This window comes from Raineya orbicola (genome assembly GCF_002843425.1).
GTDB lineage: Bacteria > Bacteroidota > Bacteroidia > Cytophagales > Thermonemataceae > Raineya > Raineya orbicola.
This window is the reverse complement of the sequence record NZ_NKXO01000027.1, coordinates 1-52,151: the sequence shown is the minus strand read 5'-3', so window position 1 is coordinate 52,151 and position 52,151 is coordinate 1. Positions and strand designations below refer to the sequence as shown.

Annotated in this window: 40 protein-coding genes and 1 tRNA gene; 16 read left to right on the top strand and 25 right to left on the bottom strand. The window is 36.8% G+C overall.

The window, feature by feature from the left end; genetic code table 11:
* Positions 1-70 precede the first annotated feature (70 nt).
* The 3 genes from Rain11_RS09245 to Rain11_RS09235 form a co-directional block, all read right to left on the bottom strand.
* Positions 71-2,098, bottom strand: coding sequence for an autotransporter outer membrane beta-barrel domain-containing protein (locus tag Rain11_RS09245; protein ID WP_133121555.1), 2,028 nt, complete (start codon positions 2,096-2,098; stop codon positions 71-73).
* A gap of 127 nt (positions 2,099-2,225) precedes the next feature.
* Positions 2,226-3,677, bottom strand: coding sequence for a DUF4062 domain-containing protein (locus tag Rain11_RS09240; protein ID WP_101359076.1), 1,452 nt, complete (start codon positions 3,675-3,677; stop codon positions 2,226-2,228).
* A 169-nt stretch (positions 3,678-3,846) separates the two neighbouring features.
* Positions 3,847-7,002: a HEAT repeat domain-containing protein gene (locus Rain11_RS09235; protein ID WP_101359075.1), complete on the bottom strand. Its 3,156-nt coding sequence runs from the start codon at positions 7,000-7,002 to the stop codon at positions 3,847-3,849.
* A 72-nt stretch (positions 7,003-7,074) separates the two neighbouring features.
* On the opposite strand from Rain11_RS09235, the gene Rain11_RS09230 reads away from it, so the two are divergent.
* Positions 7,075-8,568 (top strand): glycosyltransferase family protein, encoded by a 1,494-nt coding sequence (locus Rain11_RS09230; protein WP_133121554.1) that lies wholly within the window; start codon positions 7,075-7,077, stop codon positions 8,566-8,568.
* On the opposite strand, the gene Rain11_RS09225 is transcribed toward Rain11_RS09230, so the two are convergent.
* Genes Rain11_RS09225 through Rain11_RS09215 form a run of 3 tightly spaced genes read right to left on the bottom strand, consistent with a single transcriptional unit; the run spans position 8,560 to position 10,503 of the window.
* Complete coding sequence (locus Rain11_RS09225; protein ID WP_101359073.1) at positions 8,560-9,477, bottom strand: ribose-phosphate diphosphokinase; 918 nt, start codon at positions 9,475-9,477, stop codon at positions 8,560-8,562. The genes Rain11_RS09230 and Rain11_RS09225 overlap by 9 nt on opposite strands.
* 1 nt (position 9,478) lies before the next feature.
* The gene (locus Rain11_RS09220) at positions 9,479-10,048 is read right to left on the bottom strand and encodes a CvpA family protein (protein WP_101359072.1); all 570 of its coding nucleotides are present in this window, start codon (positions 10,046-10,048) and stop codon (positions 9,479-9,481) included.
* A 5-nt stretch (positions 10,049-10,053) separates the two neighbouring features.
* Positions 10,054-10,503, bottom strand: coding sequence for a GatB/YqeY domain-containing protein (locus tag Rain11_RS09215; RefSeq protein WP_101359071.1), 450 nt, complete (start codon positions 10,501-10,503; stop codon positions 10,054-10,056).
* Positions 10,504-10,722: 219 nt separating this feature from the next.
* Here Rain11_RS09215 and Rain11_RS09210 point away from each other — a divergent pair, with 219 nt between their 5' ends.
* Positions 10,723-15,768 carry a DUF3883 domain-containing protein gene (locus tag Rain11_RS09210; protein WP_101359070.1) on the top strand — a complete coding sequence of 1,682 codons (5,046 nt, stop codon included), beginning with the start codon at positions 10,723-10,725 and terminating at the stop codon, positions 15,766-15,768.
* Between the two features lie 85 nt (positions 15,769-15,853).
* On the opposite strand, the gene tpiA is transcribed toward Rain11_RS09210, so the two are convergent.
* A complete protein-coding gene (gene tpiA, locus Rain11_RS09205) occupies positions 15,854-16,615 on the bottom strand; it encodes a triose-phosphate isomerase (RefSeq protein WP_101359069.1) in 762 nt (253 codons plus the stop codon).
* A 64-nt stretch (positions 16,616-16,679) separates the two neighbouring features.
* Here tpiA and Rain11_RS09200 point away from each other — a divergent pair, with 64 nt between their 5' ends.
* Both Rain11_RS09200 and gyrA read left to right on the top strand, forming a co-directional pair.
* Complete coding sequence (locus tag Rain11_RS09200) at positions 16,680-17,699, top strand: o-succinylbenzoate synthase (protein WP_101359068.1); 1,020 nt, start codon at positions 16,680-16,682, stop codon at positions 17,697-17,699.
* Positions 17,700-17,832: 133 nt separating this feature from the next.
* Positions 17,833-21,627: a DNA gyrase subunit A gene (gyrA, locus tag Rain11_RS09195; RefSeq protein ID WP_207764444.1), complete on the top strand. Its 3,795-nt coding sequence runs from the start codon at positions 17,833-17,835 to the stop codon at positions 21,625-21,627.
* A gap of 37 nt (positions 21,628-21,664) precedes the next feature.
* On the opposite strand, the gene Rain11_RS09190 is transcribed toward gyrA, so the two are convergent.
* Both Rain11_RS09190 and Rain11_RS09185 read right to left on the bottom strand, forming a co-directional pair.
* Positions 21,665-22,408: a Uma2 family endonuclease gene (locus Rain11_RS09190; protein ID WP_101359067.1), complete on the bottom strand. Its 744-nt coding sequence runs from the start codon at positions 22,406-22,408 to the stop codon at positions 21,665-21,667.
* Between the two features lie 79 nt (positions 22,409-22,487).
* A complete protein-coding gene (locus Rain11_RS09185; protein ID WP_101359066.1) occupies positions 22,488-23,993 on the bottom strand; it encodes a M61 family metallopeptidase in 1,506 nt (501 codons plus the stop codon).
* A 183-nt stretch (positions 23,994-24,176) separates the two neighbouring features.
* On the opposite strand from Rain11_RS09185, the gene Rain11_RS09180 reads away from it, so the two are divergent.
* Entirely contained in the window at positions 24,177-24,686 is a 510-nt protein-coding gene (locus tag Rain11_RS09180) for a YfiR family protein (protein ID WP_165778107.1), read from the top strand.
* A gap of 61 nt (positions 24,687-24,747) precedes the next feature.
* Here the strand turns inward: Rain11_RS09180 and trxB are convergent, their stop codons facing one another.
* Positions 24,748-25,707, bottom strand: a complete 960-nt coding sequence (gene trxB, locus Rain11_RS09175) for a thioredoxin-disulfide reductase (protein ID WP_101359064.1) — start codon at positions 25,705-25,707, stop codon at positions 24,748-24,750.
* Positions 25,708-25,873: 166 nt separating this feature from the next.
* Between trxB and Rain11_RS09170 the strand changes: the two genes are divergently transcribed.
* Entirely contained in the window at positions 25,874-29,056 is a 3,183-nt protein-coding gene (locus Rain11_RS09170; RefSeq protein WP_101359063.1) for a S8 family serine peptidase, read from the top strand.
* 43 nt (positions 29,057-29,099) lie between these two features.
* Here the strand turns inward: Rain11_RS09170 and era are convergent, their stop codons facing one another.
* Positions 29,100-29,975, bottom strand: coding sequence for a GTPase Era (gene era, locus Rain11_RS09165; RefSeq protein WP_101359062.1), 876 nt, complete (start codon positions 29,973-29,975; stop codon positions 29,100-29,102).
* Positions 29,976-30,096: 121 nt separating this feature from the next.
* Here era and Rain11_RS09160 point away from each other — a divergent pair, with 121 nt between their 5' ends.
* The 3 genes from Rain11_RS09160 to Rain11_RS09150 all read left to right on the top strand — a co-directional run bounded on the left by Rain11_RS09160 (position 30,097) and on the right by Rain11_RS09150 (position 34,316).
* A complete protein-coding gene (locus Rain11_RS09160) occupies positions 30,097-31,416 on the top strand; it encodes an ABC1 kinase family protein (protein ID WP_101359061.1) in 1,320 nt (439 codons plus the stop codon).
* Positions 31,417-31,469: 53 nt separating this feature from the next.
* Positions 31,470-32,240: a TIGR02757 family protein gene (locus Rain11_RS09155; RefSeq protein ID WP_101359060.1), complete on the top strand. Its 771-nt coding sequence runs from the start codon at positions 31,470-31,472 to the stop codon at positions 32,238-32,240.
* Between the two features lie 87 nt (positions 32,241-32,327).
* A complete protein-coding gene (locus Rain11_RS09150) occupies positions 32,328-34,316 on the top strand; it encodes an OmpA family protein (RefSeq protein ID WP_101359059.1) in 1,989 nt (662 codons plus the stop codon).
* A gap of 95 nt (positions 34,317-34,411) precedes the next feature.
* On the opposite strand, the gene Rain11_RS09145 is transcribed toward Rain11_RS09150, so the two are convergent.
* From Rain11_RS09145 to yidC, 5 genes are read right to left on the bottom strand one after another with little or no spacing between them, the layout of a single operon-like run.
* Positions 34,412-35,389 (bottom strand): polyprenyl synthetase family protein, encoded by a 978-nt coding sequence (locus Rain11_RS09145; RefSeq protein ID WP_101359058.1) that lies wholly within the window; start codon positions 35,387-35,389, stop codon positions 34,412-34,414.
* 42 nt (positions 35,390-35,431) lie between these two features.
* Positions 35,432-36,067 carry an MjaI family restriction endonuclease gene (locus tag Rain11_RS09140; RefSeq protein WP_101359057.1) on the bottom strand — a complete coding sequence of 212 codons (636 nt, stop codon included), beginning with the start codon at positions 36,065-36,067 and terminating at the stop codon, positions 35,432-35,434.
* A complete protein-coding gene (locus Rain11_RS09135) occupies positions 36,060-37,355 on the bottom strand; it encodes a DNA methyltransferase (RefSeq protein WP_207764443.1) in 1,296 nt (431 codons plus the stop codon). Before Rain11_RS09135 ends, Rain11_RS09140 begins: the two co-directional genes overlap by 8 nt.
* 33 nt (positions 37,356-37,388) lie before the next feature.
* A complete protein-coding gene (locus Rain11_RS09130) occupies positions 37,389-38,486 on the bottom strand; it encodes a M42 family metallopeptidase (RefSeq protein ID WP_101359055.1) in 1,098 nt (365 codons plus the stop codon).
* A gap of 48 nt (positions 38,487-38,534) precedes the next feature.
* Complete coding sequence (yidC, locus tag Rain11_RS09125) at positions 38,535-40,325, bottom strand: membrane protein insertase YidC (protein ID WP_101359054.1); 1,791 nt, start codon at positions 40,323-40,325, stop codon at positions 38,535-38,537.
* Positions 40,326-40,494: 169 nt separating this feature from the next.
* Here yidC and Rain11_RS09120 point away from each other — a divergent pair, with 169 nt between their 5' ends.
* Positions 40,495-40,824: a DNA primase gene (locus Rain11_RS09120; RefSeq protein WP_101359053.1), complete on the top strand. Its 330-nt coding sequence runs from the start codon at positions 40,495-40,497 to the stop codon at positions 40,822-40,824.
* A 44-nt stretch (positions 40,825-40,868) separates the two neighbouring features.
* On the opposite strand, the gene Rain11_RS09115 is transcribed toward Rain11_RS09120, so the two are convergent.
* Positions 40,869-41,825, bottom strand: a complete 957-nt coding sequence (locus Rain11_RS09115) for a type IX secretion system membrane protein PorP/SprF (protein ID WP_101359052.1) — start codon at positions 41,823-41,825, stop codon at positions 40,869-40,871.
* A gap of 8 nt (positions 41,826-41,833) precedes the next feature.
* The gene (locus Rain11_RS09110; protein ID WP_101359051.1) at positions 41,834-43,006 is read right to left on the bottom strand and encodes a LysM peptidoglycan-binding domain-containing protein; all 1,173 of its coding nucleotides are present in this window, start codon (positions 43,004-43,006) and stop codon (positions 41,834-41,836) included.
* Between the two features lie 120 nt (positions 43,007-43,126).
* Here Rain11_RS09110 and Rain11_RS09105 point away from each other — a divergent pair, with 120 nt between their 5' ends.
* Entirely contained in the window at positions 43,127-44,632 is a 1,506-nt protein-coding gene (locus Rain11_RS09105; RefSeq protein WP_101359050.1) for a sodium:solute symporter, read from the top strand.
* Here the strand turns inward: Rain11_RS09105 and Rain11_RS09100 are convergent.
* The 4 genes from Rain11_RS09100 to acpP all read right to left on the bottom strand — a co-directional run bounded on the left by Rain11_RS09100 (position 44,586) and on the right by acpP (position 47,570).
* Positions 44,586-45,113, bottom strand: a complete 528-nt coding sequence (locus Rain11_RS09100; RefSeq protein ID WP_101359049.1) for a gamma carbonic anhydrase family protein — start codon at positions 45,111-45,113, stop codon at positions 44,586-44,588. The two genes, Rain11_RS09105 and Rain11_RS09100, sit on opposite strands and share 47 nt — an antisense overlap.
* A gap of 1 nt (position 45,114) precedes the next feature.
* Complete coding sequence (locus tag Rain11_RS09095; protein WP_101359048.1) at positions 45,115-46,782, bottom strand: TonB-dependent receptor plug domain-containing protein; 1,668 nt, start codon at positions 46,780-46,782, stop codon at positions 45,115-45,117.
* The gene (locus tag Rain11_RS09090; protein WP_101359047.1) at positions 46,727-47,191 is read right to left on the bottom strand and encodes a TonB-dependent receptor plug domain-containing protein; all 465 of its coding nucleotides are present in this window, start codon (positions 47,189-47,191) and stop codon (positions 46,727-46,729) included. The genes Rain11_RS09095 and Rain11_RS09090 overlap by 56 nt, the downstream gene beginning before the upstream one ends.
* A 112-nt stretch (positions 47,192-47,303) precedes the next feature.
* Entirely contained in the window at positions 47,304-47,570 is a 267-nt protein-coding gene (gene acpP / locus Rain11_RS09085) for an acyl carrier protein (protein ID WP_101359046.1), read from the bottom strand.
* A 202-nt stretch (positions 47,571-47,772) separates the two neighbouring features.
* Here acpP and Rain11_RS09080 point away from each other — a divergent pair, with 202 nt between their 5' ends.
* On the top strand, positions 47,773-48,225 hold the full coding sequence (locus tag Rain11_RS09080; protein ID WP_101359045.1) for an SRPBCC family protein: 453 nt from the start codon (positions 47,773-47,775) through the stop codon (positions 48,223-48,225).
* Here Rain11_RS09080 and Rain11_RS09075 read toward each other — a convergent pair.
* Both Rain11_RS09075 and Rain11_RS09070 read right to left on the bottom strand, forming a co-directional pair.
* Complete coding sequence (locus Rain11_RS09075; protein WP_101359044.1) at positions 48,222-48,854, bottom strand: TetR/AcrR family transcriptional regulator; 633 nt, start codon at positions 48,852-48,854, stop codon at positions 48,222-48,224. The genes Rain11_RS09080 and Rain11_RS09075 overlap by 4 nt on opposite strands.
* A 154-nt stretch (positions 48,855-49,008) precedes the next feature.
* Positions 49,009-49,335, bottom strand: a complete 327-nt coding sequence (locus Rain11_RS09070; RefSeq protein WP_101359043.1) for a phasin family protein — start codon at positions 49,333-49,335, stop codon at positions 49,009-49,011.
* Positions 49,336-49,497: 162 nt separating this feature from the next.
* On the opposite strand from Rain11_RS09070, the gene Rain11_RS09065 reads away from it, so the two are divergent.
* The 4 genes from Rain11_RS09065 (at position 49,498) to Rain11_RS13840 (ending at position 51,691) form a co-directional block, all read left to right on the top strand.
* A complete protein-coding gene (locus tag Rain11_RS09065) occupies positions 49,498-50,616 on the top strand; it encodes a glycosyltransferase family 4 protein (RefSeq protein WP_101359042.1) in 1,119 nt (372 codons plus the stop codon).
* A gap of 32 nt (positions 50,617-50,648) precedes the next feature.
* Complete coding sequence (locus Rain11_RS09060) at positions 50,649-51,074, top strand: IS1/IS1595 family N-terminal zinc-binding domain-containing protein (protein WP_101359041.1); 426 nt, start codon at positions 50,649-50,651, stop codon at positions 51,072-51,074.
* Between the two features lie 64 nt (positions 51,075-51,138).
* Positions 51,139-51,225, top strand: a tRNA-Ser gene (locus Rain11_RS09055).
* A 253-nt stretch (positions 51,226-51,478) separates the two neighbouring features.
* Positions 51,479-51,691 (top strand): hypothetical protein, encoded by a 213-nt coding sequence (locus Rain11_RS13840; RefSeq protein ID WP_133121553.1) that lies wholly within the window; start codon positions 51,479-51,481, stop codon positions 51,689-51,691.
* A gap of 38 nt (positions 51,692-51,729) precedes the next feature.
* Here the strand turns inward: Rain11_RS13840 and Rain11_RS13905 are convergent, their stop codons facing one another.
* Positions 51,730-51,900: a hypothetical protein gene (locus Rain11_RS13905; protein WP_165778106.1), complete on the bottom strand. Its 171-nt coding sequence runs from the start codon at positions 51,898-51,900 to the stop codon at positions 51,730-51,732.
* Between the last annotated feature and the right edge of the window lie 251 nt (positions 51,901-52,151).

Here is a 52,151-nt window from a genome sequence, read left to right as displayed (position 1 = left end):
AGAGGTAATTGACTCATATGATTAAATATTTAAAAAGTACAACTCAAAGTTAATCATTTTTTCAATTACCCTAAGTTTTTTTATTTAAATCCCTTGAAAACAATAAGTTAGACTTATAATTCACGTTAAATTTAATATAAAAAGTTTGAGAGCTATTGATAGGATTAGGCACAGGAGTGCCTGAGATGGTTGCCCCTTGCAATGCGGCCGGATTAAATATTTTTGTAGTAGGGTTAATCACAGCACTTGGGGCTACTCCAAAATCAAGAGGATTGAGTGTGCGGCTGATTAAATAAGTGCCTTCATTAGCAGGGATATTTTCCACAGTACTATTAGGCAATGTATTGGTTGCGGCAAGAGAAATAGAAGCAGGTGTAGCACAAAAACGCTGGTTGGGAGCTATTCCTGTAAAAGCTAAATTAGGGTTAGATTTACGTCTTGTAGAAGTAGAACGAGTAATATTATACACCCCACCCAAAGTAGTCCCAAATGCCCCACAATCACCACCTGTACAAATATATTCTACTCTTGCCCCAATACCAACACTTATATTTAGCGGAAGCAGAGAAGTATTGATAGAGTATCCACCCATTGGCTCTACCATTGGCGTAGGAGGCGGCGTAGGAGAAATAGCAGTTGAGGCTGTTCCCACAAAAGTATATTTCAAAGGAGTTGATCGTGTAAAAGTAGCAGTTACAGGAATGTAAAAATAGCCTATCTGAAAATAAGTAACCAAAGTCATTGTAGAAGTAAAAACAGACAAGTTAGGAGAAAGTGTAAGCGGGGCAGGTGGCTGAACTCCATCTGTCTCACAATAAAGATTGGTTAAATTCGTAATTGGATTGGAGGCATTATAAACTTGAATAGTAATACTAGCACTGGAAGTACAACCATTGGAAGCAGTATAGGAATAAGTTATCAAATGGCTACCAACACCCGCCACATTTGGGTAAAAACTTGTACCTAACACGCCTGCTCCTGAATAAGTGCCTACTCCACTTGGCGTGAGATTGCCATCTAAAGTACCGCCAAAATTTACGCCATCTCGCAAAGGTTGCGGATTAGTTTCATTGTTGGGATACTCCAATGTCATTCCTGTTGTCTGGTAACCTACATTAGGCAAGGCATTTACCGTAAGATTGATAACATTTGAGGTAGTAGAACAGCCATTTTTAAGAGCTACTACACTATACAAACCTGCATCAGCAAGAGCTGGTGAGGTTATGGTGTAGGTATTGCTTGGTCCTGATTGAAGCAAAGTAAAACCTCTATAAAATGCGAAGCTTGTTCCATCACTTACAGCCGTAAAAGTAATACTTTGCCCTTCACATATTATATTATCGCTATCATTGCTTATCAAACTTACATAAGGGTTGGTTCTTACGGTATAGGCTGAACCTACAAGCGTAGTGCTACAAGCCCCTGATGTGCCTGTTACGCTCACCACATCGTTATTGGCTAAGGTAGTAGTTGTGTAAGTTCCCGTGGTGTTAGTTTCAACGTGAGTACCATTTATGTAAAAAGTATAGGAAGCAGCTCCTGTGGCGGTGAAAGTTACACTCTGTCCTTCACAGATGATTTTATCGAGGTCGTTGCCATTATCAAAAGTAAGAGCAGGTGGCATAATGCTTGAAAAAGTGGCTAAATTAGTAGCCCCCATTGTAATACCTGCAATAGGTGTCCCTGCATTCATTTGAAGTGAGCCGCTACCCGCCGAAGTAATAGCCCTTACTCTAATACCCGAAATGGTCAGAATATCGGGGGCTGTTCCTGCATTATTGGCATCATAAAACACAATAATTTGGGTAGGAGATACAGTAATGCTTACATTGGTTAGGTCTCCTGTTCCATTTACGCTTACCGTACCAACGCCCGGCTCTAATTGGAAATTGCCTGCTACTTGCAAACGTAAAAAATGCCCCGTACCTGCTTGGGTAAAATCATCTAAATTAGATTCTGTAATAACAATATTACCCAAAGTCTGATAAGTACCTCCTACACACAAATTAGGCAAAGAGGGAGTAGAAAGCGTAACATCAAAAATCCATCTTTGAGCCGCCCAAAACACAAAGACAGCCAAGATGATTACTAACCGCAAAAAAAAGTTATGTTTTTTCATACTTATTAGGTATTTTAAGCGAAAACTTATTTTTTCTTAATACACTTACTTGCCCAAAGGTAAATGATGACTATGCAGTATTATGAAAAAAATCTTTTCCCCTTGCTCATTGAATACTTCGCAAGGTTTCAAGCAGTCCTGTCCATAGATTATCTTTTAGGATAATAGATTTAATCTGGTTTCTCTGCATAAATTCATCAGGCTGGAATTCGTATTTACTTATCACAAACTTATGTTGCAGGGGCTTTTCACGTCCAAATCCAGGGGCTTTCAGAAGGTCTAAAATTTTAGTTGCTACCCATTGCCTACTAATTTTACCATAATAAATGTAAGCGGCTTTACAAACAATAAGGTTTTGAATATGCGTTTTTCTGCTATCTACGAGAGTATCGCTAAAAGATGGTTCTAACACTTCAATACCCTGATTTTTCAAAAAATCAGCTATTTTTTGAGCATCTTCCTTATCAATTAAATCGTAAATCAAATAAATGGCTTCACTTTTTACCAAATCGGTAGTGTGCTTCAATACATTCAGTGGATCTTCTTGCTCGCTTTCAATCAAAATTTTTTTGAGCATTTTTTTCAAATCTTCTAAAGGTACTTGCAAAATTTCGGTAGCTTCCGCCGCTTCTGTTCCTTGTGTAAGATTATCTACAAAAACTCTTTGTTTTTCGCTATCAAATTTCAAATGAAGGGGCATCCAAAGAACTCGCATAAAATTTTTCCGAGAGTCGTAGATAGAGTTTTTTGTAGCCAAAAGCATTGCATTATACTCAGCGGAAAGATTATTTTGCAATTCAGCCAAAGATACTCCTTCTTCCCGCAAAGGTTCTCCGTATTTAGAGCCAATCAAATGAATAGCTAACTCACTTCTCTCCAAATCTGCTTTCAAGAGATTTTCAAGCTCTAATAGATTTTGAGGTAAGTTTTCTTGGGGCAAAACCAAACAACCCCATTTCTGCAACTCTCTTTTAAGCAAATTTCTTTCTATTTGTAAATCTTCGGTAGTATGAGCCAAAAACACAACTTTGGAAGTCTGGAGAGTTGTTTTTTGGATAAAATCTTTTCGCTGCTGCAATTTTTGTAAGCCTATGTATATCTCTTGTGCTAAATCTAAAATTTGCACCCAAAAGATTTTTTCTGTTTCCTTTCCAAAGAAATCTTGAATAGGTACAAACTCTCCTTCTTGTTCTTTGTAGAAATGGTGAGCAGATAAATTTTGCAAAGCCGAATGTTGAAGGTGTATTGGGGTAGGTAGTTTGAATATTTTTAATAAACGCCTTTCTTTTTTTAGTGAAGCACTTTGCAAGAAATTATCAAGGTCTTCTATACAATTTTTATCATTATTAAAGTTGGGCGAAACTACACATAGCATTATAGCTACTTGCGAAAGCGTATGAGCCGTAGGACTTTCTCCATTGGCATAACGTAAAATGCGTATAGTTCCCGAAAGTTGTAGCAAACTTTGCTCCAAAACCTTCAAAAATCTTTCTACCCAACCATCGGTATTATCTTTGGGCGAATAGTTTAGGTAAATATCGTAGGCATAGTTACTCATAAATAGTTTATTAACGTAGAAAAAATGGCTATTACGTTCTAAAATACAACGATTCAAAAGTTTTACTTATCCTAAATATCCAATATTCTAAATCTTGTTTCCTTGTAGCTAAAGCCCTTAATATTAAAAAACTGTAAATCAAAATTTTAATCTTGTAACTCACATTATCTTATTTTTTCCTGATAGCAGTAGGCATTAGCTCTTGTGCCACAGCATCAATGAACGCTCTTGCAAACTCGTGGTTTTTTTGTATCATTGTATAAAACAGGTCTTTATCTATCTCGTATAAAACACTTCCTGCCATCACTCTACACTCCCCTTCAAAATACTCGTTTTCACCTAAAAATAAATACCCAAAGAATTCACGAGTATTGTAAGAGTTGATAAGTACCCCATTTTGATAGTGTTCTATTCTACCTTCTGCTACCACTGCAATTGGAATTGTATTCAATAGCATTCCATTTTCAATCCAAATAGTATCTACTTTGAAATGTTTTTCTTGGATAAGCTCTACAATTTCAGAAACAATATCCGAAGGAACATTTTGCATAAAATCAATATCCTTCAAAAACATTGTTTTTTGCAATCTTAAAGGCATCAGATAGTTTTTTTCTTTGCTGAAAACTTTTTCCAAAACTTTGTCAATATTGGCTATATTTTCAGGAGGTAATCTATGTTTTACTTTTTCATAAATTTTGGGATTGTGCTTGCAGATAGCCCAAGCGGCAGTTTCGTGTAGTAGCGGGTCGGGGTGGAAAAGATTGGCAATCAGTTCCTCAAAGTCGTTCAAATCTTCTTCAAAACCCAAAGCGTACATAGCACAAGAGCGTGTCCAGCGGTTGGTATAGGAGTAATCTCTGCTGATAAGATGCCGTAACACCTCCACAGAACCAAAACGCTCTCTTGGAAAAAATTCTTGTAGGCGTTCTATTTTTTCCTCGTCAGATAAATCTTCAAAAAGTGGGAAAAGTTTGGGCTTCAGCTCGTCTGCTAAAAAAACATTCATTAGCTCAATAGCAAACACGTGAGCATCAGCCGAATCACTTTCAAGGTTTTGCTTGACAAGCTGTACCGACTGAGGCTCATAAATAAGCGAGAGAAGAGTAAAAATTCCTTCAAAATTATACTGAATTTCATCTTGCAAAGATTTACGCAGGTAGTATGTATGTTTATTTTTCTTTATTTCCAGCAGAGCGGCAATATCCCAAGCCGCATCACTAATTTCAATTTCAATGATATGATTGATAAAGGCTGTTTTTTCGATTGGCACACGGATTTGGTTATAGCTGAAAGCAAAAAGTATTTGCTCTACAATTTCGGCATCGGGGAAGTTGATTTTAGCCCAAAGCATTTCCATAGCCTTATCCGAGCCTATTCTGCCGTATATTTCTACAATTCTACGCATAATTTCCAAATCTTGCCCCGACTTATGAAAAGCGGCTTCCATAGTAGGAATAGCTTTATCTCCTGCGGTAATAAGTGCGGCGGCGGCGGCATTGGCATATATAGGCGAAGCAAGCAGGTCTATTAAAATACTCCAAGTTTCGGGCTTTTGTATTTTACGGCAAGCCAGCACCGCATACATACGCACTCGCATATCCGAATCGCGTAAGAGTTCTAAAAGCAAATACTCTGTTTCAGAGCTAACTAACTCGGGCAATTTCTTGGCAACCCACAAACGCTCTTGCACCTGCTTGGATTTTGCTTTTTGATGCAGTTCTTTAATATTAAAAGATGTTTTCTCTTTGGATACAAGCCCATCGGGGGTGATTGTCAAATCCTCTATTTTGCTCAAAGCAAACTTTTTTACAATAGTATCTCTTTCCGATTTAGCAAATTGTACCAAAGCCTCTTCAAACAACGTGGGTTCTAATCTTTCCAAAAGTTTTAGAGCAAAAAGTTGCCTTTCGGGTTGGGGAGCTTCCAATTCTTTTTGCAACATTTTATCCAAAGATTGCTCGCTAAGAGCCGTTTCCGAAATTTTGCTTTTAGAGCTTACCAGTGTCTGGCGAAGTGTATCTTTGTAGCCTACGTACATTTTGTTGGTGTCGTAAGCCCACAAGGCGGCAATAGGCAAGAGCAAAATAGAAAATAGCAATAGATTAGAAAAGTGGAAATACTGAATAACAAACAATAGTACCCCCGCAATAAGTCCTGCTCCTACTTTCACAATCCCGTCCATTCGGCTAATCACATCTAAACGCACCCGAGAATCAATCGGGAAATAATACATCTTGAAAGCCGCATCGTCCATTGATTCTTTCAAAGAAGCAGAAAACAGCTTGCTCAAAGAAATCGCCAAGAAAAATAGTACAAAACTACCTGTACCATCGGCAGTGGTTTCAAATCCTGAAAAAATGCCAATAAAAATTGCGATAGCAGTCAGCCCTAAAAGCAATAAAGGATTGATAAGAAGTGCTACTCGTGTGCCGTAAAGCTCTATGATTTTATCTACTGCAAAAATTTGTATCGCAAGGGCAAAGAAAATAACAACTCCTTCAAAAACAGCAATAAAATTTTGCAAATCGCGTTCGGCAGGGTACTGCTTACCCACCACATTCAGAAAGGAATAATCTACAAACTGATGAGCAATCGTGGCTATCACTACAAAGCCCGCCATAAGCACAATATAACGATGGCGGAACATTTTTCTGATACCAAAACGCCCTGTTTGCCCTTCAATGCGTTTGAGTTTTCCAAAACTAATTGTAGGAGAGGCTAATATGAGAGAAAAATAAGCAATGATGATTAAAATACCTGCTATAAACGTTATATCAATCAAATCTTCGGTAGCAGGAACAAGAGCCGAAAACAGAGGAATAGCAAAGAATGTAACCAAAGCCGCAAGCCCTTTCCCAATATCTACCCCTCCTACTATTCTTTTTTGCTGTTTGAGCGTAAAAATACGTGCCAAAGTTCCCCAAAACACAAGTGCAAGCAGGGCATCAATAGGACCCATAAGCACCAATGAAGCAAAAATAATTTTTCGTTTCAAATCAGTTTCTTCCACTACACCAAAGCTCAAACGTATAAGGGCTATAATAGCAAGCAAAATAAACAAAGTAGCAATAGAAAGCGAAGGATAAGCTATCCGATTTTGCAAAAAGGAAAATGTATAAGTGATTATTATACCGATAATACCCGTAGCAATAATTACAATAGGCAAATAAGTATCTTCGTCCCAATTCTGCAAGAAAAGTGTCATTGAGGCTACATCGTAAGTAGCAATAAAAACTCCTATCAAAAAGCCTAAAAGTAAAAGCAAAATTACTTGCGTAAATTCGCTTTTTTCAATATTAAGCAATTTGAGTAAAAGTTTTTTCATTAGTTTTGTGGTGTAATTTTGGCTAAATTTAACAAAAAAATCACACAAAATCCAAGAAATTTTTGCAAAATTATGTGTCGGAACAATAAAAACCTTGCTCCTATTCTTATTGGGCTTAACTCCGCTGTATTTTTAATTTTTATCTATAATTACCAACTCATCTCTTCTGCCCCTTTCGACTACGATGCTGTAAAAAACTATCAAACCATTCAAGAACTTGCACGTGGCAATTTTCACAACTTTTTCCACCACGCCTCACCTGTGTTATACGTATTTTTTTTGCCTTTTTACCTCATTTACCCCAATTTTTGGTTTCTGCTTTCTATCAATGCCTTATTAGGCGTTTTTGCCTCCCTACTTTGGGTTAGATTATTGCTGAAAGACGCTATAAAAAAGCCTTACAATGCCATTACATATCTTTTATTAGGCACTGCCTTTTTTGCAGTATCGTACAGCCGAACTTTAAGCATTGAAACACTTGGATTATTTTTTTCAGCTTTGCTTTGGGGGCAAATACAAAGTTTTTTAGACCAAAGAAAAACTTTTTGGGCTTCTGCTTGGCTGATAGGCGTAGTAGCAAGTTTATTGCTCCTTACCAACTACAAAGCCATTGTGCCACTTACTTTTATGGCACTGCTTATTACCTTCAATAGAAAAGGTTACGCAATCTCTTTTAGTTGGGAATTTTTCAAGAAAATATTGATAAGCTTTTGTGGCATAATTGCCTTATTTATGCTTGTGGGAATAATCGCGGGTTTGCCTTGGTATAAGTATCCTGCTACTATTGTAGGTATAGTGGCAAACGCCCAAGAAACTACTGCTCACCCTTTCAATGGTCGTTTTTACTTTCAATATTTAGCAGAATTTGAAAATATAGCACTGATGCTTTTGAGTATTTGGCAAATGAGAAATATTTTAAGGTTTCCGTCTAATTACACTATTCTTTGGCGTCTGATAGCTTGGACTGCCCTGCTTACTTATTTGGTAATGCTTCTATTGCCCAAAGCTCCTCGTGGTCTTATTTTTGTCTTTCCACTTTTGTATTTGCTTGGCATAAAGCAACTTCAATTTTTTTTACTTGAAAAATGGAAAAAGCCAAGTTTCTATCTGATAGCGGCAATCGTTCTGATTTTTTGGCAAATAAAAATTATTTGGGAAAAAGTTTATCCTTACAGCCAAACAAGCTACCCACAAATAGCTTCTATTCTGAAAAAAGAACAAGCCGAAGTAGTATTTAGCACATTAGGAATGGGCATTTACCCGTTTTTGGATAAAAATATCAAGTTAGAAATCTTGCGAGAAGCCTCCGATACAACGAAATTTAATAAATATAAAGGAAAAAAATTCTTGCTCTATGATAGCTATGGGGAAATTTCTTTACATCATTCTTTGATAAGCCTTAAAAAACTCAAATATGACTATTACTTTGAGGAAAAAAGCCTTTGTAATCCATTTTTGAGTTTGGAACTTGTTGAATACAATCGTACTCACTTCCGAAAGGCTTTTGAAATAAGCGAAAATTTACAAAAACAAAAGTGGCAATTAGCTCTAAAAAAATTACCCTAAAACTCTTTTCTTGATAATCCCTGCCACACTTTTCACAATCAAAAAAGGATTTTGAACTTCTTTTTGGCTGTTAGGGTGCGTATCGGTGCAATAGATTTTTTCAAAAAGATTGCTTGTTTTTAATCTTTGCAAAGCATTGTTATTGAACAAGCCGTGCGTGGTAATTGCATAAATTTTACTTGCCCCTGCCTCTTTGTAAGACCTCGCCGCATTGATGAGCGAACCACCTGTGCGTATCATATCATCGTAAATGATTACCACTTTACCAGCTACATCGGCACTAATACCTGTAACCAAAGTTTCCTCGCCACTCACTCGCCTTTTGAACACAAATGCCGCATTTACGCCCATATCATTTGCAAGCGACTCTACCCATTTGGCTCTGCCTGCATCAGTGCAAGCTAAAATAAAATTTTTGCCTGCTATCTCTTCGCAAGCCTGCATAATTACTTCCTTGCAATACAAATGCACCGACTGCACATCGCCTTCAAAATAATGTGGCAAACCTTCGGTGTGCAAATCCATTAGTACAAAAGTTATTCTACTGCCTGTTTTAGGAATGGAGGAAAGCAATCGGGCACGAGTTTTAGCAGTAACTACTTCGCCTTTTTTTACTGCTCTTTCCATTGTAGAATAACCAAAATAAGGGATAACAATCGTCAGATTTTTAGCTCCATATTTACCAATCGCAGAAGCCAAATCATAAAGTTCCAAAGTATCGGTATCGGTGGGTGTTCCGCCTAAAAGAACAACGTTTTCGCCTTCTACCTCCGTAAGTATTCGCTGATAACGCTCTCCATCAGGGAAAATCTTCACTTCTACCTCCGCTCTACGAAAGCCCCCAAGTGCCAAAAGTCTTTCTTGCAAATATTGATAAGATTGAATTGAAAAAAGTAAAGGTTCGTTCATTTTATTGAAATTGCTGGTTTTTACTTGCTCTTTCGGGCTTTTCGTTGATAATTTCCTTGGCTTCCTTGATAATATCTTCGCCAAAAGCAACTACTGATGAAATATTTTTCACCGCATATGGAGCAAGGGGTTCTACGACAGGATAAAGCAAACTGCCTTGCAAAAGTTCTTTGTTTGATGTGGTTTCGTTAGCAATTTTATGAAAAATCATCAAAAAAAGACTTACAATAAAAGCGAATTTCAAACCGCCTAAAACCGCCCCAAGCAGATTATCAAAACTGCCCAAAAGAGTAGCATCTATGCTCTTTTTCAGGTAGCGAGCAAAACGATTAGCCAGAAAGAAAAATAAGGCAAAAGTAGCCACAAAAGCCACATAAGGCATAATACTCTCCGACATATCGCCCATTAAGGGCTTTAAGATTTTAAGAGCCGCTACCCAAAACTTAAAACCCAAAATAATTGCTACAATGAAAGAAAGAAGTGATAGCACATTCATCAACAAGCCCGACTGATAGCCACGATGAGCCCCCCACAAAATAGGAACAAGAATGAAAAGGTCAAGGCTGTTCATAGATTTTAGCTTAGTAATTTCTTGACAAGTTCGGCAAGGGTTTTATTATCTACCTTTCCTGCAAGCGTTTTTGTGGCTTGTCCCATTACTTTGCCCATATCTTTGAGAGAACCTGCTCCAAGCTCTGCAATTATTTTTTTGATTTCTGCCTCTGCTTCCTCCGCTGAAAGTTGTTGGGGCAGATATTTTTCCATAATAGCGATTACTGCTTGCTGTTCTGCCGCTTGTTCGGTTCTGCCTTGCGAAGCAAACATTTCGTAAGATTCTTTACGCTGTTTGAGGGCTTTATTGATAATTGCGACTTCATCAGCTTCTGTAAGCGTGCCTGTACCTCCTTCTTTGGTTTCCTCCAAAAGTATCATTGATTTTAGCTCACGCAAAGCTGTCAGTGCCGCCTGATTTTTGGCTTTCATTGCCTCTTTGATATCTTCATTGATACGCTCTTTGAGTGTCATAAAAATTTTGTTTTGTGTTTCCCTAAAAATTTCGTTAAAAATTCTATTTCTGACAACCTTCGCAAAGGTACTAAAAAATATTGTGAGAAAAATTTTAAGTTGCGAAAACTTTAAGGTTTTTGGTTAGATAGAATTAGAAGTTGCCAAAAATAAAATTTTTACGTAAGAAGTAAAAAATTAACCAAAATTTTCTATATTTTGCCTTCAAACGAATTGACTATGCATATTAAAAGTATAAAAGCTTTTCGTTATTGGTACAAAACCAAAGAAAAAAGCATAAGTCCTGAACGAAATGAATATGATGAGAATTTCATAGGTACTTATACCTTTCAAAATAATAAAAAAATCAAAGGTTTTTTTGAAATGTATCACGGCGACAAGCCTGATATTGAGACCTATTTACCCTCTATTCTCAAAATTGCCGAAGATGGACAAGCTATTTATGAGTTTCTCCAAAATGCCGTAGATTGTAATTCCTCGCATTTTTATCTATTTTACGATGATACTTATTTTTTAGCTATCAATAATGGCGAGCCTTTTGACCTCAATGGCGTAAAAGCTATTCTCAATATTGCTCAAACCACTAAAAAAAGTTGCGATAAAATTGGTAGATTTGGTATAGGCTTCAAACTTGTGCATAGATTAGTAGGTAAAAATGAAGGAACAAATGAAATTGTTCATCTCTACAAGGGTCCTATTTTGTTTAGTTGGTATCAGTTAGAACAAGTCGGTCAGCTTATTTCCAATAAGCTCTCCGTACAATCCGTCTTCCCTTCGGCAGACAAAACATCAACAACTCATCAAAACTTCTTAAATGCACCTTATTTATTCAAAATTGTCCTAACTAATTTCCCTACTGAACCTAATGAAAAAGTTAGAAACCTACAATATCAAGAACAAATCTTATTTCCTCAGGAGGAATTGAACGAATTTGCTGACTTTCTAAGAAATTGCCTGCAAAAATATCCCGAAATCAAATATAGTACGCTCAATCACGGAACTATGTTTTTTCTTAAACTCGGCGAAGGAAAAAAAGAACTCTTAGACCGTGATTATCAAGATTTGAAAACAGGCGTGGCATATTCTATGAATATGCTCAAAAAATTACAAAAAGTCATTATCAATGGGGAAGTCATTGAGAAACAAGCGTTAGAATTAGAAGAGTTTGAAATTGATAAAAATTCGCAAGAATTTGCCCGAATAAACCCTGAATATAAAGATTGCAACATCAAAATTAGCTTCGGATACTATCCCGATTACAAAAAAAGTAACCAAATAAAAGAAGCCCCAAATTTCTATAAATATTTCCCTATGGGTGATGAAACAAATGGGTTTTCTTTTATGCTCCATTGCGATGCGTTCAGCAACGAAGCTAATCGTAGAAAACTACAAAAAGATAGCACAAACAAAAATTTACTACCTATCATTGCTAATTGCATCACTTCAAGACTTGATGAGTATAAAAGAACTAATAGAAAGCAATTTCTAAAATTGTATGTATCTTTGCTTTTATCAGATGTACCTAACAAGCAAAATAACGAATGGTTAAAGCCTATTTTCTACGATGTTCTTCTTAAATATTTGCGTTCAAATATTCCTGTAAAAAATAATCTATTCTGCTTAGAGCCAGAAAAGGTAAAAATTAAATCTGAAAAAATTGATTTTGATTTACATCTTGCAAATTTTGGTTTGCAAGAGTTCCATTGGTTTGAATGGGAAAGTAAGAACGATTACGAAATTATCAGAGAAGCCCGAAATAATGAAAAACTACAATTAGAAACTTGGGATTTTGCCGATGTGTTACAAAATTGCCACGTAAAAATTACTAATCAATTTTTGCTTCAAAATTATTTGCTTAATTCGGAGTTTCAGAGAAAAATCATTCAACAACTTAATGAAATTAGCCAAAGTAAATGGAAAGAAAAAAACTACTTTTTATACTCTAAATTTGCTCAACTTAACTTTTTTCACTATGAGTACCAAGGCAAAATCTATCTTACCTCATTAAATTACTGCTTGCAGAATAATATTCTTATTTTGCAAGAAAAACACCGAGAAATACACAAAATTTTAGAAAAACTTGGCTTCATTGTTTCTTTGCAATATGTAGATAGAGAGGCTTCGCCTATCCAAAAAATAATTTGCGAAAACGTAGGCTATCTGAAAGATGAGAAAAAATTCTTTGAACTTATCCAAACCCAAACAGCCTCCAATGCTCAAAAACTCACTCCACAAGAAAAAATCGTCTTGTTTAAAGCACTAAAAAATCTACAAAACGTAGGAGAAGAAAGTTTGAAAAAGTTACTCTTATTTGAAAATGAACAAAACTTAATTACACCGCTTAAAAACCTGATAGCAGGCGATCTTTCGCTACCTCAATGGCTCAAGCCTTATCAAATCAAAAAAACTGAAAACTTTAATGAACTAAAAAAATACCTACTTGCTGAAAAAGATATTTACAGCGAAATTATTTTCCCTTTTTGGGATAATATTCTTGCCTCTGGTAAATTAGGTGATATAAGACATTTTTATGATGAAGTACGACAATACTACCAACTCAACGATAAAAATCCAAATTTATCAGATAAAAAAAAGTTTGTTTTTGTTCAGTATTACCATACTTTTGAAGAAGCCAATCAAGTTTTTTATAATAAAAACCTTTCTGAAATCAAAGATTACGAAAGTTTAAGAACTGGTATTGAAAAACTTACAGGCAAACTAATTCCCTACCAACTCATTATTCCGTATCTTACTACTCCTCCTTTTGAGCTTAAAGACTTAGACCTCTCTGATTTTATAGAACATACTAAAAACTTACTACACATAGACGAACTAAAAGCTGTTTTAGAGTTTTGCAAGATTAACAAAGAAAGTTTTTTTGAAAACTTTGTCATTGAGAAAGAAGCAGACGAGTATTTCAAAGTTTCTCATAAAAATAAAAATACTTTTCAAGTAAGCCCTTCTAAAAAGGAACTTACAGAATTTATTGAGAAACATCTGAAAAATATTTTCAAAGTGCTACCTAATGAACTTAATGAGTATAAAAACGAAACAGGCATTATACGAGGAGAAGAGCTATACAATATACTTGTTGAAAACATTGACGTAGATAGCCACAAAGAAGAACTGATAGATATTGTAGCTTACAGCGAACCTAAACGGAAGTTCCTTTTACAACTTTCAGAAATCCGCTTGCTTTCTAATGAAAAATATGATAAAGAGAGTTTCGAATATAAAGTTTTAAATTTAGCTTGCGATATTCTTAACGATGATGAAAGTATTTCTGATTTCAGAGATAAAGTTATCATTGAAACAGAAGAATATGAATTAACTCTATCAGAGATACCGCCCTTTTCAGATAAAGTCAAAATTGAAGAGCACGAATTCAGTCTTGCCCAAATTCTGCCAAATACCTATGAAAATAGTGCTTATTTGAGCAGTATTATTGAGCAATTTAGCAGTTTAGGTATAAATGAAACTAAACTTCATTCTTTGTTTGGTATCAATCAAGAAAAAGAAATCACTGATATTTTTGAATTATTTTCAAAAGAAACTGAAATTTTAGAAAATTATGAGCAATTGGCATTTCTTTTTTTGTACGGAAAATTTATAGAAAATGTAGATTTTAGTAAATTTTATGCATTAAATATTGACGAAGAAAAAGTCAATTTATACTACGATAAATATTTACAGCCTTTTGCATTTATAAGTAGCTCGCAAGTACTTCACGAAAAATATTCGGGTATATCTAAATATTTCAAAAAATTTCCCATAATCATAGATTATGCTGAAAATTTACTTCTATTGAAACAACCTTATTTTGACCAAGAGAACAATAAGTTCGTTTGTCCCTATATCCTTACTGAAATGTCAAACACACAAAAACTTAGTCTCATTGAGTTTTTGTTTAACCAATGGAATAATAAAAATAAGAAAAAAGCTATCAATAGTATAGACTGGTCAGAAATAGAAGGATGCTCAACAAAAGATTTATTAAATTTCATTCCTCGGTATTCTGTTTATCCCAATGATTACGCATTAAAAGAGGAGCAATTACCTGATTATTTGCAAAAATGGTCAGATAGCGATGAGAAATTATCTTTTTTAGCTGATTTAGGTGTTTGGACAGAAAGCTCTACCCTTGTGCAATTACGTAAATTTTTCTCTAATCAAATTTCTTTCAGCAAGCATAGTTTATATCAAGATAATATTCTATGCAATAATGAAGAGATGCTTTTCAATACATTTAATTGGCTGAAAAAAAATAAAATTACACTATCTAATTCAGAACAATATGAAGTTTTCAAATCAATGGTTGATATCATCAATAACATACGAAGCAATAACAACATTGATGATTTAATCATTCAAGAGACGTATGATTTTGAGCTTTTAAGGCAAAACTCTACGGAATGGGAAGCAGAAAGCTATCAGACTTGGAAAGAAAAATTAGAACACAAATTTACTATTTACTTGTATGAAGAAGAACTTCCTATCAACGTAACTCTTGATGAAATAGAAGGTTATGTCTTTTATTCCTACAATCAAGGAAACATAGCAATTGATGAAAATAACAACATTTACGTAAATAAACAAACGGATATTAAACAAGCCTTAAATGTTTTAGTCGCCGATGAAGAAAATGATTTTTCTGCTGAAGATTTATTGTTGCTTTATCAAAGCCACGAAGGATTTGGTGGAGTAGCCTCTTTGATGGACAAGTACAAACAATTAGAAGAAGAAAACCGAAGACTGAAAGAAACGTTAAATGAATTTCTCAATTATTCGGGAACAGCTTCGTATCACCCTACGGTAAGTGAAGAAAAAGACGATTTACTTTATTTGGCCCGAATAGCCGAAAAAAGCGAAAGATTCATTTATCAGAAACTTAAGGAAAAATACCCTGATAAAATTATAAGATGGAATAACTTTAACGAAGATAGCAATACTTTTGAAGAAAGTTTTTGTGAATATGATTTTGCTGTTTTAGAACCAAACGGAAAAATATTGCACTATGTAGAGTGTAAAGGAACGCCTTATGGAAAAGAAACTTTTTACCTGACAAGTAGTGAATGGAGGTTCTTCATAAATTGCATTCGTAACAAAGAGAGTTATCATCTTTACAGAGTTTTTGATGTTGAAACATCACCACGTTGTTTATTTATAGATAATCTTTGGGAATGGATTAAGCAAGGTTGGATTGTACCTTATTTACTCGCGACAGAAGTAATTCGAGGGGGTAAAGTGTTTTTAACAATAGTTTAAGGACAAAATATGCCACGAATGCACGAATAATTTATGTTTCTGTATAATTTGCGTCATTCGTGGCTTACTTACTATTCAAAGAGGGCTAATTATACACTTTCACAATTTCTGCAAATTCTCTTGCTTTCAGCGAAGCACCACCTACCAAGCCACCATCTACATCAGGGCAAGAAAACAAAGATTTTGCATTTTGAGCATTCACACTGCCTCCGTACAAAATGCTTGTATTTTGGGCTATTTCGCTTCCGAATTTCTTTTTCAAGTAAGCACGAATAACGGCGTGCATTTCTTGGGCTTGCTCGGCAGTAGCATTTTTGCCCGTACCAATTGCCCATACAGGCTCGTAAGCAATGACGATATTTTTCATTTGTTCAACAGAAAGTTCTGCCAAACTGCCTTCCAACTGGTTTTGCACATATGCAATATGTTCATTTTTATTGCGAATTTCCAAAGATTCGCCACAACAAAAAATCACCTTCAAACCTGCCTGCAAGGCTCTTTGAATTTTTTCAGCTATGATGCGATAAGTTTCGTGATAATACAAACGCCTTTCACTATGCCCTACAATCACCCATTTTGCCCCTACCGAAGCAAGCATTTGAGCCGAAATTTCGCCTGTATAAGCTCCTTTTTCGTGTTCAGAGCAATTCTGAGCGGCAACTGCAAAAGGTTGAGTTTTAAGAAAATTACTCAAATGATAAACATACACAAAAGGTACTGCAAAAATTACTTCAGCAGTATTGCGTTTTTCATCTTTCAGAATATTAGTTACTTCTGAAATTAAAGTATTTGCTTCCTGAAAGTTCAAGTTCATTTTCCAATTAGCGGCAACAATTTTTTGAGCCATTGTTTTTTCATTTTTGAAGTGAAACCTACAAATTTGCTCAAATTTAACGCAAAAAAATCTGAATATGCAAAATCTGCAAGCAACTTTTGAGCCTTATGTGCTTCGTTTTCGTTTTGAAGCAGGAACTTCCAGGGGAATTTTACGAGAAAAGAAAAACTATTTCATTAAAATTTGGGACAAAACTAAGCCACAAATACAAGGCATTGGCGAAATAAACGTACTGAAAGGTTTAAGTTTGGACGATAGAACAGATTTAGAGGAAAAAATAGCCGAAATTTTGCAAAAATATCAAAGTCAAGCATTACAAAACACAGATTTAGAGCCTTTTCCCGCTATTCGGTTTGCATTGGAAACTGCTGAAAAAGACCTGCAAAATGGCGGTCAGCGGATTATTTTTCCAAGCAATTTTACCGAAGGCAAAATGTTCATTCCTATCAACGGCTTGATTTGGATGGGTAATAAAGAATGGATGCTCTCGCAAATTCGTGAAAAAATTGAAAAAGGTTTTACCTGCCTGAAAATGAAAATCGGTGCTTTGGATTTTGAAACCGAATTAAACATTTTACGAGCCATTCGGAAAGAATTTTCTTCGCCCCAAGAAATGATTTTACGCGTTGATGCTAATGGAGCGTTTTCCGCTAAAACAGCCTTAGAGAAACTGAAAAGGCTTTCAGAATTACACATTCATTCTATTGAGCAACCTATTGCCCCTAACCAAATAACCGAAATGGCTCAACTTTGTGAAAAATCTCCTATTCCCATTGCCCTTGATGAAGAACTTATTGGCAAAAATTCCCAAAAGAAATATTTACTTGAAACTATCAGACCTCAATTTATCATCTTAAAACCCGCTCTTGTAGGAGGTTTCAAAGAATGTGAAACTTGGATAGAGCAAGCCCAAGAATTAGGTATCGGCTGGTGGGTAACTTCTGCTTTGGAGAGTAATATTGGTCTGAACGCTATTGCTCAATGGACAGCAACACTGAATTTTTCAGGTCATCAGGGGTTGGGTACAGGGCAAATCTATGAAAACAATCTCCCCAGCCAACTGCATTTAGAAGGAGAAAAATTATGGTTTCGGTAAAAAATTCAAAAAATCCGCTAATCATTTCAAAAAAGTTCTCTCTATAATGTATTTTCTGAAAATAAACACTTTTTTTGAGTTTCAGCAATTTTTTTCGTAATTTAGCCCGCTAAAATTAAATTTTATCTAAAAAATGTTAGACGACAACAAAACTCTTGAAAGCCCCTCCAATATTTTTCCTGTAAATATAGAAGACGAAATGCGAACCGCTTACATAGATTACTCTATGTCGGTGATTGTTTCGCGTGCCTTGCCCGATGTACGCGATGGCTTAAAGCCTGTTCATAGACGCGTATTATATGGAATGATGGAACTGGGTGTTTTGCACAATAAACCCTATAAAAAATCGGCTCGTATTGTAGGGGAAATTCTTGGCAAATATCACCCTCACGGCGATTCTTCGGTATACGAAACAATGGTGCGTATGGCACAGGAGTGGTCTTTACGTTACCCACTGGTTGATGGACAAGGCAATTTTGGCTCCATTGATGGCGATAGCCCCGCCGCAATGCGTTATTGCCTTACAGGCGACACGCTCATCAAAACAAATTATGGTCTTGTAGCACTCAAAGATTTAGTAAAAAATTCTCTGCCCGATAGCGAACAGGAAATTGACCTTCAAGTGCTTTCTATGCACCAAAAAGTGCATAAAGCTACTAAGTTTTTCAATTCAGGCTATCACCCTATTTGGGAGCTTACTACGCAAGAAGGCTATCAGCTAAAAGGTTCATCTAATCACCCTATTCTTATTTTAAGTAAAGATGAAACTGGCAAACCTATCTTTGTTTGGAAAGAGCTTTCCAAAGTAAAAGCAGGTGATAAAATTGTAATTGAGCGAAGCCAAACTAATCTTTATGCTCAAAAAGCTTCTTCAAAAGATATTTACCAAAGCATTGTTGCCGCTTGTCTAATTGCCGAAGGTTCAATTTCGTCGAAAAGAGTTACTTTCAACAATACCGACAAAAAGTATTTTGATGACTTTATCAATGCTTATCAGAACCTTATTGGCTCAAAATTTTATGTATATCAGCGAAAGCTACCTTCGGGGAAAGAAATTTATGAATTTGATGTTCAAAATATTTCTGAATTTGCCCAAAACGAATTATTTACACAGCTTGCAGGTCTGAAATCAGCCGAAAAGCATATCCCTCATTGCATTTTACAAGCCCCCAAAGAAGCCCAAAAAATATTCCTGCAATATCTTTTTGAAGGCGATGCTTCGGTGTCTTTGCTTAAAAAAAATACTATTTCTCTGCAATATTGTACGCAAAGCCTTACTTTGGCAAGAGAGTTGCAAATTCTACTTTTAGAATTTGGCATTATCAGTCGTATAAGTTTTACCCAAAAACGCAAAGAATACAAGCTCGTCATTAGTGGTTTTCATAACGTTCAGCTTTTTTACGAAAATATCAATTTTGCAAGTCAAAAAGCCACAAAACTGGCTAAAATTGTAGAGCAAGAACGCCAAAGACAGCAAGAAAAGCCTATCAAATATGCTTTGAGTAAAGATTTTATCCCTTACATTGCAAATTATATTCGGCAATATGCTCCGCATAAGTTTTTAGAAAAAAATAATTTTGACCGCTACGAAAGAATTGCCAAATACTACGAGCAAATTCTCAATACTCTCAACAATGTGTATTTACAAAGTCTATTTCAGGAACTTGTTGCCAAGCGTTATTATTATGCTACCGTAAAAACTTGCCATTTGCTTCCCGAAAAGGATATAGTGTATTCGGTAAAAGTTGAAAGCGATTGTCATTCTTTTGTAGCGAATGGTTTTGTCAATCATAATACCGAAGCCCGCTTGCAACGTATTGCCGAGGAATTGATTGGAGAAATCAACAAAGATACCGTTAATTTTCAGCCAAATTTTGATGATTCGCTAACAGAACCCACAGTACTGCCTGCCAAAATTCCTAATTTGCTTATCAATGGTACTTCGGGCATTGCCGTAGGTATGGCAACTAATATGGCTCCGCATAACCTTTCTGAAGTAATTGAAGGTATTTTGGCATACATTGATAACCCCGAAATTAGTATCAGCGAGCTAATGAAGTACATTCTTGCCCCTGACTTCCCCACAGGTGGTATCATTTACGGCTATGAAGGAGTGCGAAATGCCTACAAAACAGGTAGAGGTAGAATTATTATTCGTGCCAAAGCTAATTTTGAGCAAAGTAAATCAGGCAAAGATTTGATTGTAGTTACAGAAATTCCGTATATGGTCAATAAAGCCGCAATGATTGAAAAAACCGCTCAACTCATCAATGAAAAGAAAATTGAAGGAATTTCTGATATACGCGATGAATCTGACCGAGATGGCTTACGAATTGTTTATGAACTGAAAAAAGATGCAATTCCTGCCATAGTGCTTAATAATTTGTTCAAATACACCCAATTGCAAACGGCTTTTAGTGTCAATAATGTAGCCCTTGTCAAAGGCAGACCTGCTACGCTAAACCTCAAAGAACTTATCAAATATTACGTAGAACATCGCCACGAGGTAGTGATCCGCCGTACTAAATTTGATTTGAACGAGGCTCAAAAAAGGGCTCATATTTTAGCAGGTTTGCTCATCGCCTTGGATAATTTAGACGCCGTAATTACTCTTATTCGTAATGCCCAAGACCCCGACGAAGCCAAAACAGGTTTAATGAATAACTTTTCTCTTACCGAAATTCAAGCAAAAGCTATCTTGGATATGCGTTTGCAAAGACTTACAGGGTTGGAAAGAGAAAAAATTGTCGCCGAAAACAAAGAAATTACGGCTCTCATTGCCGATTTAGAGAATATTTTGGCTGATGAAAAACGCCGAATGGAAATTATCAAGCAAGAGCTTGTAGAAATTAAAGAACGCTACGGCGACAAACGCAAAACTGAAATTGTATATTCGGCAGAAGAGTTCCAGGACGAAGATATGATTGCCGATGAGCAGGTCGTGATTACAATTTCGCATAAGGGTTACATCAAACGTACCCCTCTTTCAGAATATCGCGTGCAAGGGCGTGGTGGTATAGGTTCTCGTGGCGTAACAACCAAAGAAGATGATTTTACCGAACATCTTTTTGTAGCCACTAATCATAACTATTTGCTGATTTTTACCGAAAGCGGAAAAGTATTTTGGATAAAAGTTTATGAAATTCCCGAAGGAAGCAAAACCGCCCAAGGACGTGCCATTCAGAACCTTATACAAATTGAAAATGGCGACAAGGTGCGAGCCGTTATCAATGTAGAAACTTTGGAAGACGAAGACTACATCAATAACCATTATTTGGTAATGTGTACCGAAAAAGGCATTATCAAGAAAACCACTTTGGAAGCCTATTCTCGCCCAAGAGCTACAGGTATCAACGCTATCAATATCAATGAAGGTGATAAGCTCATAGAAGTCCGAATGACAACAGGCAACGACCATATTATTATAGCCACTCAATCAGGCAGGGCTATTCATTTCCACGAAGAAAATGTACGTCCTATGGGACGTAACGCCACAGGCGTAAGAGGTATCTGGCTTGACGAAACCAACCCCGACGATATTGTGATTGGAATGGTTTGCGTTCAAAGCCAAAATCAGCATCTTTTAGTAGTTTCGGAAAGAGGTTTTGGCAAGCGTTCGGAAGTGGAAGAATACCGCATTACTGCTCGTGGAGGCAAAGGCGTAAAGGCTATGAACCTCACCGAAAAAACAGGCAAACTTGTTGCTATCAAAGAAGTTTCAGATAATGACGATTTGATGATTATCAACAAATCAGGCATCACCATACGCATACGTGTAAGCGATTTACGCCTGCAAGGACGTGCTACGCAAGGTGTAAAACTTATCACACTCAATAAAGATGATGAAATTTCATCAGTAGCTAAAATTGAAAAAATGGAAGGCGAAGAGAGCGAAACCACTCCCGCCGAAAGTACATCAGTTTCTTAATATAAAAAAAGCCTGCTTCTGTAAAAGCAGGCTTTTTTTATATTTTATCAGGGTCTATACCTAACTCACGTAACTTTTCAGCTAATTTTTCTTTCTCTTGAATTGTTTTGCTTAAATCCTCTTGAGTTTTGCTTAAATCCTCTTGAGTTTTTCGCAACTCCTTTTGAGACTCTGTTAAAATCTCTAAGATTTCTGTATAGGTTGCAAATCTTTCGCCTGTGGGTCGGTAGATGTGCATAGTATCTTCCTCAAAGTCTAATACAAACCGAATACCCATCAGCGGACTCTGCCAATGATTAGTTTCTTCTATTTCCTTAAAATGATCTCCTTCTCGTATCCACACTAAAAGTTCATTGATATCAGGGTCGTAGAAATAATATTCCTGCACCCCATAATTCTGATAAAATATCAATTTTCTTGACATTTCCAGAGGCGTATTTCCCGGCGAATTGATTTCAAAAACCACTTGCGGTGAGATATTCTCCTCTTCCCATTGCTTGTACGAACCTCTATCTCCTTTCGGTCTGCCGAATACTACCATTACATCGGGAGCTTTGCGAATTTTAGGATTTCCTTCCACAGGATACCAAAGTAAATCGCCTGCTACAAAAACGTTCGGGTCGTGAGCATACATCGCCTCTAAACCCTCTTTTATTAAAACAATCCAATTAAATTGCTTCGTATTATCTGCCATAGGCATTCCGTCTGAATCTGGATAAACAATGGTTTCTTTTTTATCAAGATATTTGGGTGCTTTCGTTTTTTTTACCAAAGTATCCATAGTGAGAGTTATTTTTACACAAACTTACAAAATCTTTCACAAGAATAAAAGCCTTAACACAAAGTCAAGGCTTTTTGAATCAATTATTTCTTAACCAACGCTCACGCAAGCGTATTTGCTCTGTGGTAGCCTGCGGATTGAGTGAAAAAGTTTTTTCTTTTTCGTCAAAAATAATACCTATTTTATCATAGTATTCTTTCAAAGGTAAAGGTTCGGCATTTTTTACATAACGATTGAAAAAATCTGCAATTTCAGGGTAAGTACGTTTTACGAAAATATCAAACCATTCTTTTTCAGGAAAACTTTTGCTCGGTCCGTATTCTTTGGCAAATTCGTTGATAACATCTCTCAAACCACGCTTTCCTTGCGAAAGTTCCAAAAGACGAATATCCAAAAGCCCTGCCACCAAAGCCCCACGATTGTAAATGTTGCCATATTGTTTTTGACCTTCGGGAGTGTAAGAAGTCAAGCTGATTTTACTTAAACTATAAGTTTTGTCGTAGAAACGTTCATCAACAATTACTTTGCGTCGTAAATCTTTGAAATATTCGTCAAGGGTTTTAATGCTGTAGCAAATTTGCATCTTGTGAGAAGCCCACTCCGTTGTACCTTCGTAAAGCCAAAGATGTTCGGAGGGAGTAGGCGTTACAAAGTTGAATTTTTCAATGATTTCGCTATGAATATTGAGCGGCGTAACAATATGAAAAAACTCGTGAGCGGCAATATCTGTCATTTTTTTACCAAAATCTTCACTCCAATCTTGCTCCTTTATGATGTATTCAGAGCTATATGAATGTTCCCAAGCCCCCGCATTTCTATCTTCAAAGAAAAACAAAAACGTATAACGAGGCACAGGCAAGCCATTCAGAAAAGCATCGGCGGCAACAAGCATATTAGTCATTGAAGCAAGTAATTTTTCAGAAGTAATTTTTGCTGTTTTAGAATAAGTGTAAAGCTCTACTTGGGTACTGCGAATTTTTGTAGAGGCTTTGGAAAGACTGCCAAAAAGAATGGGCGAATCTACAATGTGGTCGTAGTTATTAGCTAAGAAAAAACCATCTTTCATTTCTAGGGCCGTTCCATAAATCCATTCTTGCGGATATAAAAATTTGATTTTCAAGGGAGCAGACTGCATACCTTGTGGATAGCCAAAAACGGTTTGCCCATTGATGAGAGCGTGGTCTTTTTCAAGCGAACTGCCACACATTTCATAAATTTTATTTTCGGTTACGGGAGTATCAAAAGTTTCGGCGATATGATAGCGAATAGTTGCGACTTTTTCAGGATTTGCTATTTCCCACTGATTGGTAGAAATTTGTTTGGCAGTAATTTGTTTTCCTTTGGCGTCAAGGGCTTCAAATTTCCGTACAAAACGCCCCATATCCATCACTTGGTAGGTACCAGGAGCAGTAGAAGCAAACTGATAAATCTTGTTTTCTTTCGTCAATCCTTTAACTTTCAGTTCTACCTTAAAGAGGTCATCGGCTCTATCATTCAAATTTACGGTATATTCCAACACCTTTTGAGCAAGCAAATAGCTCGTATTAAAAACTAAAAGCAGTACGAACAATGTTATTTTTTTCATATTCTTTGTAGTAGTTAAGAAGTTAAAGCTCAAAAATAAAGATTTTTTGGAAGTAAATTCTTAAAAAAGATACAATATTTTAACAAAAATTTCGTAATTAGTGGTAGAAAAACAGATACAAAAACAAAAAATATTTGTGTGTTTTGAAAAAAGACTTATATTTGCCCCAAAACTCTAATGACAATGAGAAAAACAATTACCCTAACGCTTATACTTTTTATTTTTGCATTTTTTGCAAAAGCCCAAATCGGAGATTACAAATCGCATACGGTGTATATTTACAACTTCACCAAATATATTCAATGGCCTGCCACCTATCAGAGCGGTGATTTTGTGATAGCCGTTTATGGTCTTTCTCCTCTTACGGCTCAGCTTCGTGCCGCAACCTCCAACAAAAGGGTAGGAAATCAAAAAATAGTAGTCAAGCAATACTTGAGCCTCAATGCTATTGAAAATCCACACATTTTATTCATCAGCCTCCAACAAAGTAAAAACCTTGAAGCTATCAAGAAAAAATTAGAAGGTAAATCCACACTCATTGTTACAGAAAAGCCGGGATTAGGACCTCAAAGTCATATCAATTTTATCTTACGAGAAGGTAAGTGGAAAATTGAATTAAATAATGCAACCGTAGAGGCGGCAGGTTTGAAAGTTTCCGCCCAGCTTTCCAGAATCGCTATTCCTGTCAGATAATTTTAATAAACAATGATGCAAAACCTGTCAAATAATTACTTGACAGGTTTTATTTTTTCAATTAAGCAGTTGCCTCTACTTCTACTTCTTTTTGAGCAAGGTATCTTTCGGCATCAAGAGCCGCCATACAGCCTGTACCTGCCGCCGTAACTGCCTGCCTGTAAATATGGTCTTGAGCATCTCCACAAGCAAATACGCCCGCAATATTGGTACGTGTAGAGCCTTTTTCAGTAATGAGGTAGCCATTTTCGTCCATATCCAAAATGCCTTTGAATATATCAGTATTGGGCTTGTGTCCGATAGCTACAAAAAAGCCTTGTACAGGAATATCTTTCAACTCACCTGTTTGTGTATTTTTGATACGAATTCCTTCTACTTGGTCATTTCCTAAAATATCTTCGGTAACTGAATTCCAAATAATTTCAATGTTAGGGGCAGACATTACGCGTTTTTGCATAATTTTAGAGGCACGCATTTCATCACGTCTGACAATCATATACACCTTATTGCACAATTTGGAAAGATAACTTGCCTCTTCGCAAGCCGTATCACCTGCTCCAACTACTGCCACATCTTTTCCACGAAAGAAAAAACCATCACAAACTGCACAAGCTGAAACCCCTTTCCCATTGAGGCGTTGTTCGGCTTCCAAACCCAACCATTTTGCAGATGCCCCCGTAGCAATAATGACTGCTTCGGCTTCAATGATAAAACTATCATCTACTACTACTTTATGCGTACCACCCGATAGAAATTCAACTTTTGTAATCATTCCATTACGCACTTGCGTACCAAAACGCTCTGCTTGGCGTTGGAAATCCATCATCATTTGCGGTCCCATAATGCCATCAGGATAGCCCGGATAATTTTCTACATCGCTGGTAATCGTAAGTTGCCCACCGGGTTGGCTACCCGTATAAAGCACAGGGTTTAAGCCCGCCCGAGCCGCGTAAATCGCCGCAGTATAGCCTGCAGGTCCTGAACCAATAATTAAGACTTTTACTCTTTCTTTGACTTGCATTGCTTTTTTTATTTAGTACCTAAATATAATAGATTTTGGGAGCAAAAAGTTCAATTGAACATTTCACAATATTTCTAAATGTAATTTCAGAAAAGTTTTGCCAATACATATTTTATTAGTAAATTGCAAAAATATTTTTTTCGCTTCAAAAATCAACGCAAAAACAATGCAAAAGAAGTTTTTACTCTCGCTGTTTCTTTTAGTTTGGGGTTTATGTGCTTTTTCCCAAGACTATCGCTTAATGTTGCAGTCGGGTAGCAAACCTGATGCCATTGGTTTAGAGCAATACGCTTCACGCAAAGTAAGTCTATTGGGTAGCCGAATGGGGAATGGAAATTACGTTATTTTACAATTTCATCAAATTCCTACGCATAGTCAAAAAGAGGAAATTCGCAGAGCAGGCATACAACTTTTTGACTATCTGCCTCACTTTGCTTTTTGGGCTTATTTGCCTGATGAAGTTTCAAGTAGTAACCTGCAAAATTTAGGTGTAAAAAGCATTTATCCCTACGCTCCTACTGATAAAATCGCAAAACTCATCACTGATAAAGGTATTCCTGATTGGGCTATCAAAGAGCGTGGTAATGTAGATTTGCTTGTTCAAATTTACCCTAATATTCCTTTGCAGGAAGCTCTTGGTCGTTTGGTTTCTTTGGGTTGGGTGAAGGTAGTGCAAGAAAAATTTTTGGCAGATGTGAGCATTTTGCGAGTACCTATCCAGAAGATGCAGGATTTGGCTCAAATTCCTTTTGTATATTTTATAGAGCCTATTTTTCCACCTGCTCAGCTTGAAAACCGCGAAGCTACCAGCAATCATCGCATCAATTTTGTAAATTCTGAATACGCAGGCGGTAGAAAATATGACGGCACTGGCATTGTGGTTTCAATGGGAGATGATGGCACTGCTGATACACACATTGATAAAAAAGGAAGAATTACCAACAACATCACCTCTAATAGTGGTAACCACGGCGACCACGTTTCGGGTATTATTATGGGGGCTGGCAATCTTAACCCTCTGATGAAAGGACAAGCACCCGGAGCTCATCTGGAAGTATATTCTTACCACGACGACATTGACCAAATGCCCACCCCTTACAATACTAAAAATGTTCGCATAACTTCGCACTCTTTGGGAGAAAGCTTAAATGCAGGCTATAATACAGGAGCTAGACAAGTAGATCAGCAGATACGTCAAATGCCTGACCTGATGCACGTATTTTCTGCGGGAAATAGCGGTTCGGCATTTTACACCATTACAGGTGGCAGAAAAGCAGGTAAAAACGTAATCGCCGTGGCTAATCTTTCCAAAACTGACGCTATCAGTAGTAGTAGTAGCCGAGGACCCGCCGCCGATGGCAGACTAAAGCCCGAAGTTTCGGCAGTAGGTTCGAGTGTAAATTCTACGGGAGAAAATAATACTTATTACTCTTCATCAGGGACTTCAATGGCTTGTCCTGCTGTATCGGGTACGCTGGCGGCTTTGTATCACGCCTACCGAGCTTTGAATAGTAACGCAATGCCTACTTCGGATATTATCAAAGGAATTGTAATGAACACCGCTGATGATTTGGGCAATGCTGGACCCGATTTTACTTTTGGCTATGGTCGTATCAATGCTCGCAGAGCGGTGCTTACTTTGGAGCAAAATCGCTATTATGTAAATAGTATTACACAGGGCGTTACCCAAACCCAAACCATTAACGTTCCCGCAGGTACAAAGCAACTCAAAGTAATGCTCTATTGGAACGACTACGAAGGTGCAGCAGGTGCAAGTGTTCCTTTGGTAAATAATTTAAATCTCACTGTTACCCCGCCTTCTGCTTCTCCTGTAAATCCTTGGATTTTGAACCCCAGTGCCACTTCCGACCCTGCGGTACGTGGTGTTGATAATATCAATAACTCTGAACAAGTAACTATTGATGACCCCGCTGCTGGCACTTATACCATTTCGGTAAATGGCTTCGCCGTACCACAAGGACCTCAACAATATGTAGTATGCTACGAATTTGTACAAGATGATGTAGTGCTTACTTTCCCCATTGGTGGAGAAAGTTTTACACCCGGCACTACTGAAAAAATTCGTTGGGACGCTTGGGGCAGTTCTGGCAGTTTTGATTTAGAATATTCTGCCAACGGCGGTACTACTTGGACAAGCATTATCACTGGACTTGCAGGTTCAACCCGCTCTTATGATTGGAATGTTCCTAATGTACAAAGCGGACAGGTACGCGTACGTGTAAGCAAAGGTGCTTTGCAATCGCAAAGTATAGCTAATTTTTCTATTATGCCTTTTCCAAGTGGGCTGAGTGCTTCTGCGGGCTGTTCGGGAGTTAATCTTTCGTGGAGTACCGTAACAGGAGCTACGAGTTATGAAGTATTCCGTTTGGGTACAAAATATATGGAATCGGTTGGGACGACTACTGCTACTAATTTTGCCGACAATGTTCCCACAGGTGATACCTATTGGTATGCCGTTAGAGCTTTGGGACCAAGTGGAGCGGTAAGCCGTAGATGCAATGCTATTTCCTTCAATCTCACTTCTTACGTTTGTGCTACCGATGCCGCTATCGCAAACATTTCTCCTTCGGGCAATTCTTGCAATATGTCAGAAAATAGCGAAGTGAAAATTACCGTACAAAACGTAGGCACTAGCACTCTTAATAACTTAACCCTCAATTATGAAGTAAAAAAATCTGATAATACCCTTGTAACTTCTGGCTCGAGCAATATTGTCTCTCTTGCCGCAAATGCTACACAAGAAATTACTTTCACTGCTAATTTAGGCATTATAGATGAAACTTATCAGATTTCTGCTACCGTAAACGTAACAGGCGACCAAAATGCCTCCAACAACCAGCGTAATGTATCGGCTAAAAATGTGAGTATCAACCTAACCCTTGCTTATGACAATGGTGTTTTAAGAGCCACACAAGGGCATCGGAATTATCGTTGGTTCAGAGATGGGCAGTTTCTTGCAACCACAGGAGCAAATCACGAATGGTCTCCTAACACACTCGGAACATACCAAGTAGAAGCTCAATCCTACACCAACAATTGTAAAAAAATGTCTAACGAAGTGGTTGTTACGGTACTTTCTTTGCAAGATGTTTCCAATGAATTACTTATTGTCCCCAATCCCACAGAAAGTGAAATAAGTATTACTTTGCCCAAAAATTTGCAAAATAACTCACAATTTACGCTCATAGATGTAAAAGGTAGAAAGCTACTGGAAGGCTCTTTGCAAGAAAATCAGAATATTGATGTAAGCAAATTGCCCAAAGGTTTGTATATTTTAGAAATCAAAAATGCTACCCACCGAGCTATTCGGAAAGTAGCGAAGCAATAAATGCTAAAATCCCCTTTCAGTTTGCTGTAAAGGGGATTTTTTTCTAATCTACTTGATAACCCAATCTTTTGAGCCACTTTTCCTGCTTTCGCCAATCCTTTTCTACTTTCACAAACTGCTCCAAATGTACTTTTTTGCCAAAAAACTGCTCCATTTCTTTACGAGCCTCTGTACCTACTTTTTTCAAATCTTTGCCTCCTTTACCTATCAAAATACCTTTTTGGCTCTCTCTTTCTACAATAATTTCCGCCTGAATATGAAGAATACCTTCTTTTTCTTTGAAAGAAATTATTTGCACATCTGTGCTATATGGCACTTCTTTTTGGTAATGTAAAAAAACCTTTTCTCGTAAAATTTCCGCCGCAAAAAAACGCTCTGTTTTGTCCGTGAGAGCATCTTCATCAAAATAAGCGGGGTGTTCGGGAAGTCTTTCTACAATTTTTTGCAAAAGAACATCCGTCTGAAACTGATTGATTGCCGAAATAGGAAGTATCGGCACATTAGGGAAAAGTTGTTGCCATTCTAAAACTTTACTTTCCAAAGTTTTTTGGTTAATCAAGTCAATTTTATTCAAGATAATCATCAGTCGGTCTTGATGTTGCGATAAAAGAGTTATCAATTTTTCATCTTCTTCGTTATCGCTTACGTCTATCACCCACAAAAGCAAATCGGCATCTTCCAAACTTTCCTCCACAAATTTCATCATTACCTTGTGCAAGGCATATTTTGCCTCAATAATGCCCGGTGTATCGGAAAAAACAATCTGATAACTATCCGTTGTGAGAATGCCCTTAATGCGGTGGCGAGTAGTTTGAGCTTTGGGCGTAACAATCGCAAGTTTTTCGCCTACAAGGGCATTCATCAGCGTAGATTTCCCCGCATTAGGCTTGCCGATAATATTTACAAAACCAGATTTCATTGGTTAGATGTTAGATGTTTAGATAAAGGGTTGAAATCTGAAAGTATTTGTAGAAATTTAATCTACCTTTCACGAAACTTTGCTACCCAAAATTTAGTTTTGCAAAAAAAGGCTTTTTTCTATGAAAAAACAAGAAAGTATCCCCACTTCCAAAGTAGCTCGTGCCACAAAATTCATTCAGACAGGTGTAAAAGTAGGTGGAAATTATCTTAAACACTATGCCAAAAAGCTCGTAAATCCTGAACTCAGCAAAGAAGAACTTCACGAAAATAATGCCGAAGATATCTATAAAACGTTAAGCCAACTCAAAGGCAGTGCCTTGAAGGTTGCCCAAATGATGAGTATGGATAAAAACGTTTTGCCCAAAGCCTATGTGGATAGATTTACAATGGCTCAATATTCTGCTCCGCCTCTTTCCTACCCGCTCGTGGTAAAAACCTTTAAGCAATACTTGGGCAAAGCCCCTACGGAAATCTTTGATACTTTTAGTAAAGATGCTATCAATGCCGCCTCTATTGGGCAAGTACATCAGGCGACTTTGAAGGGTAAAAAATTCGCTGTAAAAATTCAATATCCGGGAGTATCCGAAAGCATCAAATCCGATTTGCGAATGGTAAAACCATTTGCTGTTCGCATTTTGAATATGAATGAAAAAGATATTGACCTGTATATGCAGGAGGTAGAAAGTAAACTTTTAGAAGAGGCTGATTATGATTTAGAACTGAAACGCTCCATAGAAATTTCAAAGGCTTGTTCGCATTTTCCTGATTTATTTTTTGCTCAATACTATCCTGAATATTCCTGCAAAAAAATCCTAACTATGGATTGGCTGGAAGGCAAACATTTACCCGAATTTTTGAAAACTAATCCTTCGCAAGAAGTTCGTAATCGCATAGGTCAAGCCCTTTGGGATTTTTACGATTATCAAATTCACACGCTCAAAGCCGTTCACGCAGACCCCCACCCTGGAAATTTTTTGCTCACCCCCGAAGGTAAAGTCGGTGTAATTGATTTTGGCTGTATCAAAGAAATTCCGCAAGAATACTACGACAATTATTTTATAGTTATCAATCCGTATTTGCTTAAAGACGAAGCTACACTCCTGCAAACCTTTAAAAATTTAGGTTTCATCTTGCCCCAAGATACCCCCGAACAACAAGCCCTCTTTGCCAATCTTTTCAAAGGAATGATAGAACTACTTGGCAGACCTTTCCACCAAGAAACATTTGACTTCGGCGATGATAGCTATTTTCAAGAAATTTATCATTACGCCGAAAATTTGGCTCGTATGGAAGAACTTCGCAAAGCCAATCAAGCTCGCGGTTCAAGACACGGCTTGTATATCAATCGCACTTATTTTGGGCTGTATTCTATCCTAAACCAACTCAAAGCCAACATTCGCACCACTAAACCTGAATTTTTGAGCAAGCCAATTCAATAGACGTAAGAAACAGGAAACAGGAAACGAGAGATAAGAAACAGGAAAAAAGAAAAATGCAAGTTTATAAAATTTTAGAAGAAGCCTATAAACACTTCAACCAACCTGCCTTCATTGAAAATGACCCTATCTGCATTCCTCACAGCTTTACAGGCAAGCAAGATAGGGAAATCGCAGGTTTTTTTGCCGCAACTCTCGCTTGGGGACAGCGAAAAGTGATTATTCGCAAATGTCGCGAACTCCTACAAATGATGGATAATGCCCCCTATCATTTTGTAAAAAATTTTCAAGAAACAGATTTGAAACCTTTTCTGCAATTCAAACAACGTACTTTTAATGCTGATGATAACCTTTATTTTTTGCACTTTTTGCAGTTTTGGTACAAAAAACACGAAAGTTTAGAGGAGGCTTTTGTTCAAGAGTTTTCCTTGCAAGAAAAAAACATAGAAAAAGCTCTTATCCATTTTGAAAAAACTTTTTTTTCACTTCCCTTTGCTCTTGCACGCACACGCAAACATATACCTACCCCTACAAGAAAATCTACCTGCAAAAGGCTGTGTATGTTTTTGCGTTGGATGGTGAGAAAAGATAAAAACGGCGTAGATTTTGGTATTTGGCAAAAAATTAAACCCTCCCAACTCGTCTGCCCTTGCGATGTACATACCGAACGCACCGCCCGAGCATTAGGACTAATTACCCGCAAATCAACCGATTGGCTCGCCGCTTTGGAACTAACAGAAAACTTACGCAAATTTTGCCCCCAAGACCCCGTAAAATATGATTTTGCTTTGTTTGGGCTGAGTGAAAAAGGTAACTTACGTATCTAATCAAAGCATTTTAAGAACAAATAGCCTTATTTATCTTTTCTTTTTCGCCCAAAATTTTTAACTTTATTGCCATAAAAATTGAGCTGTATGAAAAAATTATACTTCTTTCTGTGGTTTTGTGTTCTTGCAAATTTTGTTTTTGCTCAAAAAAAATCTTTAAGACAAGCAGAATATCATTATAGCTATCAGGAGTATAGCCTTGCTATTCCATTTTATGAAGCGTACATCAATGAAGAGCCTAAATTAGAAAAAATCGTTGATGCCAGCTATAAATTAGGCATTTGCTATTTGCAAACTGCCCACAAAGGGAAAGCACTACCTCATTTAGAATTTGTGTATGAGTATGCTCCCAAGCATCATAAAAATCTAACTTACTACCTTGCTCAAACCTATCATTTTTTGCACAATTGGGATAAAGCTGAAAAATTTTATCAAATAGCAATGAGCGAAAGCGAATTTGCCAAAGATATTCCTAAACACTTGCAAGAATGCAAATACGGCAGAGAGTACACCAAAGACCCTTCACGTGTAGTTATTGAAAATTTGGGAGATATTCTCAATTCACCCTATCCCGAGTACGTACCTGTTATATCAGAAGATGAAAAGATTATGCTTTTTACGGCTCGCCGCCCCAATACCACAGGCGGTGGCAAAGACTATGACCAAGAATATTTTGAAGATATTTACATTTCAGAACATATCAATGGTAAATGGACAGAACCTAAAAATCTGCCTCGCCCTATCAATGGTAATTCTCACGATGCTTGTATCGCTCTTTCGCCTGATGGTACAAAACTTTTTGTCTATAAAACAGGCTCGGGCAAAGAGAAAATGGGAGATATTTATATTTCCGAAAAACAATCTGAGGGCTGGACTGAACCTAAATCTATGGGTAATAAAATCAATACCAAATACCGCGAACCTTCTATTTCTATCACTCACGATGGCAACACTGTGTATTTTTCTAGCGACAGACCGGGCGGCTTCGGCGGGCTAGATATTTACAAATCCACCAAAAACGAAAAAGGCGAATGGGGCGAACCTATCAATTTAGGTTCTACTATCAACACCCCTTACGATGAAGATGCTCCCTTCATTCATAATGAAACTACTCTCTATTTCAGTTCGCAAGGGCATAGCTCTATGGGCGGCTACGATATTTTTGTAAGCGAACTGAAAGACGGCAAATGGACTACCCCACTGAATATGGGCTTTCCTATCAATACCGCCGATGATGATATTTATTTTGTGGTTTCAGCGGATAATAAAAGAGGATATTTTTCATCAGGTAGGGCAGGTGGCTTGGGCGATAAGGATTTGTATGTTACTTATTTGCCTGAAAGAAATTTAGAGTATGTAAAAGTGGATAAAAACACACAAATCCCAGATAAACAAGTAGCTATTAATATCCCAACACCTCAAACTCCTACCCAAGAGGAGAAAAAATTTATTACTATTCTAAAAGGCACTATTCGTGATGCCAAAACTAAAGAACGTCTTTCCGCCGCTATCACGCTCTACGATTTGCGAGACAATCACTTAGAGGAGGAAATGACTTCCGAAGAAAAAACAGGTAAATACGAAACCATTGTTCCTGCTGACAAACATTTCCTTATTAGCGTAGATAAGGAAGGCTATATGTTTCATTCAGAGGAATTTACCGTACCACCCCAGCCCAAAGACAAAAACCAAGAAATTATCGTAGATATTGACCTTGTGAAAATTGAAAAAGGTGCGAAAATCAAACTCAAAGTATTTTATGACTTTGATAAAGATTTCTTACGCCAAGAGTCTGTTGTAGAATTAGAAAAATTAGTAGCTTTCCTTCAAAGATACCCCAAAGTAAAAGTAGAAATTTCGGGACATACCGATGCCATTGGCACAGAAGCTAAAAATCAAGGGCTTTCAGAACGAAGGGCTCAATCTGTGGTGCGTTATCTGGTAGAAAAAGGTATTGACCCTAAACGCTTGGTTGCCAAAGGCTATGGCGAATTGCGTCCTATCGCTCCCAATGATACCGATGAAGGCAGACAACTCAACCGCCGTACTGAATGTGAGATTATAAGCGTAAATTAGCTATCCCTCAAAAATTAAAACCCAACAAAACTGCCACGAATGCACGAATGTTTTTTCTGTATTCTTGTATAATTCGTGTTATTCGTGGCTGAAAGTTAGTGATTACGCTCAATAGTAAATTGTAAAAGTTTTTGCAGGGATATGCTGTACTCATTTTGGGGCAAAAAACTATTCAGCAGTGTAATAGCTTCCTGATAGTATTTTTGCATTTTTTCTTGGGCATATTCAATGCCTCCTTTGTTTTTCACAAATTCCACAACTCTTTTCACCGTGCTATTCTTATGACTTTGGTTTTTGATGAGAAAAATAATTTCTCGCTTTTCAAGCCAAGAAGCTTTTGAAAGAGCATAAATGAGCGGTAAAGTCATTTTCTTTTCTTTAATATCAATCCCTACGGGCTTTCCGATTTCGGCATCGCCATAATCAAATAAATCATCTTTGATTTGAAAAGCAATGCCAACTTTTTCACCAAAAAGTTTAGCTTTTTCTTGAATTTCAGGGCTTACCCCCGCCGAACAAGCTCCCACAGCACAACAAGAAGCTATCAATGAAGCCGTTTTCTGCCGTATAACCTCAAAATATACCTCTTCGGTAATATCCAACTTGCGGGCTTTGGCAATTTGCAGAAGTTCCCCTTCGCTCATTTCGCGTACTGCGGTAGAAACAATTTGCAGTAAGTCAAAATCTTGATTATCTACTGAAAGCAACAAACCCCTTGAAAGCAAATAATCTCCTACCAGTACAGCAATTTTATTTTTCCAAAGAGCATTGATAGAAAAAAAACCTCTTCGGTACATAGAGTCATCTACTACGTCATCGTGTACCAAAGTAGCCGTGTGAAGCAGTTCTATCAGTGAAGCCCCACGATAAGTTTTTTCAGTAATGCCCCCACAAGCTCCCGCAATTAGAAACACAAACATCGGGCGAATTTGCTTGCCTTTCCGCTTAACAATGTAGTGTGTAATAGTATCTAATAGAAAAACTTTGCTTTGCATAAATGAACGAAATTTCTGCTCAAAAAGCATCATTTCGTTCTGAATAGGAGCTTGTATCTCTTCTATACGAATAGGCATTGAAAAGTTTGATAAATACTAAAAATATAAAACGAAAAAAAATTATAGTTGTTTCAATCTTTCAATTTCTGCTCTGATTTCCTCAATTACTTCCTTATTTTGAATTTCTTTTTTACCTTCAACACTTGTTGAAAACAAATAAAAAACTTTCCCTCCAAATTTTTTTGTAAATTCTTGGTGTGATTTTTCTTGTAAAGCGTATTCTTTGAACATTTCAGGCAATTGTATCCCTTTGTTAATAGGCTTTATTTGCAAACCAATATATTTTTCAGCAATTTTTATGTAAAAATCTACATTAAATAACCTATCCCACTCATCGGGGGCAGGTTCTATTTTTATTCCCAACTCTGCTTGTAATTGACCATAAATAGTCTGAATTTCAGTTACATATCCATCATAAGTTCTATCTATCACTAGTTGCAGCATATAATTTATGCAGTCTTCCAACGTAATTTCACTCACTTCTGCTTGAATCACCTCCGTAACTTTTACATATAACCTTTTACCCAATTCTTCAATATGTTCTTTTGACCTAACATTTTGAAAATAATAATTACGCCACTCTTCTATGTTTTTAGGAGAACATTTTCGTATAGCTTCAGAAACCGCTCCAACATTTTTCTTGAAATTAAGTTGAAAACGATTAACAGCTGAATTTAAAATCCACTCTTTAGGCATTTTCTTGATTAAAAAGCTTTATAAATTTTTCCTTATACCGATATTCCCGACTTGTATCTACACTGACTAGTTTATTTTTTATCAAATGAGCGTTGATAAAAGTTTTGTTTTCAAGATAAAGGTAAACCAACAAGTTATTTTCCTCATCAAATTTAGGTTCGTCGTATCTGCAAAAAACTTTTTTACCTTTTACTTTATCTATCAAAAATTTGACGGCTTTTCCATTCAAGTTCTCATCTTGTTTTACTCCTAAAAGTCTAATTTTCAATTTGTTACTTAAAATCATTTTTTCAGGACTGATGATTTCCTTAACAGAAAACAGCTCTTGTCTTGCGGAGAAAGAGTGTTTATCAATTTTTGACCCGAATAGTAATTGTTTAACATCTACTTTCTTATCAAACAAATGGGGATCTTTGAAAATATAAGGCAAATTTTGAATTTCTTGCTCAAAATCAATTTTCAAAGGCTCTTGAATTACAAATTCATAAGAAGTTTCATCAATATCTTTCTGATAAACCCGCAGTCTTTCTTTGATAATGGAAATAAAATCGGGATTTATCTCATAAGAAACTGAGTTTCTGTTTAGCTTTTTGGCTACTAATGCAGTGGTACCACTGCCTGCAAAAGGGTCTAAAATTGTTTCCCCTACAAAAGAAAACATTTTTATCAGTCTGTATGGTAACTCTTCGGGAAACATAGCAATATGCCCTTTTTGCTTTACCCCTTGAAAACACCAATGCCCTGCGAAAAAGGTGTTCCATTCATCAGCTGTCATTTTAGAAAATTCTTTTTGCTCTTTACTGGGTTTTGGGGCTTCACCTAACTTTTTGAAAATGAGTATGAACTCATAATCTAACTTTAAGATACCATTTCTTGGATAAGGATAAGACCCCATCTGCACTCCCCCGCCTGTGGTATGAGAGGTAGTTACTTTTTGCCATATAACAGCTCCCATATAGTCAAACCCAATAGTTTCACAGAACTTAATAATCTCTTCACGAATAGGAATGACCTTGTAACGCCCATAATACACCGACCTTGCGAATTGATCTCCTATATTGATACATAAACGGCAACCCTTATGTAGTACCCTATAGCACTCTTTCCATACCAAATTCAAATGATTGATGTATTTTTCGTAGCTATCGTGAAAACCAATTTGATTTTCTACTCCATAGTCTTTGAGTTGCCAATAGGGCGGCGAAGTAATAATCAAATGTACCGAATTATCTGCCAATTCAGTCATTTTTCTACTATCGCCATTAACTATGAGATGTTGTGTTTTCAAGGTAGCTAGCGGTTTTTTTCCAAAAATTTAGCATTAGCTAAAATACCTAAAATCGTGTTTGTTGGGCAGTTGCAAAAGAAACTCATACATAAGTTTGATGATATTTTCTACATCATCTTTATGCACGGTTTCTACGGTGGTATGCATATATTTGAGTGGCAATGAAATCAGAGCCGAAGGCACACCACTATTAGAATAAGCAAAAGAATCGGTATCCGTACCCGTAGAACGTGAAACCGCCGCTCTCTGATAAGGAATGTTATTTTTTTGAGCCACTTCAAAAAGCATTTTTAGTACATTGACCTGCACCGCAGGACCAAACGTCAGTACAGGTCCTTTCCCTGCTGTGAAATCGCCGTCAATAATTTTATTGTAAAGCGGAGCTTGTGTATCGTGGCAAACATCTGTAATAATTGCTACATCAGGCTTGATAGCGTGAGCAACCATTTCAGCACCACGCAAACCAATCTCTTCCTGCACACAATTCGCAATGTACAATCCAAAAGGCAACTTCTTTTTATTTTCAGAAAGCAGGCGAGCCACTTGGGCAATCATATAACCTCCTATGCGGTTATCTATGCCCCTGCCTACATAATAACGGTCGTTGAGTTCAAACATTTCATCAGCAAAAGTAATTACTGAACCCACATTTACACCTTTATCCAAAACTTCTTGTTTGGTAGAACAACCAATGTCAATGTAAATATTTTTCATATCAGGCATAGGGTCGCGGTCTTTCTCGTGGCGAACGTGAATAGCGGGCCAGCCAAAAATACCTTTCACGATGCCTTTATCGCCGTGAATATTCACACGCATAGAAGGAGCTATCACAGGGTCTGAACCGCCGTTGCGTCTTACGTAAATATAACCGCTATCCGTGATGTAATTTACAAACCAAGAAATTTCATCAGAATGAGCTTCTATCACAACTTTGTATTCTGCTTTGGGGTTGATGATACCTACTACACTGCCATAAGCATCTATGTAATAGTCATCAATAAAAGGCTTGATGTATTCCAGCCAAATCTGCTGACCGCTTACTTCAAAACCTGTGGGCGAAGCATTATTCAAGTATTTGTATAAAAATTCTTTGGGTGATAGTTGCGATGAATTTGTCTTTTTCTTTGCCATAATTCAAATGATTTTATATTCTAATTTTTCAAAATTTCTACCTTCAAATTACTTTTTTCTCCTGTCGTTCCTTTTCTGCTCAATACTTTTCTTTTTAGCTTCCATACGCTCTTGCTGAACTTTAAGGGCGTTTTCTAATGCTTGTTGGAAACCGCTTTTTCTTTTGTCTTTATTTTTAAGTCTATTTGCTTCTAAAATAGCCTTGATTTTATCTTCATTTACCAACTTTTTGATACCGATTTGTTGCAAAACAGAAAGCAGGTTCGTTACCAAATAGTAATAGCTCAAACCCGCAGGGTAAGAATTAAGCATAAACATAAACACCAGTGGCATTATGTAGCCCGCTATTTTCATTGGTCCTTCTACCGACGAGGTTTGGTTGGCGTAATAAGTATAAAGAATGGTGGAAGCCGTCATCAGAATAGTAAAAAGACTTACGTGATTTCCATAAAAAGGAATATGAAAAGGCAAAGTAAGAATAGAATCATAAGTGGAAAGGTCTTCTGCCCACAGGAAAGCCTCCTGACGGAGTTCAATGGCATTTGGGAAGTAAGTAAATACCGCTATTACAATGGGCATTTGCAAAAGCATAGGGATACAACCTGCCAACGGATTGATACCCACTTGCTTGTAGAGTTCCATTTGTTCCACCTGAATTTTCTGCATATCCCCTTCATTGCGAGCCTTGATTTCGTCTAATTCAGGTTTGAGAACTCTCATTTTCGCCATTCCAATATAAGACTTGTAGTTAAGTGGAAAGAGAATAAGACGAACAATAATGCCCAACACTATTATCAGCAAGCCATAGCTACCGATAAAACTTTCTAAAAAGTTGATAATAGGAATGATAAGAAATTTATTCACCCAACCAAAAATACCCCAACCCAAACCCACATTCCGACTGAAGTCATAATCTAAATTTTTCAGAATGCTATACTGATTAGGACCCAAATAAAATTGAAAAGTGGCTTTACCATTTTGCAATTTTTCAGTAGGAATATCCAAAACAGCTTTATAGCTTTTTACAATTTTTGGATTATTTTCATCTGCATAGCTCACCAAGCGGGCTTTGCCAAACTGATTTTCCTGCGTTGCCCAAAGCGAAGCAATAAAGAATTGTTGCTTGAAAGCTACCCAACGCAAAGGTTCATCTATATTCTTGTCTTGCAGATTGTTACTTTCAGAAAGATAATCGTAACCATCATTTAAGCCGTAGTAACTGATAGTAGATTTAATACGACTTGGCGTAGCATCTTTTTCAGTAAGGGGCATATTTGCCGACCATTCTATTTGAGCGTTTTCTTTACCCAAAGCCACTCCATTGATTTTTACGCTGTAATCTACCTGATAGCTTTCCTCTCCTGTTAGCTTATAGGTTTGTTCAATTGTTTTTTCACCTGCTTTTGCTCTAAAAATAATGGATTTTTCTTTCTGTTCTACTTCGTAAAAAATTCGGTACAAATCTACTTTACCTGCTTGCGTAGGTACAAGATAACTCATTTGCGAAAAAGTTTCATCAAGCAGATAGAGAGGTTTTTGGTCGTAGGTTTTGAAATTTTTGAGCAAAACCTGCTGAATTTTGCCCCCTTGTGAGCTAAAAGTAATTTTCAGTACTTTATTTTCTAAAATTACATTTTCAGCTTTACCCCGCAAAAAAGTGCTATCCAAAATAACAGAATTTTGAGATGTTTTCTGAAAAAATCTACTCTGCAAAGTATCCTTTTTAGTTTCTTGTTGGTTTTTTCTGGGATTTTCAGTGGGCGGCGAGGCAATAAAGAAAAAATACACAAATACCATCACCGAAATTAGTATCATTCCAATAGCTTGGTTTCTATCCATAACAATTTTTTTTGATAAACTTAAAATTGGCTCGCAAAGTTACGAGAAAAATGCGTTTTTCTAAAAATCTTTGAGCAAATCTTTCCGAAAAAGTTTTTTGAAAAAAAAATTGCAATTTTGTTTGGAATTTAATCTTTTTGCTATATTTGAGCAGAAAAACTAATACGTTATGTTACTACCACAACAAACTCCGTTTGAATTATTATTCGGTTTATATCCTCAATACACTGCTTCTAAATTTGTTTTGAGCAATGAAGACGATTTTGAGGACGACTACGATGATGATTACGATGACGAAGACTTTGAAGATGATTACGAAGATGACTACGAGGACGATTACGAAGATGATTATGATGATGAAGACTTAGAGGATTTGCACGACGAAGACTACGATAATTTTGATGATGACTACGACGACGATGCTTATGATGAAGAAGAGTGGGACGATGAAGAAGATTTTGATGAAGACTTTGATGAAGAGGAAGAAGACGAATTCTAACATTCATAAATAAGGCAAAGCCATCATTTTCAATGATGGCTTTTTTAGTTTATAGTAGGTTCAGCTTCATTGATTTTGGGTTTATCCTCTACCTGCCTTTTGCCAATTGTTCTTTTCAAAGATAAAATAAACTCACGACTATTCCCGTAGCTTAAAAAGTGTTCTTTTTTAGAAAAACCCAAAGATAGCCCCATAGTAATGGCGGGTGTGTCAATATCTATGGCACCTACAAAACCCTGCTGTGGAGCATACCACCCCGAAATACCCCAAGAACCATATCGAAACCAAGCCCCTGAATTTTCAGAAAAAGTCTTTCGCAAACTTACACCCCAATTCGTGAAATTTACATTTCTCTGCAAAATGCTTCTCACATTTGGAATAATTGCCAAACTTCCAATTTGGGCTACTTCAAAACCTGCCACTACAATTGTACGCAAACTGCCAAAAAACTGATAATTTTCTAAATATCGTTCATTGCCGAGCCAATTAGATTGTGAAAAGCCTGCAAACCAACGATTTTGATAGGAATTTTTACGCTGATAAAATATCAGTCCTCCCGACCAAGCAGGAAAGTAGTCTGTTCCTTTCAGTTCATCATAAATTTGCCTTGAACCTCCCTGCAAACCAAATGCTACTGAAATTTTTTGTGCTTTATGCAAAGAAATATTACAAGCGGCAAGTAGCTCAAAAGCATTTACTTCCCCTAAAAAACCTTGTTTATCTTGAAAAAGACTTAATCCTAATGTTCCAAAATGCCTTTCCCCTTGCACCACAGGGTACATTGCTGAAAGCATCAAAGTTCTATGATATCCCACAGCCAAATTCTGCCTTCGGCTATGATACGAAAGGCTTGCCTGTTCTTGCATACCCGCCCACGCAGGATTCACCCCAACAGCATTGTACTGATAAAAATTGTAGCGAAAATCTTGCGAGTTACCTTTTTCTAAACAGGCAACTATCAAGAAAAAAATGATAACACTACAAATGTATTTCCCAAACATTTTTCACACTATTTTTTATTCAAAGCAGGAATAATAATTTGCGTACCCTTTGGCAAAAGCCCTTTGAGTTCTTTGGGTTTGTTTGCCTTCTGAATAGCTTCTATGGTTACCCCCATTTTTTCCCAACGCTTAAACCGCTCATTATACAAACTTTCCAACGTTTGAGCCTTTGGAAGTGTGTAAATCATTTTTACATTTACTTTTACTTCTTGCCCTACGGCTACATTTGCTTTATCGTCTAACATATTCAGAGAAATCAGAGCTTCTACGGTAGAGTTATATTTACGAGCAATTGTACCAATGGTTTCGCCTTTTTGTACTTTATGCTTGATAATTACATCTTTGGCTTTATCTACTTGGGCAAGACTATCTTCCAAACGTCGTTTCTTTTCCCTCGCCTTTTGGAACTGAATTTGGTCATTTTCTACTTGCTCTACTTCTTGCCTGTGGCTTTTTTGGGTTACAATCACAAAAGTGGCAATAGTCGCTAAAAACAAAACAGGCACTACAAAAGGCTGAATAGGCTTCCAAATTCTTTGGAGAGCTTGTAAAAAACTTTCTTGCGGAAAGTAAATAAGAGCTATGCTACTATTTTCATTATTTTGCGACTGCAAAGAAGCCTTTATCAAACTTTCTACTTTTTCCTGAATACTTTGTTTGCTTTGTAAAGTATTTTTGATGAGGTCAAAAGATAAACCTAAAAAAGCCCCTTTACTCATCAGTAAGATTTGAGTATTTTTTTGAACTTGCAAAGCAGTGATATTAGGCTGAATAATTGCCTGTTGCCCCAAAACGGGATTAGTATTCTGAATTTCTTGCAAGTTTGTTTTACTCCAAAGCAGAGCCTTATTTTTGCCAAAAGTAGCTATAAAAAACTGATTTCCCTGCTGAAAAGCCATTGCTCCTTCGGCAAAAAGCATTTTTTTTTGTAAAATTTCGTTTGCCCTGATAATTGCCTTGCGAAGCAAATCTTGCACATTGGCTATTTTATTATCTTCTATAAATGTACGAATGGTATCTGCCAAAAGACGGGCGGCTTGCACACCACGTAGATTTTCGCCTTCACCATCGGCTACGAGCCACAAATGCCCCTGCGAACACGAAAATTCTAATACATAGTCCTGATTGAGCGGTTTTTGCAAACCTTTTTCACTTTTCAAACTACTTTCACAAAGTATCATACAACAAGCAATTTACTGATGGCAAATTTGAAAAAATAAATTTTTGTGTGAAAGTTTGCGTATAAATATTTTCGTAAGTTTGCAAAATTTGTATTTAGTAAGCCATAAAATAGCGATAGTATGTCTTCTGTTTGGGTAGTTAGTATTCTTTCAGCCTATTTTCTTTCTTTACTTACAATAGCATATTTTACTTCAAAAAATGCTGAAAGTACCACTTTTTTCAATGCCAACAAACAATCGCCTTGGTATTTGGTAGCTTTCGGAATGATTGGGGCTTCGCTTTCGGGCGTTACATTTATTTCTATTCCCGGTGCAGTGCTTTCGCGTTCTTTTGGCTATTTTCAGATAGTTTTAGGTTATGTAGCAGGTTATTTGGTAATAGCCCTTGTGCTAATGCCACTCTACTACCGCCTGAACTTAATTTCTATTTACACTTACTTAGAAAGTCGTTTTGGTAAATACACGTACAAAACGGGAGCTTCATTTTTCTTACTTTCACGCACCATAGGCACTGCTTTTCGTTTATTTTTAGCTGTGGAAGCTCTACAAATTGGACTTTTCGGCAAATGGGATTTACCTTTTTGGCTTACCACAGCAATTAGTATTGCCCTGATTTGGCTTTATACGTTCCGAGGAGGCATTAAAACCATTGTTTGGACAGATACTTTTCAAACTGCTTTTCTCTTACTTGCTCTTTTTTCAGCCATTGGAGCTATCAAGCAGGATTTAGGTTGGAGTTTAGAACATTTGGCTACTGCCATAAGCGAAAGCCCTTTTTCTAAAATATTTTTTTGGGAAAACTTTGCCGAAAGCAAAAATCACTTTATCAAGCAGTTTTTGGCAGGAATGTTTATTGCTATTGCAATGACAGGACTTGACCAAGACCTTATGCAAAAAAACCTCACCTGCAAAAACCTCAAAGATGCTCAAAAAAATATGTTTTCTTTTGTGGCTATTTTAGTGGCTGTTAATTTTGTTTTCTTGGTAATGGGGGCTTTGCTTTACCTCTATGCCGAAAACAAAGGCATAGCTTTACCTTCGCAAAATGGCAAAATTATTACCGACCAAGTTTATCCTGTGTTGGCATTTGAACATTTAGGCGTTGTAGCAGGGATTGCGTTTCTGTTGGGTATTACCGCCGCAACTTATGCCAGTAGCGACTCGGCACTTGCCTCGCTTACTACTTCTTTTTGCATAGATTTTCTCGGACTTACCAAAAAAGCAATTGCAGAGCATAAAGCCCAAAAAACGGTTCGTTGGGTACATTTAGGTTTTTCGTTGCTCTTGCTTCTGATTGTAGTGCTTTTTGAAAAATTACGAAATGCATACCCACAAATGAATATCATTGGGGCATTGTTTCAGGCGGCGGGTTATACTTATGGAGCGTTACTTGGTCTTTTTGCTTTTGGCATTACTACCAAAAGAAATTTACGAGATAAACTTGTGCCTTTGGTTTGTGTGTTATGCCCCGTTGTTGCTTTTATTATTGCTCAAAACTCAAAAGAATGGTTGGGTTATGTTTTCGGAGATGAGCTTATTTTACTCAATGGTTTGCTCAACTACGCAGGTTTGTGGCTGATTAGCTTGAAGCCTCGCTATTCTGTTCAAACCAACTTGCATACATAGGGTAATTTCCTGCGATACGCTCAATTTCAGAGGCTTTTTCACCCACAGATTTTAGAAATTTAGCAGGATTACCCGCCCATATGCTATGCGGTTCTACTCGTGTGCCTGCAAGAACTACCGCTCCTGCCGCAATAATGGAGCCTGTGCCAATATAAGCATTATCCATAATAATTGCTCCCATTCCTACAAGTACGTTATCTTCAATCGTACAGCCGTGAATAATGGCATTATGAGCCACAGAAACGTTATTACCCATCACCACCTTTGATTTCTGATAAGTACAATGAATAACCGCTCCATCTTGCACATTGCAACGATTACCCATTCGGATACTATTTACATCTCCGCGTACTACCGCATTAAACCAAATAGTGCATTCTTCACCCATTTCTACATCTCCAATGATAGTAGCGTTCGGAGCAAGAAAGCAGTTCTTGCCAATTTTAGGAGTAAAACCACGCACAGGTACGATAAGAGCCATATCAAAACTTGTATTTAAGTTCTAAAAACCACTGCCTATCTTGCAATGGAAAAGGAGCGTGTCCGCCATAGTAAGGTTGTAAAAGCACATAATTGGCATTCCAAATGTTATGTATTTGAAGCCCTATTTGCAAATTGTTAGTGAAAATATTTTTCCCTTTAATTTGAACATTTTGCAAAAGCACCGAAGGATAGGCTTCTGTTTCCAAAAAAGGATTATTTTCATCGTTATTAAGTACAAAGTTTTGGGTTTGAGCATAGCGTTCTCCAATAAAAGTAGCATAAGTAGAAATAGTAAAACGAGGTAAATCAAGATAAGCTCCTCCATTGATTTTAAGAGCAGGCAAAGCTAAAAAATGACTACGGTCGCTTGCCAAAAAATCCGTAGTAGTATATTCAGAAAGCGGCTGAGTATAGGAAATATTACCAAATACCCCCCATTTTTCTACTTTATATTCTGTATTTAGTTCTGCCCCCAAAGAGCGAATATTACCAAAATTTACATAAGTATCTACTGTCCCTAAATAGACAATAGGCGTATTGATGTTGATGAGAAAAAAGTTGGTTGAAATACGAAAGTTTCCTTTTTGTTTGTAGCCAATTTCAAACTCAAAAGTACGACTTAATTCAGGTGTAAGATTAGCATTAGTAGTAAAATATTGAGCAGAATAGACTTGCCAAATCAAAGGCACGCGGAAAGCCTCTCCATATAAGAGCTTTGCATAAAACTTCTGATTAGGAGCAACATAGTTGAGAGCGGCACGTGGGGCAAAAGCATTCCCCCAAAAAGTATTCTCGTATCTCCCCCCCACACTCAATACAAAAGGGGCAAACTTGCGAATGTACTGCCCGAAAACATAGTAAGCATCACGACGCACAAAACTCGTACTATCACCTGCGGCTACTATCATTGCAGGAGAAGCATTACGGGCAAAACTTGTTACGGTATTCGCGATAAAACCAGCCCCAAAATCCAGTTGGTTTTTCGTGCCAGCATATTGCAAACTCACTTCGGGAGTAAATCTCTGGCAAATAGTGCTATAATTTTCATCTAAATTGGAAGCAGGAATTTCTTTGGAAGTAACAGGATTGCCCCGAGCATACTCAAAGCGTGGAATAAAATAAAAATTATCCGATAGTTTAAATCTATTACCCACCTGATAACCCTCCATAAAATGATTAAGTTTATTCACAATCATTCCTTGGTTATTAGCAGGGAAAATAGTTGTAAAATCATCGGGGCTAATCCATCTTTGGTTCATACGATTGAAGCCAAAGTAAAAGTTTTTGTAGGAAATTTTCCCTGAAATATTTTGAAAATGCCTCCAAGAATTCTGACTACCAAGCTGTATGGTATTACCCCAAAAATCTTCATAAATCCGATTAGAAATAGGGTGATACGCAAAGGCAATATTTGCTGATATATCCAACTCACGAGAAAGGTCGTTATAGCCTACACTAGCCCGAGAGCCAAAAATAGCATTATTCCCTACTGCCCCGCCTTGCGAGGAGATTTCTACTCCCTGCAAGCCTTTTCCTGTTTTGGTAATAATATTGATTACCGCTACTTCGGCAAATGTACCATACAAAGCACTACCCGGACCACGGATAATCTCAATACGCTCTATCACAGAAGCAGGCAAGATGCCCAAAGAAATTCGTGTTACCATAGCCAAAACAATTGATAGGGTGGTTATCTATCATAACCAGTACCTTTCCTTCGTGTCCCCACATTCCTCTAAAACCTATGCCAAAAAGGCTTTGCACATCAATAGCATATTCAAAACCGGGTACTAAACGCAAAATATCTGTAATATCACGAAATCCATAATTTTCTATATCCTCGCGAGTAACTACCGAAATAATTGAAGGAGCTTCCTCAATAGCTTGCTTTTGCTTACTTGCAATTTCTACCTCTAATTCCACGGTAGGTTCTGCTTTTTTTAGAAGTTGCTCAATATCCTCTTTAGAGCTTCTAAAAAGTTTGATACGAGAGCTATCAGTATCTTGAGCTTTGAGCAAAAAATTACAATAAAAACATAGTGCTACAAACAAGAAAGACTTACTTCTATTCATCATAATAAATTGTATGGTTTTGGTGCTTTTGTATAAATTTAGGCAAAAATAAAAAACTTTCCGAAAGAGGTCAATTTCTTTCAAAAAGTTTTAGAGCAAGGCGTAAAGCAGAATTTTAAGCGACTTTTTCCTCCTCGTTTTGTGCAGAGGCTAAACGCTCTTCGATGTAGTCAATGGCGGCTCCTACGGTACGCATTCTCTCGGTATCAGTGTCAGGAATATTGATACCAAAAGCCTGCTCAAATGCCATTACTACTTCAATGTAATCCAGAGAATCTACTCCCAAATCTTTGATAAAATTAGCCTCCATCGTTAGTACCGATTCGGGTAATTCTAATTTTTCTTTGAGAATATCAAGTACAGTTTGTTTAACATTTTTCATAGGCAGAACGGGGTTAAATTAGTATGAATACCGAACAAAAGTAAGGAAACTTTTTAGCTTTACAAAGTTTCTTGCAAAATATTTATTCTTGCTTTCTTGCAAATACTACAATTATCGTTCCTAAACGCTTTTTTTTGAATAAAAAAATAAAAAAAACTAAAAATATTCAATGAAATCTTTCTAAATTTGATAAAAAAACGCGATGAACTTTAAGATTACAACCACGGTTAGCACACCTTTCAGGCAAGTATTTAGACTTTTTACCAAAGAACTATTCATCAAACTTTCGCCTCCTTTTCCGCGTCTAAAGCTCTTGCGTTTCGATGGCTCTAATACCCAAGACCACGTAGCGGTAGAACTAGATTTTTTGCTATTCAAACAAGAATGGGAGAGCGTGATAGTAGAAAAAAAAGAAAGCAAAGAAGAAATTTATTTCATTGATGAGGGCATCAAGCTACCTTTTTTTCTAAAAAAATGGAAACACAAGCATCGCATTATCCAGAAAGATAGCAAGCAAGCAGAAATTATTGATGAAATTGAATTTGAAACACCTTTCAAGCCCTTAGATATTCTGCTCTATCCTATTTTGTATTTTCAATTTGCCTATCGTAAGCCAATCTATCAAAAAGTATTTGGCAAAGAAAAAACGAATTAAACTTCCCGATTGGCGGCAAGATTTCGGGCGAGGCTTTGCTCTAATAGTTGGAAAAAAGTCTCAAAAAGGCTTATTTTTTCAATATTTAGGTGTTTTTCCATCATATCACCTTTCTGGAAAATCATATCCAAAATACCTGTTCCCATAGCCCACAAACACTTGGAAACCAGTTGAGGATTTACTTCTCTGATACTACCATCTTCAATGCCTTTTTGAATAGCATCTACCAAAACCTTATCCAGATGCAACATTTTTACTTCCAAAGCCTCGTCTATTGCAAAATCACTTCCCGAAACAAAATAAGAGATAAATTTGTAGTATTGCGGGTAATTGAGAGCAAACTGAAAAAAACTTCTACCAATAGCTCTCACCTTATCTACACCAAGGGGGTGCTGGGCTACAGCCTCTTGAAGTTGTCTCTGTAAAATAGTATTTCCTCGCTGGCAAATCTCAAAAAATAGTTCGTCTTTGCTCGAAAAGTAGCTATACACCGTAGCTTTACTATAACGCAAACGCCCTGCTATTTCGTCCATTGTTACGTTTCTTAACCCTTTTTCAAAAAAGAGTTTTTCTGCTACATCAATAATTCGGGCTTTCCGAGCCAGTTTGTTTTGTTCTCTTTTTTTCATAAGTCAAAACATAAGCATATTTTCAAAAACGTGCAAATTTAATTTTTATGACATTTTTGCTCAAAAATTTTTAGCAAAAAAAATGCCACCTTTTTTTAGGTAGCATTCATCAAATAAAAACACCAACCATTTTCAAGGTTGGTGCTGTTTTGTTTTAAGCCTTCACAGTTTTCTTAGTGGTTTTTTCGGCAGGTTCTTTGCCTTCTAAAACTTCTATTCTTTTTATCACCTCTTGTAAATCGCTTTCAGTTACAAATTTGAAACGAGCTGTTACTTTTTCAACAATTTTAGAGAGTTGCTCTTCAAACTCCTTCTTTTTTGCTTCGGTGTTTTTGGTAAATTCATCAAGAATTTTTTTACCTTCGTCACTAGAGAGTTTGCTTTCTTCTACTAGTTTTTCAACGGTGTTTTTCAAGGTCTCGGCAGTGATAGAAATGAAACCAATGCCTGTGTAGATGAATTTTTTAAATAAATCTTGCATAATTGTGTATGGTTTTGGGGTGAAACTTTCATTTTCTTGTTGCAAAGTTAATAGGCTGATAGCATACTATTGGTAAAAAAGATAAAAAAAATTTACATTTTTTCGTGAAAATTTATTTTTTTTGCATTTATCAAGTTATTTTTTTGTACTTTTCAAAGTTTTATGCTAAAAATAATTTTGGTTGCCAATACTTCTTGGAATATCTACAATTTTCGGGCGGGTTTAGTGAATTTTTTGCTATCACAAGGCTATAAAATCTACATTTTAGCCCCCAAAGACGCTTATACTGAAAAAATACAGGCTTGGAATGTTGAATACAGAGAAATTATTTTAGAAAATAAAGGTACTAATCCTCTGAAAGATTTGGCATTTCACAGACAACTGCTCCGAATTTATCGCCAAATTCAACCTGATGTAGTTTTACATTTTACGATAAAACCCAATATCTACGGCACGCTTGCTTGCTATAGACTGAAAATTCCTTGCATCAACAATGTTTCAGGTCTTGGTACTACTTTTTTGCATAAAAATTTTGCTTCTCGGATAGCTCATTTCTTGTATAGACTTGCTTTTCGTTTTGCAAGTAAAGTTTTTTTTCAAAATGCAGAAGATAGAACGCTTTTTATTCAGAAAAAACTCGTCAAACCTGAAATTTCAGACCTTCTACCCGGCTCGGGGGTAAATTTGGAAAAATTTGCTCCTATGCCAAGTACTGCAAAAGAAAATTTCGTATTTTTGATGATAGCCCGCCTCATTTACGACAAAGGCGTAAGAGAGTTTGTAGAGGCTTGTAAAATTGTGAAAAAACAATACCCCAAAGCCATTTTCCGCTTGTTAGGCGATTTTGAAGATAATCCTGAAAATCCTTTGAACATCACTCCCCAAGAAGTTGAAATATGGCAAAACGAAGTAGAATATTTAGGGAAAAAGGCAGATGTTCGCCCTTACATAGCAGAGGCAGATGTAGTAGTACTACCTTCGTATCGGGAAGGCACACCTCGTTCGCTTCTGGAAGCCGCCGCAATGGCAAAGCCACTCATCGCTACGAATGTGGCGGGGTGCAAAGAAGTGGTGAAAAACAATGAAAATGGATTTTTGTGTAAAGTTCGCAGTGCAGAAAGTTTGGCACAAGCAATGATACGAATGCTTCTGCTTTCCGAAAAAGAACGCCAAGAAATGGGAGCAAACAGCAGAAAACTCGTTGAAACTCATTTTGACGAAAAAATCGTTTTTGAAAAATATATCTTAGCCATTCAAGAAATTTTGAAAGCTAAAAATTAGTTTTTTGTCATTCCAAAATATTTTTACGCAAAATGCCCAACAAACAGTGCCCCCGCTGCAATTCGCTCAATGTGATAAAAAGTGGTATCGTTGCCCGAAGACAACGATTTCATTGTAAGAACTGCAACTATTTCTTTACGGTTCAAAAGCAAGGCAAGCAAATTGATAACTACTATGTAGTAAAAGCTTTGCAATTACATTTAGAAGGCATAAGCTATCGTGAAATAGAGCGAATTTTAGGCATAAGCCACGTTTCAGTGATGAATTGGGTTCGTAAGTATAAAATTAAAGTCCCAGAAAATTACGAATATCACCCCACTTATCGGATTTTTAATCATCAGGAACTAACAGAATTTATGCAAAATCCCACGAATTTGAAAGGGGCAGGAATGATAATTACGGAAATTGGTGATAAATTTATGCTTATCAAGTGGGAGCGTTTTAGAAAAGAAAAGTAAAATTTGTTGGCAAGTAAAGTATTTTTATCTATTTTTGCTGTCCAAAAATTTCATCTCCTTCTCAGGAGAGGTGCCCGAGTGGTTGAAGGGGCACGCCTGGAAAGCGTGTATGCGGGAAACCGTATCGGGGGTTCGAATCCCCTCCTCTCCTCAAAAATTGTTTTGGCTCTAAAACTTGCGGGTTTTAGAGTTTTTTTTTGGCTTTTCTACTCAAAAAACCCGTCCCACTTTCTCAAAATTCGCTTGCAATTCGCTTGCAAATTTTCTTACACTTGGGTTTAGTAACCTAAACCCTTAAAATCTATGCTAAAAAAATGATATCTTGTTTTGGGTTCGTAAGAACTACATTACCCGTAAAGGCACAGCACAAATTATTTGCACTATTTCCATTGAAGGAAAAAAAATTGACATCGGAACGCCTTTGGCTATTGAGCCCAAAAACTAGAAACAATTATTGGAAACACACAGGGGTGGTAGCATATTACAAGGCGGGGGCGGGGATTAAGTTTATTCAAACGCAGTGCAGGCACAGCAGTTTAGACGAAACCAACCGCTATTTGAAAGATTTAGGTCTTTTTGAAAATGAAGAAATCATCAAAAACGCCCCTGAAATATAAGTAAAAAGCCCTTTTTAAGGGCTTTTACTTGTCGTGCTTTATTCCTTTTTATTTTTCCTTGTCCTTTTCTTTTCTTCCTTTTCTGCTTGTTGTTGCTTCATTTTTTCATTTCTTAGTTGTAATATCTCTTTCAAAGATGTTCTTTTTTTGGTATTAAGTGCCTTTTTTAGCAATTCCGTTAAAGAGGGTCTATTTTCGTTGTTATCCATTGCAGTAAAAAATTTTAAATAGTTCTTCCAGAGGAGTTTCTAAATCAAAAACTACAAATTTATTTTTTTCATTTACATATAAACCAAAACCTATTGCTTGCATTCTTTTACAAAAACCTAAAACTACGTGAGTTAAGCGGCAATATCTTGAAAAAGTTCAAAATTTGTAAGTAGATTTTTTTCTTGAAAATCTCTAATAGTGGGCTTTTTATCTAGGAATTTGTAGGCAATAATTCCAGACCACAAATTGA

Coding starts and splice junctions, on each gene's coding strand:
- Rain11_RS09160 (WP_101359061.1), top strand. CDS start 30,097: ATGAAAAAACAAGAAAGTATCCCCACTTCCAAAGTAGCTCGTGCCACA.
- Rain11_RS09185 (WP_101359066.1), bottom strand. CDS start 23,993: ATGAAAAAAATAACATTGTTCGTACTGCTTTTAGTTTTTAATACGAGC.
- Rain11_RS09130 (WP_101359055.1), bottom strand. CDS start 38,486: ATGGCAAAGAAAAAGACAAATTCATCGCAACTATCACCCAAAGAATTT.
- Rain11_RS09115 (WP_101359052.1), bottom strand. CDS start 41,825: ATGTTTGGGAAATACATTTGTAGTGTTATCATTTTTTTCTTGATAGTT.
- Rain11_RS09095 (WP_101359048.1), bottom strand. CDS start 46,782: ATGGTAACACGAATTTCTTTGGGCATCTTGCCTGCTTCTGTGATAGAG.
- gyrA (WP_207764444.1), top strand. CDS start 17,833: ATGTTAGACGACAACAAAACTCTTGAAAGCCCCTCCAATATTTTTCCT.
- Rain11_RS09200 (WP_101359068.1), top strand. CDS start 16,680: ATGCAAAATCTGCAAGCAACTTTTGAGCCTTATGTGCTTCGTTTTCGT.
- Rain11_RS09070 (WP_101359043.1), bottom strand. CDS start 49,335: ATGCAAGATTTATTTAAAAAATTCATCTACACAGGCATTGGTTTCATT.
- Rain11_RS09075 (WP_101359044.1), bottom strand. CDS start 48,854: ATGAAAAAAAGAGAACAAAACAAACTGGCTCGGAAAGCCCGAATTATT.
- Rain11_RS09145 (WP_101359058.1), bottom strand. CDS start 35,389: ATGCCTATTCGTATAGAAGAGATACAAGCTCCTATTCAGAACGAAATG.
- Rain11_RS09060 (WP_101359041.1), top strand. CDS start 50,649: ATGCCCAACAAACAGTGCCCCCGCTGCAATTCGCTCAATGTGATAAAA.
- Rain11_RS09100 (WP_101359049.1), bottom strand. CDS start 45,113: ATGGCTCTTATCGTACCTGTGCGTGGTTTTACTCCTAAAATTGGCAAG.
- Rain11_RS09080 (WP_101359045.1), top strand. CDS start 47,773: ATGAACTTTAAGATTACAACCACGGTTAGCACACCTTTCAGGCAAGTA.
- Rain11_RS09110 (WP_101359051.1), bottom strand. CDS start 43,006: ATGATACTTTGTGAAAGTAGTTTGAAAAGTGAAAAAGGTTTGCAAAAA.
- Rain11_RS09105 (WP_101359050.1), top strand. CDS start 43,127: ATGTCTTCTGTTTGGGTAGTTAGTATTCTTTCAGCCTATTTTCTTTCT.
- Rain11_RS09150 (WP_101359059.1), top strand. CDS start 32,328: ATGAAAAAATTATACTTCTTTCTGTGGTTTTGTGTTCTTGCAAATTTT.
- Rain11_RS09225 (WP_101359073.1), bottom strand. CDS start 9,477: ATGAACGAACCTTTACTTTTTTCAATTCAATCTTATCAATATTTGCAA.
- Rain11_RS09065 (WP_101359042.1), top strand. CDS start 49,498: ATGCTAAAAATAATTTTGGTTGCCAATACTTCTTGGAATATCTACAAT.
- Rain11_RS09210 (WP_101359070.1), top strand. CDS start 10,723: ATGCATATTAAAAGTATAAAAGCTTTTCGTTATTGGTACAAAACCAAA.
- Rain11_RS09230 (WP_133121554.1), top strand. CDS start 7,075: ATGTGTCGGAACAATAAAAACCTTGCTCCTATTCTTATTGGGCTTAAC.
- yidC (WP_101359054.1), bottom strand. CDS start 40,325: ATGGATAGAAACCAAGCTATTGGAATGATACTAATTTCGGTGATGGTA.
- Rain11_RS09120 (WP_101359053.1), top strand. CDS start 40,495: ATGTTACTACCACAACAAACTCCGTTTGAATTATTATTCGGTTTATAT.
- Rain11_RS09090 (WP_101359047.1), bottom strand. CDS start 47,191: ATGATGAATAGAAGTAAGTCTTTCTTGTTTGTAGCACTATGTTTTTAT.
- Rain11_RS09215 (WP_101359071.1), bottom strand. CDS start 10,503: ATGACACTCAAAGAGCGTATCAATGAAGATATCAAAGAGGCAATGAAA.
- Rain11_RS09155 (WP_101359060.1), top strand. CDS start 31,470: ATGCAAGTTTATAAAATTTTAGAAGAAGCCTATAAACACTTCAACCAA.
- Rain11_RS13905 (WP_165778106.1), bottom strand. CDS start 51,900: ATGGATAACAACGAAAATAGACCCTCTTTAACGGAATTGCTAAAAAAG.
- era (WP_101359062.1), bottom strand. CDS start 29,975: ATGAAATCTGGTTTTGTAAATATTATCGGCAAGCCTAATGCGGGGAAA.
- Rain11_RS09140 (WP_101359057.1), bottom strand. CDS start 36,067: ATGCCTAAAGAGTGGATTTTAAATTCAGCTGTTAATCGTTTTCAACTT.
- Rain11_RS09240 (WP_101359076.1), bottom strand. CDS start 3,677: ATGAGTAACTATGCCTACGATATTTACCTAAACTATTCGCCCAAAGAT.
- Rain11_RS09220 (WP_101359072.1), bottom strand. CDS start 10,048: ATGAACAGCCTTGACCTTTTCATTCTTGTTCCTATTTTGTGGGGGGCT.
- Rain11_RS09190 (WP_101359067.1), bottom strand. CDS start 22,408: ATGGATACTTTGGTAAAAAAAACGAAAGCACCCAAATATCTTGATAAA.
- trxB (WP_101359064.1), bottom strand. CDS start 25,707: ATGCAAGTCAAAGAAAGAGTAAAAGTCTTAATTATTGGTTCAGGACCT.
- Rain11_RS09235 (WP_101359075.1), bottom strand. CDS start 7,002: ATGAAAAAACTTTTACTCAAATTGCTTAATATTGAAAAAAGCGAATTT.
- Rain11_RS09170 (WP_101359063.1), top strand. CDS start 25,874: ATGCAAAAGAAGTTTTTACTCTCGCTGTTTCTTTTAGTTTGGGGTTTA.
- acpP (WP_101359046.1), bottom strand. CDS start 47,570: ATGAAAAATGTTAAACAAACTGTACTTGATATTCTCAAAGAAAAATTA.
- tpiA (WP_101359069.1), bottom strand. CDS start 16,615: ATGGCTCAAAAAATTGTTGCCGCTAATTGGAAAATGAACTTGAACTTT.
- Rain11_RS09180 (WP_165778107.1), top strand. CDS start 24,177: ATGAGAAAAACAATTACCCTAACGCTTATACTTTTTATTTTTGCATTT.